The organism is Rhizobium sp. KNZ2-6A (genome assembly GCF_056755475.1).
Map to the genome: position 1 here is coordinate 1 of NZ_JBNDIC010000040.1, position 57671 is coordinate 57671.

At 61.1% G+C, this 57671-nt stretch carries 51 protein-coding genes (1 of these 51 running past the window's edge); 23 read left to right on the forward strand and 28 right to left on the reverse strand.

The window, feature by feature from the left end; genetic code table 11:
• The 12 genes from ACPYOP_RS23795 to cydD all read right to left on the reverse strand — a co-directional run.
• Nucleotides 1–329, reverse strand: a 329-nt coding sequence (locus ACPYOP_RS23795) for a dihydrodipicolinate synthase family protein (protein WP_481412741.1), incomplete at its 3' end; no start/stop codon positions are given.
• A 20-nt stretch (nt 330–349) separates the two neighbouring features.
• On the reverse strand, nt 350–1225 hold the full coding sequence (locus ACPYOP_RS23800) for an ABC transporter permease (protein WP_481412742.1): 876 nt from the start codon (nt 1223–1225) through the stop codon (nt 350–352).
• A 1-nt stretch (nt 1226) separates the two neighbouring features.
• Nucleotides 1227–2186 carry an ABC transporter permease gene (locus ACPYOP_RS23805; protein ID WP_481412743.1) on the reverse strand — a complete coding sequence of 320 codons (960 nt, stop codon included), beginning with the start codon at nt 2184–2186 and terminating at the stop codon, nt 1227–1229.
• A gap of 52 nt (nt 2187–2238) precedes the next feature.
• Entirely contained in the window at nt 2239–3822 is a 1584-nt protein-coding gene (locus ACPYOP_RS23810; RefSeq protein ID WP_481412744.1) for an ABC transporter substrate-binding protein, read from the reverse strand.
• Nucleotides 3823–3850: 28 nt separating this feature from the next.
• Nucleotides 3851–4561, reverse strand: a complete 711-nt coding sequence (locus tag ACPYOP_RS23815) for a FadR/GntR family transcriptional regulator (protein WP_481412745.1) — start codon at nt 4559–4561, stop codon at nt 3851–3853.
• A 183-nt stretch (nt 4562–4744) separates the two neighbouring features.
• On the reverse strand, nt 4745–5149 hold the full coding sequence (locus ACPYOP_RS23820) for a DUF983 domain-containing protein (protein ID WP_481412746.1): 405 nt from the start codon (nt 5147–5149) through the stop codon (nt 4745–4747).
• Nucleotides 5150–5440: 291 nt separating this feature from the next.
• Nucleotides 5441–6841 (reverse strand): aminotransferase-like domain-containing protein, encoded by a 1401-nt coding sequence (locus ACPYOP_RS23825; protein WP_481412747.1) that lies wholly within the window; start codon nt 6839–6841, stop codon nt 5441–5443.
• Nucleotides 6842–7089: 248 nt separating this feature from the next.
• Nucleotides 7090–7215 (reverse strand): cytochrome bd-I oxidase subunit CydX, encoded by a 126-nt coding sequence (cydX, locus tag ACPYOP_RS23830; RefSeq protein ID WP_481412748.1) that lies wholly within the window; start codon nt 7213–7215, stop codon nt 7090–7092.
• Between the two features lie 18 nt (nt 7216–7233).
• A complete protein-coding gene (gene cydB / locus ACPYOP_RS23835; protein ID WP_481412749.1) occupies nt 7234–8388 on the reverse strand; it encodes a cytochrome d ubiquinol oxidase subunit II in 1155 nt (384 codons plus the stop codon).
• A 6-nt stretch (nt 8389–8394) separates the two neighbouring features.
• A complete protein-coding gene (locus ACPYOP_RS23840; protein ID WP_481412750.1) occupies nt 8395–9990 on the reverse strand; it encodes a cytochrome ubiquinol oxidase subunit I in 1596 nt (531 codons plus the stop codon).
• Nucleotides 9991–10069: 79 nt separating this feature from the next.
• Entirely contained in the window at nt 10070–11752 is a 1683-nt protein-coding gene (gene cydC / locus ACPYOP_RS23845) for a thiol reductant ABC exporter subunit CydC (protein ID WP_481412751.1), read from the reverse strand.
• On the reverse strand, nt 11749–13473 hold the full coding sequence (gene cydD, locus ACPYOP_RS23850) for a thiol reductant ABC exporter subunit CydD (RefSeq protein ID WP_481412793.1): 1725 nt from the start codon (nt 13471–13473) through the stop codon (nt 11749–11751). The genes cydC and cydD overlap by 4 nt, the downstream gene beginning before the upstream one ends.
• A gap of 626 nt (nt 13474–14099) precedes the next feature.
• On the opposite strand from cydD, the gene ACPYOP_RS23855 reads away from it, so the two are divergent.
• From ACPYOP_RS23855 to ACPYOP_RS23875, 5 genes are all read left to right on the forward strand, one after another.
• A complete protein-coding gene (locus tag ACPYOP_RS23855; RefSeq protein WP_481412752.1) occupies nt 14100–14555 on the forward strand; it encodes a universal stress protein in 456 nt (151 codons plus the stop codon).
• 117 nt (nt 14556–14672) lie between these two features.
• On the forward strand, nt 14673–15929 hold the full coding sequence (locus ACPYOP_RS23860; RefSeq protein ID WP_481412753.1) for an arsenic transporter: 1257 nt from the start codon (nt 14673–14675) through the stop codon (nt 15927–15929).
• Nucleotides 15930–15985: 56 nt separating this feature from the next.
• Nucleotides 15986–16588, forward strand: a complete 603-nt coding sequence (locus tag ACPYOP_RS23865) for a TetR/AcrR family transcriptional regulator (RefSeq protein ID WP_481412754.1) — start codon at nt 15986–15988, stop codon at nt 16586–16588.
• Nucleotides 16589–16629: 41 nt separating this feature from the next.
• The gene (locus ACPYOP_RS23870) at nt 16630–17607 is read left to right on the forward strand and encodes a zinc-binding dehydrogenase (RefSeq protein WP_481412755.1); all 978 of its coding nucleotides are present in this window, start codon (nt 16630–16632) and stop codon (nt 17605–17607) included.
• 151 nt (nt 17608–17758) lie between these two features.
• Nucleotides 17759–20095 carry a heavy metal translocating P-type ATPase gene (locus tag ACPYOP_RS23875; protein WP_481412756.1) on the forward strand — a complete coding sequence of 779 codons (2337 nt, stop codon included), beginning with the start codon at nt 17759–17761 and terminating at the stop codon, nt 20093–20095.
• 67 nt (nt 20096–20162) lie between these two features.
• Here ACPYOP_RS23875 and ACPYOP_RS23880 read toward each other — a convergent pair whose 3' ends face one another.
• Nucleotides 20163–20957 (reverse strand): AraC family transcriptional regulator, encoded by a 795-nt coding sequence (locus ACPYOP_RS23880; protein WP_481412757.1) that lies wholly within the window; start codon nt 20955–20957, stop codon nt 20163–20165.
• 118 nt (nt 20958–21075) lie between these two features.
• Here ACPYOP_RS23880 and ACPYOP_RS23885 point away from each other — a divergent pair, with 118 nt between their 5' ends.
• Nucleotides 21076–22266: an FAD-dependent oxidoreductase gene (locus ACPYOP_RS23885; RefSeq protein ID WP_481412758.1), complete on the forward strand. Its 1191-nt coding sequence runs from the start codon at nt 21076–21078 to the stop codon at nt 22264–22266.
• 10 nt (nt 22267–22276) lie between these two features.
• A complete protein-coding gene (locus ACPYOP_RS23890) occupies nt 22277–22702 on the forward strand; it encodes a hypothetical protein (protein ID WP_481412759.1) in 426 nt (141 codons plus the stop codon).
• Between the two features lie 71 nt (nt 22703–22773).
• On the opposite strand, the gene ACPYOP_RS23895 is transcribed toward ACPYOP_RS23890, so the two are convergent.
• The 9 genes from ACPYOP_RS23895 to ACPYOP_RS23935 all read right to left on the reverse strand — a co-directional run bounded on the left by ACPYOP_RS23895 (nt 22774) and on the right by ACPYOP_RS23935 (nt 32893).
• Nucleotides 22774–23814 (reverse strand): LLM class flavin-dependent oxidoreductase, encoded by a 1041-nt coding sequence (locus ACPYOP_RS23895; RefSeq protein ID WP_481412760.1) that lies wholly within the window; start codon nt 23812–23814, stop codon nt 22774–22776.
• Between the two features lie 12 nt (nt 23815–23826).
• Complete coding sequence (locus tag ACPYOP_RS23900; protein WP_481412794.1) at nt 23827–24738, reverse strand: ABC transporter substrate-binding protein; 912 nt, start codon at nt 24736–24738, stop codon at nt 23827–23829.
• Between the two features lie 104 nt (nt 24739–24842).
• Nucleotides 24843–25787 (reverse strand): ABC transporter substrate-binding protein, encoded by a 945-nt coding sequence (locus tag ACPYOP_RS23905; RefSeq protein ID WP_481412761.1) that lies wholly within the window; start codon nt 25785–25787, stop codon nt 24843–24845.
• A gap of 91 nt (nt 25788–25878) precedes the next feature.
• Entirely contained in the window at nt 25879–27657 is a 1779-nt protein-coding gene (locus ACPYOP_RS23910; protein ID WP_481412762.1) for an amino acid ABC transporter permease/ATP-binding protein, read from the reverse strand.
• A 40-nt stretch (nt 27658–27697) separates the two neighbouring features.
• Nucleotides 27698–28258 (reverse strand): GNAT family N-acetyltransferase, encoded by a 561-nt coding sequence (locus ACPYOP_RS23915; RefSeq protein WP_481412763.1) that lies wholly within the window; start codon nt 28256–28258, stop codon nt 27698–27700.
• The gene (locus ACPYOP_RS23920; protein ID WP_481412764.1) at nt 28255–29454 is read right to left on the reverse strand and encodes a M20 aminoacylase family protein; all 1200 of its coding nucleotides are present in this window, start codon (nt 29452–29454) and stop codon (nt 28255–28257) included. Before ACPYOP_RS23920 ends, ACPYOP_RS23915 begins: the two co-directional genes overlap by 4 nt.
• A 15-nt stretch (nt 29455–29469) precedes the next feature.
• A complete protein-coding gene (locus ACPYOP_RS23925) occupies nt 29470–30819 on the reverse strand; it encodes an LLM class flavin-dependent oxidoreductase (protein ID WP_481412765.1) in 1350 nt (449 codons plus the stop codon).
• A 25-nt stretch (nt 30820–30844) separates the two neighbouring features.
• Nucleotides 30845–31837, reverse strand: a complete 993-nt coding sequence (locus tag ACPYOP_RS23930; protein WP_481412766.1) for an LLM class flavin-dependent oxidoreductase — start codon at nt 31835–31837, stop codon at nt 30845–30847.
• Between the two features lie 321 nt (nt 31838–32158).
• Nucleotides 32159–32893, reverse strand: coding sequence for a phosphotransferase enzyme family protein (locus ACPYOP_RS23935; RefSeq protein ID WP_481412767.1), 735 nt, complete (start codon nt 32891–32893; stop codon nt 32159–32161).
• A gap of 241 nt (nt 32894–33134) precedes the next feature.
• Here ACPYOP_RS23935 and ACPYOP_RS23940 point away from each other — a divergent pair, with 241 nt between their 5' ends.
• From ACPYOP_RS23940 to ACPYOP_RS23985, 10 genes are all read left to right on the forward strand, one after another.
• Nucleotides 33135–33773 (forward strand): alpha/beta family hydrolase, encoded by a 639-nt coding sequence (locus ACPYOP_RS23940; protein ID WP_481412768.1) that lies wholly within the window; start codon nt 33135–33137, stop codon nt 33771–33773.
• Nucleotides 33774–34084: 311 nt separating this feature from the next.
• Nucleotides 34085–35098 (forward strand): taurine ABC transporter substrate-binding protein, encoded by a 1014-nt coding sequence (tauA, locus tag ACPYOP_RS23945; RefSeq protein ID WP_481412769.1) that lies wholly within the window; start codon nt 34085–34087, stop codon nt 35096–35098.
• A gap of 55 nt (nt 35099–35153) precedes the next feature.
• Nucleotides 35154–35942 carry a taurine ABC transporter ATP-binding protein gene (locus ACPYOP_RS23950; RefSeq protein WP_481412770.1) on the forward strand — a complete coding sequence of 263 codons (789 nt, stop codon included), beginning with the start codon at nt 35154–35156 and terminating at the stop codon, nt 35940–35942.
• Nucleotides 35939–36793, forward strand: a complete 855-nt coding sequence (locus ACPYOP_RS23955; RefSeq protein WP_481412771.1) for an ABC transporter permease subunit — start codon at nt 35939–35941, stop codon at nt 36791–36793. Before ACPYOP_RS23950 ends, ACPYOP_RS23955 begins: the two co-directional genes overlap by 4 nt.
• 88 nt (nt 36794–36881) lie before the next feature.
• Nucleotides 36882–37964 (forward strand): LLM class flavin-dependent oxidoreductase, encoded by a 1083-nt coding sequence (locus tag ACPYOP_RS23960; RefSeq protein WP_481412772.1) that lies wholly within the window; start codon nt 36882–36884, stop codon nt 37962–37964.
• A gap of 143 nt (nt 37965–38107) precedes the next feature.
• The gene (locus tag ACPYOP_RS23965; RefSeq protein ID WP_481412773.1) at nt 38108–38749 is read left to right on the forward strand and encodes a DUF47 family protein; all 642 of its coding nucleotides are present in this window, start codon (nt 38108–38110) and stop codon (nt 38747–38749) included.
• Nucleotides 38749–39753 carry an inorganic phosphate transporter gene (locus tag ACPYOP_RS23970; RefSeq protein WP_481412774.1) on the forward strand — a complete coding sequence of 335 codons (1005 nt, stop codon included), beginning with the start codon at nt 38749–38751 and terminating at the stop codon, nt 39751–39753. Before ACPYOP_RS23965 ends, ACPYOP_RS23970 begins: the two co-directional genes overlap by 1 nt.
• 167 nt (nt 39754–39920) lie before the next feature.
• Nucleotides 39921–40370, forward strand: a complete 450-nt coding sequence (gene mntR / locus ACPYOP_RS23975) for a manganese-binding transcriptional regulator MntR (RefSeq protein ID WP_481412775.1) — start codon at nt 39921–39923, stop codon at nt 40368–40370.
• Between the two features lie 220 nt (nt 40371–40590).
• Nucleotides 40591–42057, forward strand: coding sequence for a sensor domain-containing diguanylate cyclase (locus tag ACPYOP_RS23980; RefSeq protein WP_481412776.1), 1467 nt, complete (start codon nt 40591–40593; stop codon nt 42055–42057).
• 122 nt (nt 42058–42179) lie between these two features.
• Nucleotides 42180–43019: a mechanosensitive ion channel family protein gene (locus ACPYOP_RS23985; protein WP_481412777.1), complete on the forward strand. Its 840-nt coding sequence runs from the start codon at nt 42180–42182 to the stop codon at nt 43017–43019.
• Between the two features lie 257 nt (nt 43020–43276).
• Here ACPYOP_RS23985 and ACPYOP_RS23990 read toward each other — a convergent pair whose 3' ends face one another.
• Nucleotides 43277–43939, reverse strand: a complete 663-nt coding sequence (locus tag ACPYOP_RS23990; protein ID WP_481412778.1) for a hypothetical protein — start codon at nt 43937–43939, stop codon at nt 43277–43279.
• Nucleotides 43940–44435: 496 nt separating this feature from the next.
• Here ACPYOP_RS23990 and ACPYOP_RS23995 point away from each other — a divergent pair, with 496 nt between their 5' ends.
• Nucleotides 44436–44960 carry a 2'-5' RNA ligase family protein gene (locus tag ACPYOP_RS23995; RefSeq protein ID WP_481412779.1) on the forward strand — a complete coding sequence of 175 codons (525 nt, stop codon included), beginning with the start codon at nt 44436–44438 and terminating at the stop codon, nt 44958–44960.
• A gap of 22 nt (nt 44961–44982) precedes the next feature.
• On the opposite strand, the gene ACPYOP_RS24000 is transcribed toward ACPYOP_RS23995, so the two are convergent.
• Nucleotides 44983–45891 (reverse strand): LysR family transcriptional regulator, encoded by a 909-nt coding sequence (locus ACPYOP_RS24000; RefSeq protein ID WP_481412780.1) that lies wholly within the window; start codon nt 45889–45891, stop codon nt 44983–44985.
• A 104-nt stretch (nt 45892–45995) separates the two neighbouring features.
• Here ACPYOP_RS24000 and hglS point away from each other — a divergent pair, with 104 nt between their 5' ends.
• The 4 genes from hglS (at nt 45996) to ydiJ (ending at nt 53396) form a co-directional block, all read left to right on the forward strand.
• Nucleotides 45996–47390, forward strand: a complete 1395-nt coding sequence (gene hglS / locus ACPYOP_RS24005) for a 2-oxoadipate dioxygenase/decarboxylase HglS (protein ID WP_481412781.1) — start codon at nt 45996–45998, stop codon at nt 47388–47390.
• A gap of 60 nt (nt 47391–47450) precedes the next feature.
• Nucleotides 47451–48983: an L-piperidine-6-carboxylate dehydrogenase gene (gene amaB, locus ACPYOP_RS24010; RefSeq protein WP_481412782.1), complete on the forward strand. Its 1533-nt coding sequence runs from the start codon at nt 47451–47453 to the stop codon at nt 48981–48983.
• A gap of 5 nt (nt 48984–48988) precedes the next feature.
• Nucleotides 48989–50224 (forward strand): pyridoxal phosphate-dependent aminotransferase, encoded by a 1236-nt coding sequence (locus ACPYOP_RS24015; RefSeq protein WP_481412783.1) that lies wholly within the window; start codon nt 48989–48991, stop codon nt 50222–50224.
• Between the two features lie 136 nt (nt 50225–50360).
• A complete protein-coding gene (gene ydiJ / locus ACPYOP_RS24020; protein ID WP_481412784.1) occupies nt 50361–53396 on the forward strand; it encodes a D-2-hydroxyglutarate dehydrogenase YdiJ in 3036 nt (1011 codons plus the stop codon).
• A gap of 84 nt (nt 53397–53480) precedes the next feature.
• Here the strand turns inward: ydiJ and ACPYOP_RS24025 are convergent, their stop codons facing one another.
• Nucleotides 53481–54584: a saccharopine dehydrogenase family protein gene (locus ACPYOP_RS24025; RefSeq protein WP_481412785.1), complete on the reverse strand. Its 1104-nt coding sequence runs from the start codon at nt 54582–54584 to the stop codon at nt 53481–53483.
• A 138-nt stretch (nt 54585–54722) separates the two neighbouring features.
• On the opposite strand from ACPYOP_RS24025, the gene ACPYOP_RS24030 reads away from it, so the two are divergent.
• Nucleotides 54723–55154, forward strand: a complete 432-nt coding sequence (locus ACPYOP_RS24030; protein WP_481412786.1) for an Lrp/AsnC family transcriptional regulator — start codon at nt 54723–54725, stop codon at nt 55152–55154.
• Nucleotides 55155–55163: 9 nt separating this feature from the next.
• On the opposite strand, the gene ACPYOP_RS24035 is transcribed toward ACPYOP_RS24030, so the two are convergent.
• The 3 genes in view from ACPYOP_RS24035 to ACPYOP_RS24045 are tightly spaced (at most 2 nt apart) and all read right to left on the reverse strand, a layout consistent with a single transcriptional unit that may run on beyond the window.
• The gene (locus ACPYOP_RS24035; RefSeq protein WP_481412787.1) at nt 55164–55988 is read right to left on the reverse strand and encodes an ABC transporter ATP-binding protein; all 825 of its coding nucleotides are present in this window, start codon (nt 55986–55988) and stop codon (nt 55164–55166) included.
• On the reverse strand, nt 55985–56974 hold the full coding sequence (locus ACPYOP_RS24040; RefSeq protein ID WP_481412788.1) for an ABC transporter ATP-binding protein: 990 nt from the start codon (nt 56972–56974) through the stop codon (nt 55985–55987). The genes ACPYOP_RS24035 and ACPYOP_RS24040 overlap by 4 nt, the downstream gene beginning before the upstream one ends.
• Before the next feature lie 2 nt (nt 56975–56976).
• Nucleotides 56977–57671: the 3' portion of an ABC transporter permease gene (locus ACPYOP_RS24045; RefSeq protein WP_481412789.1), read on the reverse strand. 163 nt of this gene lie beyond the right edge of the window; 695 of the gene's 858 nt are visible here — the last part of the coding sequence; its start codon lies beyond the right edge, outside the window — the gene reads right to left on this strand; it ends in the stop codon at nt 56977–56979.

Below are 57671 nucleotides of genomic sequence, written 5' to 3' on the forward strand. Positions count from 1 at the left end.
GTGTAGAAGGGAGCGGTAACGACGACGGCATCAGCCCCGGCCTCTTTTGCGATTTTCGAATGGGCGACGACGCGGTCGGTCGCGGGGTCTATGACACCGACCAGCAGCGGCACCCGGCCGTTCACGACCTTGGCGGAATGTTCGATGATCTCGCGCCGCGTCTTTTCGTCATAGAAGACGACTTCGCTGGTGGAGCCCAGCACGAAGACGCCGTGGCAACCGCCATCGATCAGATGTTCCAGCACCCGCGTATAGGATGCGTAATCCACGGTGAAATCGCCGTTCAGCGGCGTTACGACGGGAGGCACCACGCCCTTGAATTTGCTCATTTTCTCTTTCTTTCCTGGGTTCAATGAAGTTCGGCGCGCGGATCGAAGGCATCCCTCAATCCGTCGCCGATGAAATTGATGGCAAGGACGGCAAGAACCAGTGCGGCGCCGGGAAACAGCCATTGCCAGGGATATTGTTCGAGAACGGCGGTGGAGCGGGCCGCGTTCAGCATGTTGCCCCAGCTCGCCGCGGGCGGCGCAATGCCGAGCCCGAGAAAGGAAAGTCCGGCTTCCAAAAGGATGGCGTTCGCCACCTGCGTCGTGGCGTAAACCACCAGAATATCGATGCAGTTCGGCATGCCGTGACGCAGCAGCAGGTGCGGCAGCCCAGCGCCCATGCCACGCGCCGCCGTCACGAAGTCACGCTCGCGCAGTTCCAGCAGCCTTGAGCGCACCATGCGGGCAAGCAGCGGCCAGGACAGCAGCGATATGACTGCTATCGTCGGCAAAATGCCCGTACCGGTGATGGAGGCCAGCACCAGCAGGAAGATCACCGGCGGCAAGGTCATGACCAGATCGACGAAGCGCATGCTGAGCGCATCCGCCCAGCGCCCGGCAAAAGCCGAAACGAAGCCGAACAGGAAGCCGATAACAGCCGAAATGGCAGTGGAACCTGCCGCGACCATCAGCGATATGCGTCCGCCTTCGAGCACTCTGGCAAAGACGTCGCGCCCAACGCCATCCGTTCCGAACCAATGGGTTGCATTGGGTGGTGCATTCATGGCCAGGAGATCGATGTCGTTGGGCTGGAACCGCCACCATAGCGGATAGGTGGCGATCAGCAGCAGCATGGGCATGGCGATGCAGACGCCGAACAAGGCGGCCCCGTTCAGCCGGAAACGGTCGAGCGCGCGGGCCAGCGGGCCATGGCTTGGTCGTTCGGTTCGCGCCAGCATCTCAGCCAACCTTGATGCGCGGATCGATCACCGCATAGGCGATATCGGTCAGCAGGTTGACGAGGATGACGCAGGCGCCGATGACAAGCGTCGCTCCCATGATGACCGGATAGTCGCGGGACGTGACGGCATCGACCAGCAGCAGGCCCATGCCCGGCCAGTTGAAGACGCTTTCGACGAAGATCGCGCCACCGATCGCAAGGCCGATGGTCGAGCCAATGACGGTTACGACGGGCAGCAGCGCATTGCGCAGGGCGTGCTTGACGATCACCCAGAATTCGAACACCCCCTTGGCACGCGCCGTGCGCACATAGTCCTGATTGAGGACTTCCAGCAGCGACGCCCGCATGTAGCGCATGATGAGCGCGGCTTGGGCGATCGCCAGAAGTGCAGCCGGCAGGATGAGATGCCGAAGCAAGTCGCCGACGGAAAAATCCTCGCCGGGCGTCAGCATGCCGCCCGAGGGCAGCCAGCCGAGACGCACGGCGAAGATATAGAGGCCGACGAGCGCGCTCAGAAAAGCCGGGCTCGATATGCCGGCCAATGCCAGGACGGAAAGCGAGAGATCCGTCAGCGAATTGCGCCTGACGGCGCCGACGACGCCTGCGGCAATGCCGGCGATGATCGCTATGATCAAGGCCGAGCCCATCAGCAGCACCGTCGGTCCGATGCGTGACAGCACCAGCGTCGAGACCGGTTGATCCAGCCGCTTGACGGAATAGCCGAGATTGCCCTGCAGTGCCTGTTGCAGCCAGCCGATATATTGCAGCGACAGCGGTCGATCCAGTCCGAGGCGCTCGCGCAGGTCGGCCATTGCGGCGGGAGACAAGGGCGTGCTCGGATCGATATAGGCATCGATCGGATCGCCCGGCGTCAGCCGCAACAGGACGAAGACCAGCATGCTCAAGGCGACGAGCATGCCGATGCCGATCACAAGACGCCTGAGACCATAGTGAAGCATATCGAGCCTATGTTTCGAGGAGGCGCCAGCCGCGCTACGACCGGCCGAAAACCTAGTTTACGAGCTTCCACGCTTCCGGGTGCGCGATGTAGGGCCCGCCGCCGGGCGCCGGCGTCCAGACGAAATCCTTCACCTTGGACGAAACCACGCCATAGCGGTTCGCCACCCACATGGTCGCCCAGGGCAGGTCCTTGTTCATGACCTTGCAGACATCCTGGTAGCGCTGGTCGCGCTTGCCGGCATCCGTCTCGGCAATGGCGGCATCGAGCGCCTTGGTCAGATCGGGCATGCGCGCGCGCACCACATTGGCGCCTGCCGGCGGGATCTGCTTTTCATTGAGCCCGGTATTGATGTTGCTTGGATCAGGCCCGTTCTGCAGGCCGGCATAGACGAGCTGGAACTGCGATGTATCGGCATTGGGATTGAGCACGATGCCGTTATAGGTCGGCGCATCGACGGCGCGCGGCACGACATTGATGCCGACCTGCGCCAGCATGGCCTGCACCGCCGCCAACACGTTCGTCGCAAGCGGCGTGTTGTAATAGGTCAGCAAGGCGATCGGCTTGCCGCCGTTGATCTTGTCCCAGCCGGCTTCGTCGAGCAATTGCTTGGCCTTGGCCGGATCGTAGGGATAGGCTTCGACGCCATCCGGAACCAGCTGATCGGCGACATAGGCGCAGTTGGCCGGTTTTGCCGCTCCGCCATAAAGGCTCTTGATGATGGCATCGCGATTGATGGCGTGCATGACGGCCTGACGGACGCGGAGATCCTTCCACAGTGGCGAATCCTGGTTGAAACCCAGATAGTTGACGACGAAGGAATCGCCCTCGATGACCCGGAAGGACTTGTCGCCCTTGAAGGTCGGCACATCGTTGGAATCGACATAGGTGAACTGGATCTCGCCTGCCCGCAGCGCCGAGATCGCGGCGGCGGGATTGGCGAAATAGCGGTTGATCAGCCGATCGAGAACGGGTTTGCCGCCGCGATAATCCGGGTTGGCGGTGAGTTCGACATACTGATCCTGCACATATTTGACGAACTTGAACGGACCTGTCCCGATCGGCGATGTCGACCACCAGGTGCTCTTCGCGAGCTGATCGGCCGGCACGGCGGCAAGCAGATGCTCGGGCAGCACCATGATCTTGGCCAGGGTATCCAAGAGGCTCGCGGACGGCGCCGAAAGCTTGACGACGAGTGTATGATCGTCGGGCGTCTCGACCGATGACAGGAGTTTAAACCGGGCGGCAAAGACCGAACCGGTCTTGGAATTGGCGGCAAGGTCGATGGTGAACTTGGCGTCCTTGGCCGTGAACGCCTTGCCATCGTGCCACTTGGTGTCGGCAAGCTTGAACGAATAGGTCAATTGATCCGGGCTCACCTCATAGGAGGAAGCAAGCACGCCGACGATCTTCTGCAGCTTTTCGTCGTAACTGACCAACGGTTCGAAATAATTACTGAGCCAGGTGAGACCGGCGGTTGCCGCCAGGGGATTGAAGTTGCCCTGAAAACCGCCGGGACCGACATCGAAACCGCCCGACATGGTTGCGGCGGCGGCAGGAGCAGCCATACCGCTCAAAACAGTGGCCGACATCAACGCTCCCAACGCGATTACCGGCAGATGAAAAGCTTTCCTCATTGTGATTCTCCTCCCTTGTTTGCGGTCGCTATTCTTTCTTGTTGTTGGCGATCACCTGTGAAATTCCCTCGTAGTGACGGTCGAGGCGCATGCGCACCTTCTTGAGATTTCTGGATTCCAGCGCGTCGACGATGGCCTCGTGGTCCCGCCAGGTGGCCACGGGATCGACATTCTCCAGATCGAAAAAGCGGGAAGCCTTATAGAAGGCGAGCCAGAACACATCGATCAGGCGAACGAATGTCTCGTTGCCCTGGCAGCGAAACAGCAGCCGGTGAAAAAGCTGGTCGTCCTCTGCAAAGGGCTCGCCACGCTCGGCGTGAGCACGCATGCGGTCGGTGGTGGCGCGCAGCTCGGCCAGATCCTCAGCCCCGATCATCTCCAGCGTCTTGCCGATCAGGCCGACTTCGAGTGTGCGGCGGATTTCCAGCACCTCCTCCATATGCCGAAGCGCATCGCCGAGCCCGTAGGCGAGATTGTCGAGCAGCGGCGCAAAGGAAAAGGCTTTGACGAAAATGCCTATGCCGCGGCGCGTCTCCAGCACACCGAGAGATTCCAGCGCCTTGATGCCTTCACGAAGGGAGTTGCGGCTGACGCCCAATTGCACCGCAAGCTCACCTTCCGCCGGCAGCATGGTGCCGGCCTGAAGACCGTTGTCCGCGATGTAACTGCGCAAGCTTTCCTGCACGGAGACATGCAGCAATGGCGCGCGCGTCAAAGGCTGCATCACTTTGCCGACCATAGAACGGGCTCCCATAGAGATCGGCAATGATCCTATGAACTTGTAGGATATCCGTCAAGGGGACAAGTGAGTAAACAATACCCCCGCGGGCGGTTGTGCAAAACCCGGCCCGCCAGAGCGACCAAGGCGATAATCTTCACGTCAAACGATGGGCTGCCCCGGCTTGGGAGGTGGTGCCGGCGCTCAGTTCGCCCCGTGCGACATATCCGTCTCCGGCAAACGAACGAGCTTGCCCTCCTCAGCCTTGTAGAAATACTGGCTGGCAACCAGCCATCCCTTCAGCGGCCGTAGCGGCGGAATGCAGGTCGCCAGCATGAATGGCCCGGTTACCAGGAACTGGACCCAGATCGGCGCCGAGAAGGCAACCTCCAACCACACGCCGAGAAGCACGCTCGGAATGCAGGCGAAACAGATGACGAAGAAAGCCGGCCCATCGGCAGGATCGGCAAAGGAATAGTCGAGGCCGCAGGCCTCGCATTGTTTGCGCAGCGTCAAAAATCCATCGAACAAACGCCCTTGTCCGCAACGAGGGCAACGGCAACGAAGGCCGGTCTGAACCGGGTTCAGCGGCGGATATTCAGTTTCCATGGCGGGCATCACTCCTGAAACAGCGTTCTTTGCTAGCGCGATCAATGTCGCGCATTGCATGCATTCAATATAGTTACAATGAATGCAGACAAAGAGTCCATTCGTCAGAGTGACGCAGTAGATCACCGGCGAAAACATCACCGAGCCAGACGCGCGATCGGTAGCGAAACTGCAGGTTTTAGAGCCGGATGATTTTAGGTCCGTTCGACCTAAAATCTGAATCCGCTCTAGAATCAAAGAAATAGAGCGTGATGTCGTCCGAAAACTGCCTGCACTTTTCGGCATCACGCTCTAGAAGAACGACGCCGCCATTTCCGGCGGCCCCTCCAGCGCATGCGCCATGAAGTCCAGCGCGCCCTTCAAGGCCTCACGGCCGATCGGGCCACCGAGGGAAACACGCGCGGCTTCGGGCGCGATGCCCTCCACCGTGAAGGCATCGCTTGCGACAACGCCGATGCCCGCATTGCGCATGTGGCTGGCAAAAGTGGCGCGCGTCCAGCCGTTGCCCAAGGGCAGCCAGATATTGAAGCTGATGGGATCGGCGCGATAACTCTTGGAAGGCAATATGTCCGTCACCATCTTCTGGCGGGCGGCCGCCTCCGTGCGAATGAAGCGTAGAATGCCATCGGCGGTGCCGTCCTCGATCCAGCGTGTGGCAAGCGCCATATTGAGCGGCGACGCCATGACATTGCTGCTCCGCATTGCGCTTGCGAAGGGCCATATCGACTTGGTGTCCGGCGCCACGACGAAGGCAAGGCGAAGCCCGGCACCGATGCACTTCGCCAATCCCCCGATATGCCAGGTCATATCCGGCGCAACCGCAGCCATTGGCGGCGGTGCGTCCAGCGGAATGAAGCCATAGGCATCGTCCTCGATGATCGGTACGCGATATCTGCGAGCGACGGCGGCAATCGCCTCGCGACGCTTGAGCGGAATGGTCAGCGTCGTCGGGTTCTGCAGGGTGGGATTGAGATAGAGCGCTTTCGGTTGGCGGCGCTGGCAATGCTCGGCAAAAGCATCCGGCAAAATGCCTTCCTCGTCCATCGGCAGCCCGACGAGATTAAGCCGGAGTTGGGCCGCGATCGAGCGCATGCCGGGATAGGTGATATTTTCCGAAAGCACGGTTTCCCCAGGCTTGGCCAACAGACCGAAGATCGCCAGCAAGGCTGGATGAGCGCCGGGCGTCACGAAGATGCGATCCTGGGATGGGGTCAGCCCACGCCGGCCAAGCCAGACGGCAGCGGCTTCCTTGTCCATGCCCGAACCACCGAAGCCTTGATAGCGCAACAGCGGAATGAGATCGGCCGCGACCACGGACAGCCCTTCCCGCATGCGGGCGACGAGATCCGGGTCGCTCGGCTCCGGTGGCAGGTTCATCGACAAGTCGATCGCCGCGGCGCGGCGCGGATCCGAAGCGGCATCGAGGATCGAGCCGCGCTCCCGCTCCTGTCTTCCGGTCACGAAAGTCCCGCGTCCGACATGGGAATCCACAAGACCGCGTTTTTGGGCCTCGACATAGCCCCGCGCCACGGTCGTGAAATCGATGTTGAGGCGCTTGGCAAGCACGCGCTGCGGCGGCAACCTGTCGCCGGCGGCGAGAACGCCGCTGCGCAAGTCCATTTCGATCAGGTCGGCGATGGCGATGTAGCGGGGACTGGAGGAGCGACTGAGATCGGGATGCCAGTTTTTCATTTCATGCTCCGCGCCGGAATCGGTCCGCAATCGCGATCGGACCATTATTGACTGCATATCATTGCATACAATTCATATCAAATGGAACTATCGGCTCGGATTTAAGTCTCCGGCACTGTCATATGCCACGGCATTTCCGATTGACTGCATGGCGGTGGAAGAAAACCATTCGCACGATAACGGCACGCCGGCCCCAGCCGGCATGCCAATCATCTGACAGGACGCCTTTTAGACAGGGGTCGTGTAGCTCACGTCTCTTGAGCGCGGGCCGCTTTCGCCTTCGCTTGATCATCCATGAGTTCGTACCACATGGCGTTGAGAACCGCGAAAGCTGCGGCGAGGGGAAAGCCGAGAAGCCAGGCAAAGTACCACATGCAAAATCTCCTTCAGGATCAGTAGGCGTGACCGCTCTTGTCGTTGACCGCCTTCTCGTCGACCTTGCCCCACAGCACCCGATAGACCCAGGCGGTGTAAGCCAGGATCATCGGCAGGAAGATGATGGTGACGACAAGCATAATGAACAGCGTCAGATGACTGGATGACGAGTCCCAAACCGTCAGGCTGGAGCGCGGATCGAGCGAGGACGGCAAGAGGAAGGGAAACATCGACAGTCCCACGGTCGAGATGATGCCGAAGATGGCAAGCTTGCTGAAGAGCAGCACGGTGACTTCACGCCGGCCGAGCATTGCAAGCAAAGCTGCCGCCGCACCGACGAAGCCAAGGACCGGGGCGATCATCATCCACGGATGCGCATTGTAATTAGCAAGCCATGCTCCCGCACTATGCTCGACCGTCTTCAACAACGGATTGGACGGCCCTTGGGGATCGACAGCACTTGCAATGTGATAGCCGTCGATGCCCATCCACAGGAACAGGCCACCAAGAGCAAAGAGCACGATGACGGCCAGGGCCGCCAAAGTGCCATAGCGGCGAGCGCGTTCGGCAACCGTGCCATCCGTCTTCACCTGCAGCCAGGCTGCGCCATGCATGACGAGCATGGCGACCGACAAAAGGCCGCAAAGGAGAGCATAGGGGTTTAGAAGCGCGAAGAAGGAGCCTTCGTAGAAGATGCGCATATCGTTATCGAAGCGGAATGGCACGCCCTGCAGCACATTGCCGACGGCGACGCCGAAGATCAGCGAGGGCACGAAGCCGCCGATGAACAAGGCCCAATCCCAACCGGCTTTCCAGCCGGCACCGTCCCGCTTCGATCGATATTTGAAGGCGACCGGCCGCAGGATCAAGGCAAACAGGATGGCGAACATGGCGAGGTAGAAGCCGGAGAAGGAAACGGCATAAAGCGGCGGCCAGGCGGCGAAGATCGCGCCGCCCCCCAGGATCAGCCAGACCTGATTGCCTTCCCAGGTCGGGCCGATCGAATTGATGGCAATGCGCCGTTCCGTATCCGTCCTGGCGACGAAGGGAAGGAGTGTGCCGACACCGAGGTCGAAACCGTCGGTCACGGCAAAGCCGATGAGCAGCACGCCGAGAAGCAGCCACCAGATGATGCGCAGGGTTTCGTAGTCGATCAATTCATGCAGGATCATGGCAGGTCACTCCGCAGCCGGAACGAGGTTTTCGGAAATCAGCTTGGCCTCCGGCACGTCATCCGGTTCGGGGCCTTTGCGGATCGCCTTGATCATCAAGGTCATCTCGATGACGATGAGCACGGTATAAAGCGCGGCAAAGCCGAGGATGGTCAGGAGCACCGTGCCGGCGCCGAGATTGGAGACGGCCGCGGCCGTCGGCAGCACGCCTTCGATGATCCATGGCTGGCGGCCGAATTCAGCGACCACCCAGCCAAGCTCGATCGCGACCCATGGCAACGGTATGGCAAAGACCGCGATCCGCAGCAGGGTTGGATATCGATCGAGTTTCCGCCGCGCCGAGAGCCAGAAGAACACGGTCATCAGCAGGATGAAGAACATGCCGAGGCCGACCATGATGCGGAAAGACCAGAAGAGCGTCGGCACATGCGGGATGGTATCGCGGGCGGCCTGGGCGATCTGCTCTTCCGTCGCCTGGCGCGGATCATCGACATAACGCTTCAAAAGCAGCGCATAGCCGAGTTCGTGGCCGATATCCTCGAAGGAGGTGCGGGCAGTGGCGACGTCCTGCGAAGCCCCGCCCGGCGTCGCCGGCTTGGCCGCGCGGATCTTCGTCAGCGCGTCATAAGCCTTGATACCCTGGCGAATATGGTCCTTTGCCTGTTCCTCGAGCTTGTCGATGCCGGCGATTTCCGTCGTCAGCGACCGCGTGCCGATCAGGCCCATGGCCCAGGGGATATGGATGGCATAGTGGGTTTCGCGCGCCTCCTGATCCGGAAAGCCGAAGGCGGTGAAGGCGGCCGGCGCCGGCTCGGTCTTCCACATGGCCTCGATCGCCGCGAGCTTCATCTTCTGATGCTCGGTCGTCAGGTAGCCGCTCTCGTCACCCAGCACGACGACCGACAGCGCGGAAGCGAGACCGAAAGACGCGGCAACCGTCATCGAGCGTTTTGCGAGCTCGACGCTGCGGCCATTGATGAGATACCAGGCCGAAACACCGAGCACAAAGACCGAGGCACAGACGTAGCCGGCCGAGACAGTATGGACGAACTTCGCCTGCGCCACGGGATTGAAGAGAACATCGAAGAAGCTGACGATCTCCATGCGCATGGTCTGCGGGTTGAGCGCCGAGCCTGCCGGGTTCTGCATCCAGCCATTGGCGATCAGGATCCACAGCGCCGAGAAGTTCGATCCCAGCGCCACCGCCCAGGTGGCGACCAGGTGGCCGACCTTGGAGAGCTTGTCCCAGCCGAAGAAGAACAGGCCGACAAAGGTCGCCTCGAGGAAGAAGGCCATCAACCCTTCGATTGCCAGCGGCGCCCCGAAAATATCGCCGACATAATAGCTGTAATAGCTCCAGTTCATGCCGAACTGGAACTCCATGACGATGCCGGTTGCGACGCCGAGCACGAAGTTGATGCCGAAGAGCGTCCCCCAGAATTTCGTCATCTGCCGCCAGATCTGGCGGCCGGTCATGACATAGGTCGTTTCCATGATGGCAAGCAGCACGGAAAGGCCGAGCGTCAACGGCACAAATAAGAAGTGATACAGCGCCGTCATGGCAAACTGCAGGCGCGATAGCGCCACGATATCTAGTTCCATAGTCTTTCTCCCACCCCCTACGGTGTGTCTGACAGGAATGCGACGCCATTCGACGCGCCGCGGGCATGTTGGGTACCCCTCAATCCGGCCGCAGCCGGTCGAGAAGCATTTCGAATTCCGGTGTGCCGCGCCGCGCGCTGGCGGCGATCCGTCCGCCGTCCAGAAGCACGATGCGGTCCGCCAAAGCGGCCTCACGACGAATATGCGTGGCGATGACGAGGCTCCGCCCTTCGGCGGCTGCGGCCAGCCGCGCAAGTACGGCGCGGGCTGTCGCGGCATCGAGGCCTTCCGTCGGCTCATCGAGCAGCCAGAGCGGGGTATCGCGCAGCAGAAGCCTTGCGAGCGCCAGCCGGCGAAGCTGACCGCCGGACAAGCCGCCGCCGCCTTCGCCGAGACAGGTCGAAAGGCCGTGCGGCAGCGCCTTGATATCCTCAAGCAAGCCGGCCGCTGCGAGCGCGCCGCGCAAGTGGCTATCGCCGGCACAAGGGTCCGCGAGCTTCAGATTGCCCCGCACCGTGTCCTGAAACAGCTCCGTGCGTTGGGTCAGCATCGCCCCCGGCAGGCTCGCCACCGAACCACTGGCGGCGATTTCGCCGGCGAGCAGGGCCAGCAACGTCGTTTTGCCGACGCCGCTCTGCCCGATGATCGCCAGCCGCTCGCCGACTGCCAGCGACAAGGAGACGTCCTTCAAGACGGCTGCGCCATTATGACCGGCGACGACGCCGGCAAGTTGGAATGCATAGCCTGCCTGTGGTTCGATAGGCTTCAGCGGCGCAGTGACCGGGTTCAGTCGCGGTGCGATACGCTTTGCGGCGAGCAAGGTTCGCCCGAGTTCGAGAGCTCCTCGCCTCATCGCCGCGAACGGCTCGGTCGCGGCAAAGGCAATGAGCAGCGCAAAAGCCGCCGCGGGCGCACCGATCGTCCCCTGCTTGGCAAGAAAGGCGACGGTCAAAAGCGTGGCGGTCAATAGCGCAGTCGAGCCGAGCGAGAAGCCGGCTGCGACGGCGCTGTCGATGCGATTCAGATCATTATCCGCCCTGGCCAGCCGCGCGTCGGCTTCGGCAATCGCAGCGCGCTGCGCCTGCAATTGCCCGACCATTGCGAGATCGGTCTGGCCGGCAACAAGATCGATGGCCCGCGCACGCAATGCCTCCATCGCATGGGCGCGACGACGGCCCGGCTTCAGCGCCAAACGTCCGGCAACAAGCGAAAGACCAAAACAGAGCGCGACGAGCCAGACTCCCGCTATCAGCCCAAGCCACGGATCGATGAAGCTGAGGGCGATCGTCACGGAGACGGCGGCAAGGACGGCGACGGCAGCCGGTACAAGCACGCGCAGGTAGAGGGAGTCGAGCGCATCGACATCATTCGTCAACCGGAACAGCAGCTTAGCCGGCCGGCGGATCATTGCTGCCGCGGCACCCGGCTCTGCCCAGCCGCGAAACAGCCGTTCGCGCAGGGCCGTGAGAACCCTCAGCGTCGCGTCATGCGTGACGAGCCGTTCGCCGTAGCGGGCAGCCGTGCGGCCGATTGCAAGCATGCGTATGCCGGCCGAAGGTGCGAAGACGTCGAAGATCACGGCACTTGCGACGGTCAAGCCCGCAAAGGCCGACGCCGTTATGAACCAGCCGGACAATCCCAGCAATCCGCCGCCGGCGAGCATCGCCAGCACGGAGAGCGCGGCGCCAAGGGCCAGGCTCGCACCACGCTCGCGCCAGAACAGGCCGATGAGCGGAAGCAGACTTTTGAGTGAACGCATCATGCCGCCACCTTCCGTCCCTGCTCGTCGAGCCGGACAATGCGATGCATGCGCGCCGCAAGCGCCGGGTCATGCGTTGCCACGATCAGGACCCGCCCCTCGGCGAGAGCGAACAGCGCATCCGTCACGGCGGCTGCCGTTTGTGCATCGAGATGCGCGGTCGGTTCGTCGGCAAGGATGATATCGGCCCTCTCATCGACCATCATGCGTGCCAGCGCCAGTCGCAGCGCTTCGCCACCGGAAAGGCCAAGCCCTCCCTCGCCGACCGCCGACACCCGTTCCGGCGTGAAGATGCGATCGAGAGCAACGCCTTCGAGAGCCTCGGCGACGGCTGCGGCATCGATGCCCGCGCGTCCGAGCGCAACATTGCGCTTCACGCTGCCGGCAAAAACGTGCGGCTGCTGGCCGATCCAGGCCATGCGGCGGCGCAGTGCATCCGCGGTCTCGTCGCGCAGCGGAATGCCTCCGATCCGGATCACGCCGGCATCCTGCCGCGCGAGACCAGCGATCAACGACAGAAGCGTGGTCTTGCCAGAACCGCTTGCGCCCCACAGCGCCACGTGTTCTCCCGGCGCGACCGAAAGATCGAAATGATCGATGGCAGCCTCCCGCTCCGGCCGATGCCGGAAGACCAGGCCTTCGATCTCGACCGACGCATTGCCGGTGGATGTCGGCGTCTGCCGATCTCCGCCACCGACGATCGTTTGTTGCGGCGAGGCCAACTCCTTGAGGGCCGAAAGTGCCGCTTCGCCGCTGGCGCGGTCATGCCAGACGGCAGACAATTCGCGCAACGGTTCGAAAAAGGCCGGCGCAAGCAGGAGAATGAAGAGCCCCTGCGTCAGCGTAAGACGGCCTTCCCAGGTGCCGATCTCGATCGAGCCCAGCAGGCTGAAACCGACATAGACGGCCGTTGCGGCAACGCCGAGCGCGGCGAAGAATTCGAGCACCGCCGAAGAGAGGAATGCGATCCTCAATACCGCCATGGTCCGGATGCGCAGCGACTCCGCGTCACCGCGCAGGCGCTGCGCCGTGGCATCGACGGCGTCGAGCGCGCGGATGGTCGCGAGGCCGCGCAGACGGTCGAGCAGGAAGGCATTGATGCCGCCGGTTTCGGCAAGCTGCTTTTCGCTGGCAGCCTTGGCTCGCCAGCCGATCAGCGCCATGAAAATCGGGATGAGTGGCGCGCACAGCGTCAGGATCAAGGCGGCGAGCCACGAGATCGGCAAAATGCAGACAAGCATTACCAGCGGCACGATGCTCGCCTTCATGCGGACCGGGCGAAACCGGGCGAGATAGGGAACGACCGACTCGGCCTGCTCGCCCAAGACGCTTGCCGCCATGCCGGATGCCGGCCTGCCGCTATCCAAGGGCGAATGCAACGCAAGCGCCTTGGTCGCGGCGGCGCGGCGAAGGCTCAACTCGCGGCGCGCGGCCCGAAATGCCAGCCGCCCCCCGGCCGCATCCAACCCAGCGCGCAGGACGCCAATGCCGGCCACGACGGCTGCCGGGATCGCGACATCGGCAACCCTACCGCCTTGGCTGATCGCACCCACGCCGATAGCGAGCATCGCCGCCTGCCCTATCCAGCCGAGCGACGACAGACATTGCAACACCGAAGCCAAGCCGAGACCACGACACTTTTCGGTCGTTGGGGCAACCGCGGCACCGGCAGCGGCTGGGCTCCCCGCCGAAGCGGGATTTGCAGCCTTGCGTCTTTCCAACATTCCATCGGTGGCGGAGGAAGCTGTCACGTGAGCCCATCCTTTCCAATCTGTGCCATCAAGGAGGGTCCGCCGACATGTGATGACCGACAGGTCTGCATCGCAGACACCTCGGTCTTCGTCGAACCCAGAACGCACTTGCCGCAATCGACGATATCGGAGCCCCAATATGACTGGCTTTCCACCTCTTGTCAGCGACAAGGATAGCGAAAGCCGTCTCGCCGAAGGGTTGAGCCCGCGGCAAGTTGTTCACGAAATGGTTCTAAAACAAATTGTGCACTGCGCAAAAGCGTGCAGGATGTCGCAGGGCGCCTATCCAACGATGGCAGATTGACGCAGAAGCCAATGATATTTCTGAGGTCTGATCAAAACAGCACACCGGGTAATACCCGTCTTGCCCTTTTGCAGCGCAGCAATTCGAAGGCGCTCTTCGTTCCTGGGAGGGACGGGATCAAATCTGTGCAAATGGCGAAGCAGACGGCGATTGAAAGCACGGACAGCGGCCAAAAGGCCCATTCGGCTAACAATCATCGCCGAATCAACGAGCACGCGTCATACTGCCGGTGACGGCCGCCGCGGTTGCAGACAGAGTTTACAGACCGCTTCGGCACAGACTTGGGGAGAGTGGAATGTACGAGAAAATTATCTGCGCAATAGGATTGGGATCCCGCGAGCGCGCCGAACGTCTATTGCGCACCTCCCATGCCCTTCTGTCGCCGGGCGGGGAGCTGGTCGTGGTTCATGTGATCGAGCGTTTCCCCTCAGGCAGCGAGAGCCCGGACAATTGGGCTGTGTCCGTCATCAAGGAAGCGGAAGACAAGCTCGATGCACTTTGCAGGCGGCTCGGCATTGCCGCGTCGATAGAAGTGCGCACCGGCACCGCATCGAGAACCTTGCTGACGGTCGCGCAGGAGAAGAAGGCCGATCTCATCGTACTTGCAACCCATACTTCCGATATTCTCGACCGCATCTTCGGCTCGACCGTCGAATATGTCATCCGGCATGCGGAATGTTCCGTCCTCGTCGAGCGCGCCGACAAATCACATGATACTGCGGCGAAAGAGGCGGGAGCGAAAAAGGCTTAGCCTCTGACGACGTCGTCCGGCCGACGGGCTTCCGGGGAAGCCGCGCTGAAATTGGGTTTGCGCTCCGGCGCCGTGGTGCTACATATCCGCTCCCTTTCGATATCCAAGACGAGCCGAATGACTGAATCCGCCATCACCTGGAGCATTGCCGGCCTGACGGCCCTCGGTGTCGTCACACGCCCGTTCCGCTGGCCTGAAGCGATCTGGGCGGTTCTCGGCGCGGCGGTTCTCCTCGCCTTCCGGCTGATCGGCCCGGCCGACGTTTGGGCGGGTGTATCCAAAGGTGTCGATGTCTATCTGTTCCTGATCGGCATGATGCTTCTGTCGGAGCTGGCGCGGCGCGAAGGGCTTTTCGACTGGGTCGCCGCGATCGCCACCTCGCATGCCAAGGGATCGCCCCGCAGGCTGTTTGTACTCGTCTATGGCGTCGGCGTCGTCGTCACGGTCTTTTTGTCGAACGATGCCACGGCCGTGGTGCTCACGCCGGCCGTTTATGCCGCGTGCCGTGCGGCGCGGGTGAAGGATCCCATGCCTTACCTGCTGGTCTGCGCTTTTATCGCCAACGCCGCCAGTTTCGTGCTGCCGATCTCCAATCCGGCTAACCTCGTTATCTTTGCCGGCGGCGAAATGCCGCCTCTGTCGCGATGGATGCAGACCTTCCTGCTGCCGTCGATCGTCTCGATTATCGTGACCTTCGCCTGCCTCTATTGGACACAAAGGCGCGCGCTGGCCGAAGACACGATCGCACGCGATGTCGGGGAACCTTCCCTTTCACACACAGCCCGGCTGGCTGGATGGGGGCTTGTGGTCACCGCTCTGGTGCTGATCGCGGCGTCGGCCATGAATTTCGACCTCGGAATACCGACATTTGCCGCAGGCGTCATCACCACGGTCATCGTTCTCGCGCTCACACGGCAAAGCCCGATCGAGACGTTACGCGGCATAAGCTGGAGCGTCTTGCCCCTGGTGGCAGGCCTCTTCGTGATCGTCGAAGCGGTCAATCACACCGGCCTGACCGCGCTTCTATCCGAAAAGCTCGCATCGCTTGCCGCACAATCCCAGACGCAGGCGATCGGAGCCGCCGGTTTTTCGGTTGCGCTCATCTCCAATCTCGTCAACAACCTGCCAGCCGGCCTTTTCGCCGGCAGCGCGGTGCAGGCGGCCCATGTTCCCGATTCCATTGCCGGCGCGGTGTTGATCGGCGTCGACCTTGGCCCCAACCTTTCGGTAACCGGCTCGCTTGCCACCATCCTCTGGCTCGCTGCCCTTCGTCGCGAAGGGCTCCACATGGGAGCGCTTGCCTTCCTGAGGATCGGCGCCATCGTTATGCTCCCCGCCCTGATCCTCTCGCTTGCAACGCTCGCGCTGATCTGACGTCAAATAACATCGAGTTTATAGACGACCGGTCGATTATTTGTTACGCACCGCTCATGGTGACAAAGAAGAAATCAGAGCTCACTCGGAGCCATATCCTCGCGATCGGGCGGGAGTTGGTGCTGCGCAAGGGTTTCGGAGGCGTCGGCCTGAAAGAACTGCTCGAGCAGAGCGCCGTGCCGAAAGGGTCGTTCTATTATTATTTCGCATCGAAGGAAGCCTTCGGCTGTGCGCTATTAAAGCAATATTGCTCTGACTATGCGGAGCGCCTCGATGCACTCTTCGGCTGGAACGGCAATGGCCGCCAACGCGTGATGCACTATTGGAATGCCTGGCTCTCCGATGGCGGCAGCGCAAGCCTTGCCGACCGGTGCCTTGTGGTAAAGCTTGCCGCTGAAATCTCCGACCTCTCAGACAATATGCGCGTCATCCTGCTCGGTGGCGTCGAGGATCTCCTTCGCCGCCTCACCAAGACGATTACAGAAGGACGCGAGGACGGTTCCATTTCACCATCCTGCATCCCGGAAAAAACAGCCCGTTCACTCTATAGTCTCTGGCTCGGGGCGGCGATCCTGGCGAAGCTCGGCAAAGACAGGACGCCGCTCGACCAGGCCATGTTTGCCACGGAACAAGCCCTTTCCGCACCCGGCGGCCTTTGATCCACCACAGGAACAGCATGTCAACACGCAAGGAATACAAAATGCGCAGTGCCATCCACGATGTCTTCGGCGACCCGGCAGACGTCCTTTATCTGGCCGACATGCCGCTGCCGGAACCGGCCGCGGGAGACGTGCGCATTCGCACCATTCTTTCGCCGATCCACAATCATGACCTTTGGACGGTGCGCGGCGCTTACGGCTATAAGCCTGTACTGCCGGCGATCGGCGGCAGCGAGGCGGTCGGCTTCGTCGATGCCGTTGGAGCGGGCGTCGACAAGACGCTGATCGGCAAGCGCGTCGTTGCCGCCGGTGTGCATGGCACCTGGGCCGAACAATTCACGGCGCCGGCGGCCAGTCTCGTCCCCGTGCCCGACGTCATTACCGACGAGGCCGCGGCACAGCTGATCGCCATGCCGTTCAGCGCCATCTCCCTTCTGGAATCCCTCAATGTCGAGCGCGGAGACTGGATCATCCAGAATGCCGCCAACGGCGCGGTCGGCAAGACGCTCGCCATGCTGGCCCGCAGCCGCGGCATCCATATGATCAATCTTGTTCGGCGCGACGGCGGCATTGACGAGCTGTCGGCATTCGGTATCGAAAACGCCGTGTCGACCGCTGCCTCTGAATGGAAGGCGAAAGTGCGCGCCATGATCGGCGATGCGCCGATCCGCGCCGCGGTGGACTCAGTGGGAGGCGTTGCGAGCAATGACCTCGCCGACTTGCTGGGCGAAAACGGGCTGCTGGTGTCCTTCGGCACGGCGGCCGGCAAGCCGATGCAGATCGCCTCGAGGGCTGTCATCTTCAAGCAGCTGACGATCAAGGGTTTCTGGGGCATCAAGGTCAGCGCCGCCATGTCGGCCGACGAGCGTCGGCGGCTTATCAGCGAGCTGATCGCGCGGGTCGCGTCCGGTGAGGTCAAGCTGCCGGTGGAAGCCGCCTATGACATCACGGAAATCGCACAGGCGGTGAAGTCTTCGCTGGCGCCCGGCAAGGCCGGCAAAGTTCTGCTGAAGCTGTAATTTCCCTGTGTCAGCGTTCACCGCCCGCAGGCCCTGCGGGCGGCATAGGCTTAAGCGTCAGCCATCCCGCAAGAATCTGCAAAATGGTTCTTGTTCCTCTAGTAGCTAGAGGATGTAGCAATGGTTCCGACAGCAAAATCGGAACCGGAAGATGACGCCAACAACACAACAGAGCCGCTATCGCGTGGAAGGCATGGATTGCGCTTCCTGCGCCGCGAAAATCGACACGGCCGTTCGCCGCCTGCAGGGCGTGGAGGACGTCTCCGTTTCGGTCACGGCGGGCACGATGACCGTCAGGCATCAGGGCGATCCCGACCTGCTGCCAAGCATTGCAAAGCGCGTCTCAGGCCTGGGCTACAAGGTTTTCCCGCTCCCGCAAAGCAACGTTCCCGCGCCCAAGGCGGCGGCGGATGATCATGCCTGCGGCTGTGGCCACGATCATCACGATCACAAGCCGGATGCCCACGATCACGACCATCGGGCGCGCGACCATGACCACGGCGCTTACGAACATGGTACAGCTGGCCATAAGCACGATCACGCAGAGCATGGTCACGCATCGGAAGAGGCGGATGCGGCCGGCCTTCACGGTCACGATCACGGCCCAACCTCCGGCCCTTGGTGGAAATCGGCCAAGGGGCGGCTAACCGTCGCGACCGGCGTCGCCGTGGCGGCGGCCTGGGGCATCGGCAAGCTCGTTCCCGCGCTCGATGCCTGGATCTTTACCGCCGCCATGCTTGTGGGCCTATTGCCGATTGCCAGGCGCGCCTTCATGGCCGCAAGAATGGGAACGCCATTCTCGATCGAAATGCTGATGACGATCGCAGCCATCGGCGCCGTTATCATCGGCGCCAGCGAAGAGGCGGCAGCCGTGGTCTTCCTGTTCCTGATCGGTGAACTGCTGGAAGGCGTTGCGGCCGGCAAGGCACGCGCCAGCATTCAATCCCTGACGGATCTGGTGCCCAAGACCGCGCTCATCGAGGAAAATGGCAAGACCCGCGAAGTGCAGGCCGAGAGCCTTGCCGTCGGTGCCGTCATCCTGGTGCGCCCCGGCGACCGCATTCCGGCCGACGGCCTCATCCTCTCCGGCGAAAGCGCCATCGACGAGGCGCCGGTGACAGGCGAAAGCACGCCCGCGCGCAAGGGCACGGATGCGACCGTCTTTGCCGGTACGGTCAATGGCGATGCCGCGCTGCGCGTCCGCGTGACTGCGGCCGCGTCAGACAACACCATCGCCCGCGTCGTCAAGCTGGTCGAGGAGGCGCAGGAATCGAAGGCGCCGACTGAGCGCTTCATCGATCGCTTCTCCCGTTATTACACGCCCGGCGTCGTTGTTGTCGGCGCGCTCGTCGCCATCGTCCCTCCCCTGTTCCTCGGCGGCAGCTGGGGCGAGTGGGTCTACAAAGGCCTTGCGATCCTGCTGATCGGCTGCCCCTGTGCTCTCGTCATTTCGACGCCGGCGGCGATTGCCGCTTCGCTCTCCTCCGGCGCTCGGCGCGGCCTGCTGCTGAAGGGCGGCGCCGTGCTCGAAAATATCGGCAAGGTCACCGCCGTTGCCTTCGACAAGACGGGGACGCTGACCGAAGGCAAGCCCAAGGTCACCGATATTATCGGCCTCGGCATGAGCGATTCGGACGCGCTGCGGCTGGCAGCCGCGCTCGAAACCGGCTCCAGCCATCCGCTTGCCCGCGCAATCCTCGACCGTGCAACCGAAGCCGGAACTGATATCCCTCGGGTCATCGATGCGAAAGCGATCGGCGGCAAGGGTGTGAGCGGAATGGTGGATGGCATCGAGGTGTTCCTCGGATCGCCGCTGGCGGCAGCGGACAGGGTTTCGTTGACCCCGGAACAATCGGCCCGGATCGCAGCACTCAACAACGAAGGGAAGACCGTCTCCGTTCTCATTACCAAGGGAACCGCCGCCGGCCTGCTCGCCATGCGCGACGAGCCGCGCGCCGATACGGCGGCCGGCCTAAAGGCGCTGGCCGATGCGGGCATCAAGACGATCATGCTGACGGGCGACAATCAGCTCACCGCACAGGCGATCGGCAAGACGCTGAGCATCGAGGTTCGGGCGCAACTGCTGCCCGAAGACAAGCAGCGGATCGTCGGCGACCTGAAACAGCAGGGGTTTCGCGTCGCCAAGGTCGGCGATGGCATCAACGATGCGCCGGCGCTTGCAGCCGCCGATGTCGGAATTGCCATGGGCGGCGGCACCGACGTTGCGCTGGAGACGGCGGATGCCGCCGTGCTGCACGGCCGCGTCGGCGACGTTATCGAAATGATCGATCTCTCCAAGCGGACCATGAGCAACATCGGCCAGAACATCACCATCGCGCTCGGCCTGAAGGGGGTGTTCCTCGTCACCACGATCATCGGCATCACAGGACTCTGGCCGGCAATCCTGGCCGATACCGGCGCGACCGTGCTGGTCACCATGAATGCGCTGCGCCTGCTCGCCGTCAGACCACGACGGGTCACGGCCTGAAACATCCGCGGGCGCCGAACATCAAATCGGCGCCCATCCTTTCCTGCCATCGAAAATTGTAACGAGATCAAGATTTCCGAACAGTAAGATAGCGGCGCGGCGACAGGCCGAATGCTTTCCTGAACATGGCGATGAAGCTGCTGGCACTTGCATATCCCAGGCTGTCGGCCACCTCCGCGATCGGGTTTCCGGCGCTCAGATGTTCAAGCGCCAGCAGCAGCCGCGCCTGCTGCCGCCAACTGGCAAAGGACATTCCCGTTTCCGCGTTGAAAAGGCGCCTGGCCGAGCGCTCGGATATGCCCGCCCGTTGCGCCAGCGCATGAAAAGTTTCTTCGCTGGCCGGATCCCGCAGCACTGCTTCCGCGATACGGAGCACGCGACGATCCGCCGGCATCGGCAAATGCAGGCTTTCGCGCGGGGCGGCCCGCACCTCGTCCAATAAAACAGCCGCAAGGCGGCGCTGTTGCGACGAAAGCTTTTCCTCCCAATGCCATGTCGTCGCCCGGCGCACCAATGCTCGCAGCACATCGCTGACGCTGAGAACGCAGGGTGTCGTCGGCAAACCGGCGCTGGCGCCGGGCGTCAAGAGAATGCCCCAGCCGCTCAGCACGCCATTGATCCCGGCCTTGTGCTTGACCCCTGGCGGAATCCAGCCGGCGCGCTGCGGCGGCAGCAGCCACGAGCCTTCGGGCGTATCAACGCGCACCAAGCCGCTTTCGATGCAGAAGAGTTGCCCGCGCGCATGCGCATGCCAGTCATATTCCAGGGTGCCGAGACGGAAGGCGCTACCGGGTTCGTCCGACCCCCAGAAAGCTATGAGCGGCGGCCCGTCGGCACGTTCGCCGATATCTTCGATGTCCATGCTTCGTTTGGCCGTTTTGCAATATTTATAGTCCGAATGTCGTTATCATACTCTGGCCGCGCTGGGCTATCTTTCTCTCGCAAGATCGAAATCTACCAGTGAATGGAATAGAAGACCCATGCAGGACTTTCATGTCGTCATCATCGGCGCGGGTCTCGGGGGCCTGTGCCTCGCACAGGGATTGAAGCGCGCCGGTATCCGTTTTGACGTATACGAACGCGATCCGGCGGCCGATAGCCGCCTGCAAGGTTATCGCATTCGTATCGACGCAAACGGACAACAAGCGCTGGCATCATGCCTGCCGATCGCTCTGTTTGACCTCTTTCGAGCGACTGCCTCGACAAGCCCTCGATCCGCCTGCTTCCTGACCCCTCAGCTTCTGCCCGTCACGGGGCGCACGCCGACGAGTTGGGATACCGGTGAGGATGAAGACGACGCTGACCTGAGCGTCAATCGCCTGACCCTTCGCGAAATCCTGCTGTCGGGGATCGAGGATCACGTTCATTTCGGACAAGCCTTTACCCATTATCGCCGTACGGATGACGGCCGCGTCGAAGTGCAGTTCGAAGGTGCCGCCCCGGTTTCATGCAACCTGCTCGTTGGTGCCGACGGCGTGAACTCGCAAGTTCGCCGCCAGCTGGCACCCTATGCCGAGCCCTCGGATACGGGTTCCATTTGTGTTTACGGCAAGAGCGAAATGCCGCTGAACGATGCCGCCGACCTGCTTGGGGACGGAACGACGGTAATCTTTGCAGATGGGTGCACGGCGATCTTCGATGTCATGCGCTTCCGCGACGACTTTCCGAAATTTGCCGCCGGTGTTGCCCCGGATTGCAGACTGACGCCGGTGAGTGATTATCTCTACTGGGCGCTGATCGGTCCCCGCCAAAAACTGGGGTTGGAGACCTACGATCACACGCAGGATCTGCCTGTGTTGCTGAGTTCAGTCATGCGCGGCTGGCGGCCGGAGCTGAGGCAGATCATCAGCCGGAGCAAGACCGAAGCCGTGGCGGCGCTCCCCATCAGAACCGGACGCCCCGACGCCCTTTGGCCGTTCGGCGCAGTCACGCTCCTGGGCGATGCCATCCACGCGATGAGCCCCGCCGGCGGCCTTGGCGCCAATACCGCCCTCGAAGACGCCCGCATGCTGGCGCAGGTACTGGCCGAGGCCGGCAAGGAAACCAAGACAGTCTGTACGGCCTTGCTCGATTACGAGGCCGACATGCGCGAACGGGCGAGCCGCGCCATCGATACATCGGAACGCGGCGCCGCAATGCTGTTTGCAGCAATGACCGACAAGATCGCTTGAGGACAATAGCATGACAATCGAGACAACTAGCTTCATCTTTCACGATGTCTCCCTGTGGCCGATCGTGCGCCAATCGGCGAGATCCGTGCAGCCGGGCTATGCCGCACAATGGGAGCGGGAGATGGACGCCATGCTTGCCATCGCCATGCCCTTCGTCGTCATCATGGATGGCGACCAGGCAGCCGAAGATCATGAGGACCGCAAGGTCCGCGGCATATGGCTGAAGAAGAACAAGACGGCGCTTGCGGCGATTTGCAGGGCGGTGATCGGGATCGAGGCCAACCCCATCAAGCGGGCGGCGATGCAAGTGCAGATGGCACTAGCGACGAAGGCTTTCGGCACGAGAATGGATCTCGTCGCGACGCATGAGGGCGCGCTTCGGCTTGCAAAACAAATCCTCGAAGGCAGCGAAGCCGCTACCTCGCCGATCGGCTGAGGGATCTCATCGCACGGCACCATAAAGACCGGGCAGCTTATAGCCTGCCCGGTCCCACAACCATATCGACCTCAGGATGCGGACCGCCGCAGGAGCGCGGTTTCTTTCCAGCCAAGCTCCGGCGCGATCGCCGTCACAAAATCATGGAGGATCTGCCGATATTCCTCATCGTGGAATTCGTAAGGCAGTTCCAGCCGGAATTCGCTGACATGGGGCAGGATCGGATCCTTGCGTAGACGTTCGAGGATCTCATCGGATGAACCGACGATATCGCGGGCGAACAGCGTGCGCCGCTCGCCCTGCGGCGAGAGCGTGCGCTCGTGGCGGCCGGCGGCATAGTCAATATAGCGTTTGCGCGTGATCGCATCGGCGCTGTCGAAGGGCACGATGACTCGCCCGAGTGCCACCCTTCTCGTGTCGCCTCCCGACGCGCGATAGGTTTCCAGTTGGCGCGATTGCGCAACGAAGAAATCGTCTGTCTGCTCGCCCGTCGTGACGTTGCCGATCAGCAGATTGAAGCCGTTGCGGCCGGCCCATTCGGCCGAGCGCAATGAGCCGCCACCATACCAGATGCGATCGATCAACCCTTTCGCATAGGGCTGGAGGCGCGGACGCTGCGGGCCGAACGGCGTCTTGATGAGCGTATCATGATTGCCGACATACGTCCCCTTCAGATTGTCGGCAAAGCGCAGCACCCGCTGATGGGAGAAATCGTGGCTCTCCCAATCGCCGTCGAAAGCGAGAGGCCCGATCAGATCCGCATGCAGCGGACGGCCGGCGCTGAGACCGATGTTCAATCGTCCGCGTGAGAGCACATCCACGGTCGCCAGATCCTCGGCAAGCCGATAGGGGCTTTCATAGCCGATGGGTATGACCGCGGTGCCAAGCTCGATGGCGCGCGTACGCTGCGTCGCGGCAGCGAGAAAGGCACTCGCCGAGGAAATGCCGGGCTCGAGATGCCGCTGGCGAACCCAGGCACTGTTGAACCCCCGCTCTTCGCCGTGTTCGAGCAATTGCAGGGTCTGCTCCAGGCCGGCGAGCGGATCTTCATCCGGATAATTGCCTGGCGTGAGGAAGCCGATATGGCTGATCGATGGGGCTTGGCGGCTCATGCGGCTGTCTCCTCAAAATTTCGGCAGGCCCGGCGGATTGGTTTCCGATTTCGGCAATGCCTCCTCGGCAAGATGCCAATGATCGAGGATCTTTGCGTAGGTGCCATCCTTGACCAGCCCGTTGGTCGCAAGCGTCAGCGCCGCCGCAAGACCGCTGCCCTTTCGCGTGGTAATCGCGACATCCGAGCGATCCGGCCAGCCGGCGCTCAGCGTTCCCACACGCTTGATGTTCTTGTCGCGGGCGGCGATGTAGACGAGCTGGGCGTGCGGCTGCACGATGACATCGGCGCGATTGGACTGGAGGGCCAGAAGGCTTGCCGCATCGTCGTCGTAATATTGCAGCTCGATCGGCTTCAGGCCAGCTTTGACGTCTTCGTCGCTCCATTTCAGCAGGATGCGCTCCTGATTGGTGCCGGCACCGACGATGATGCGCAGGCCGGCGGCATCTTTCGGCTCCTTGATCGACAAGATCTTGCTATCCGTCTTGACGAAGAAACCATGTAGGCCCTGCCGATAGGTGGAGAAATCGAACTTCTCCTTGCGCTGCTCGGTGACGCCGACATTGGAGATGACGGCATCATATTTGCCCGAGGTCAGCCCGAGCGGCCAATCGATCCAGGCGACCGGCACCAGCTCGAGCTTGAGGCCGAGCGCATCGGCAACGGCATAGGCATAATCGGGATCGGCGCCGATCACGGTCTTCACGTCCGTCGCATAGGTCGCAAGCGGCGAGCCACCTGGCGCGACCGCGACGGTGAAGGTGCCTGGTGTCACGAACTTGAACTCCTTGGGGATGGCGGCGATCGCCGCTTCATCTTTCACCGCGTGGATGCGTCCGGGCTGTTCCGGGCTCAGATCGAAGTCTTCGGCTGCCATTGCTGGAGCAAAACCGGTCAAGGCAACTGCCACTGCGGCGGCAAGCATAGTTCTGAAAGTAGTACGGATGGTCACGGAACCTGTATCTCCAATTGCGATGGATGGGAGCGGACCGGCGCGGGCCCCACCGGCGCCGGTCCGCCCGACCAACATTACGAGCCGCTCTTCGGCAGGCCCGCGGGGTTGGTCTTGGATTGATCGACCCCTTCGGCGGTCAGGCTCCAGTGCTTCAGCACTTCGCCATACTTGCCGTCCTTGACGCGATCATTGATGGCCAGCGTGAGGGCATCGGCAAGCCCTGCGCCCTTCTTGGTCGTGACGGCAATTTCGGCCGTCAGCGGCCAGCCGCCCGAGACGGTGCCGACGAGCTTCCTGGTGCCGTTGATGGCGGCTTTATAAGCCTGCGTCGCGTTCGGATTGAATTCGACGTCGGCGCGGCCGGACTGCAGCGCGAGATCCGCGGCGGCACGGTCGTCGTAATACTGTACGTCGATCGGCTTCAAACCCGCCGCCACGTTCTGCCGGTCCCATTCGAGAATGATCTTCTCCTGGTTGGTGCCGGCACCGGTGATCACCTTGAGACCCGCGACATCCTTGGGTTCCTTGATCGAGGTGATCTTGCTGTCGGCCTTCACGTAGAAGCCGAGCACATCCCTGCGATAGGTGGAGAAATCGAATTTCAGCTTGCGCTCTTCCGTGACCGTTACGTTGGAAATGACGGCGTCATACTTGCCGGAGGAGACGCCGAGCGGCCAGTCTTCCCAGGCAACCGACACCAGCTCGAGCTGAAGCCCGAGGGAATCGGCGAGCAACTGCGCGATATCCGGATCGGCACCCACGACGGTCTTGGCGTCGGTCGCATAGGTAGCGATCGGCGGATCCCAAGCGTTGATCGCGACGGTGAACTTGCCGGGATTGACGAATTTAAAGCCCGGCGCGATCGCCTTGATCGCTGCCTCGTCCTTCTCCGCGCGGACGCGATTGGACGTATCCGGGCTCAGATTGAACTTTTCGGCAGCGGTTGCTGTGGTGCAACTCATCGCGACCGCCGTCAGAACGCCGGCGACGACATATTTCGCTCTCTCAATGAATGCCATTTCCCTTCTCCTTTTCAATTATAGGTTGCTTACCTTTTTGTCATTGTCCGAACGCCTGTTAAGCCAGAGCGTCCAATGCTGCCTGTGACTGCTAGAGAACCTTGGCGAGGAAGGCGCGGGTGCGCGCGTGTCTCGCATCGTTGAAGACCTGCGCCGGCACGCCGGTCTCGATAATGTGCCCGCCTTCCATGAAGACGACAGTGTCTGCGACCTCGCGGGCAAAACCAATCTCGTGAGTGACGATCACGAGGGTCGTGCCGGTGCGCGCCAGTTCCTTGATCACGTCAAGCACCTCGCCGACGAGTTCAGGGTCGAGTGCCGAGGTCGGCTCATCGAACAGCAGCACCTTCGGCCGCAGTGCCAAGGCACGGGCGATGGCGACGCGCTGCTGCTGGCCGCCTGAGAGCTGACGAGGATACGCGTCGATCTTGTCGCTCAGCCCGACGCGGGCGAGCAGCTCCTGCGCAAAAGCGATGGCGTCGTCGCGGCTCAATCCCCGAACCTGGATCGGTGCCTCAATAATGTTTTCTAAAACAGTAAGATGCGGGAACAAATTGAAGTTCTGGAAGACCATGCCGATGTCGGTGCGGCGCTTCAGAATATCCTTTTCCTTAAGCTCATAGAGTACATCGTCCTTCTGCGTGTAGCCGACGAGGTCGCCGTCGACGGAGATGAAACCGCTGTCGACGCGTTCCAGATGGTTGATGGCGCGCAGCAGGGTCGATTTTCCCGAACCCGATGGGCCGATGATCGCCGTCACGCTGCCCGCCGGCAGGTTGAGCTCGATATCGTCTAGGACCTTCAGCGTGCCGAAGCTCTTCGAAATGCCATGGATGCGGACAGCACCGCCCTTGGCACGCCAGTCGGCGGCACCCTTCTGGCTTCCAAGCGTCACACCGCTTGCCCTTGCGGATGTGACCGACGGCGCGCGGCGCAGGCGCTGGAAATAGGACTGGAATGGCAGGGGCGTCGGATTGCGCACCGCACCTTTGGAAAAGTAACGCTCGATGTAGTGCTGGGCGATGGACAGCACCGTCATGATGACGAGATACCAGACGGTCGCCACCATCAGCAGCGGAATGACTTCCAGATTGCGGCGATAGATGACCTGCACCGTGTAGAAGAGTTCCGGCAAAGCGAGCACGTAGACCATCGACGTGCTCTTGGCGAGGCCGATGATCTCGTTGAAGCCGGTGGGAAGGATGGAGCGCATCGCCTGCGGCAGGACGATGCGGAACGCCTGACGGCGACGCGGCAGGCCGAGGGCGGCGGCCGCTTCCAACTGCCCCTGGTCGACCGAAAGGATACCACCGCGAACGATTTCGGCGAAGAAAGCCGACTGGTTTAGCGTCAATCCGAGGAAGGCCGCCGCAAACGGCGTCAGCAGCTGCGTGGTCGGATAGTCGAACAGGGTCTTGTCGGTGAAAGGAACACCAATCCTAATAGTTTCATAGAGATAGCCGAGATTGTTGAGAACCAACAATAAGACGATCATCGGGATCGAACGCAGCAACCAGATATAGCCCCAGGAGAGGCTTGCGAGCAGCGGCGACTTCGATACGCGTGCCAGCGCCAGCGCGGTGCCGAGAATGGAGCCCGACACTGCCGCAAGCGCCGTCAGAAGCAAAGTCCTGCCGAGACCGACCAGAACCGGCTCGGCAAAGAACCATTCGGCAAAGACACCCCAGCCCCAGCGCGGATTGGTGAAGGTGGAATACAGGACGACGGCTATGACGAGCGTGGCAAAGATCGTGCCGGCCGCGCGTCCGGGATGCCTTGCGGGCACGATGCGATAACGCGAATAATCAGTCTTCGTCTCGGCGGCTCCGGTGCCTCGATCGACACCTGCAAACTCCGTCGTCAGCGCCATGATGCTTACCCCTTATGATTGTGATTGATCCGGTTCGCCGCTATCGGCCGGCAGCGGCCAGACGCTGCGGCGAACCGGAAGCTTCGGCGACATAGGACAAGGCCAGGTGGCTGATATCCTTCTCGAAAGGCAGGCTCTTGTAGATTTCCGGATCGGCTGACGTGTCGAAGAGCGCGGTGTAGCCGTTGGTCAGATAGAGGCCGACCGCCTCGGGCTGGCGGAAGCCTGTCGTCAGATAGATGCGGCGATAACCCTGCCGCCCTGCCTGGGCTTCCAATTCCACCAGCAGCGTTCGTGCTAAGCCCTGACGGCGCAGATCGTGCCGGGTCCAGATCCGTTTGAATTCGGCGGTCTGGTCGTCATAGTGCTTGAAGGCTCCGCCGCCGATCGTCTCGCCATCCCGCAAGAGGAGCAGGAAGTTGCCATCTGGCGGCGCGAAGGCCTCCGGCGGATAGCGATTGAGTTCGGCCGCCGCCCCTTCGGCATTGAAATAATTGCCGTAGCGGCTGTCATATTCCTGGATCAGTTCGTCGATCAACGGCTTGGCGCGTGGATCGAGCGGGGTCGTATAGAGAAACGTATCGCTCATGTCGGTCGTCACCTGTTGTCATCCGCGAGGAAGGTTTCGGCGAGCCGCACCCAGTAGCGGGCTGCGGGCGCAATGATCGCGTCGTTGAAATCGTATTGGGCGCTGTGCAGGGGGGCGCTGTCGCCATTGCCGACAAAGAGATAGCTCCCCGGCTTTGCCTCCAGCATGAAGGCGAAATCCTCGCTTGCCGTCCGCGGCCGGAAATCCGTTTCCACCGCGGCATTCCCGAGCGTCTGCAAAGCGACATTGCGGGCGAAGGCGGTTTCATCGGCATGATTGACGAGTGCTGGAAAACCGAGCCGGTAATTGACCTCGGCCACAGCGCCGAAGCTTTCCGCCTGCGCCCGCGCCAGCGCGGGAATCCGCTCCTGCAACCTCGCGCGCACCTGTTCGCTGAAGGCACGCATGGTGAGCTTCATCTCGACGCTTTCGGGAATGACGTTCGAAGCCGAGCCCGCGTGAATGGATCCCACGGTCGCAACCGCCATATCCTGCGGATCGATATTACGGGAAACGACGCTTTGAAGCGCTGTGATGAAGGAGGCCGAAGCCAGCACGGGATCGACCGCACGATGCGGCTCGGCGCCATGACCGCCCCTTCCGACGATCTTGATCACGGCCTGGTCGACGGAAGCCATTGCCGGGCCGGCAACGAAGCCAAATTGTGCCGCCGGGACACCCGGCCAATTGTGCAGCCCGAAGACCGCATCGACCGGGAAGCGATCGAAAAGCCCTTCCGACAGCATCTTGCGCGCACCCGCGCCGATCTCCTCGGCCGGCTGGAAGATCAGCCGCAAGGTGCCGCTGAAATTGCCGCTTTCGGCGAGATAGCGGGCGGCGGCCAGAAGGATCGACGTATGCCCATCGTGACCGCAGGCATGCATGACGCCGGGATTGGCACTCGCATAGTCGAGGCCAGCTGCCTCCTCGATCGGCAATGCGTCCATGTCGGCACGGATGCCGAGGCTGCGCTGCCCCTCGCCCCGCTTCAGGGTCGCGACGACACCCGTGCCGGCTATACCTGTCGCAACCTCGTAGCCCCAGTCCGAAAGCAACGAGGCGACCTTCTTGGCGGTGCGGTGCTCCTGGAAGGCGAGCTCGGGATATTGGTGCAGGTCGTGCCTCAGCGCGATGATTTCATCGAGATAGGCGGCGATCCCTGTCTCGACTTGATCCGCGACCGACGGCGGCTTGATGATGGCGTTCATGGTGATCGTCCGGGCTCAGGCGCCTACGGCCTTTGCGGGTTCGATGCCATCCTGCTCCGCCGCATAACGGCTTTCGCGGAATGGCAGGCCAAGATGGTCGCGCAGCGTCTCGCCTTTCAGCGTGGGATCGAAGTAACCGCGCTCCGTCAGGATCGGCAGGACATGCCTGGAGAAATCGTCGAAGCCTTCCCCGATCACCGGAAAACCGAGGATGAAGCCATCCGCGCCTTCTTCATCCACCCAGCGGATGATCTCGCCGGCTATATGCTCGGCGGTGCCGATGAAGGAGGTTCGCGGTGTTGCCGCATCGAGCGCCACTTCGCGCAGGGTGAGCCCCTTCTCGCGCGCGGTCTTCTTGATCCGATCCGTCGTGGCGCGGAAATTGTTGCGGCCGATGTCGCCGAGATCAGGGAACGGCTCATCGAGCGGATAGGCGCCGAAATCATGATGATCGAAGAAGCGGCCGAGATAGGCGAGTGCCTCCTCGATGGTGACGAGGTTGCGGATTGCCTGATACTTAGTCTCCGCCTCCTCCTGGGTCGCGCCGACGATCGGGCCGATACCGGGAAAGATGCCGACATCGGCGGCACTGCGGCCATGCGCGATCGCGCTCTGCTTCACCTGCTTGTAGAAGATCTTTGCATCTTCGAGCGGCCCGCCATTGGTAAAGACCGCATCGGCATGCTTGCCCGCGAGCCGGATGCCGGAATCCGAGGCGCCGGCCTGGAATACCACCGGCTGGCCCTGCTTGGATCGGCCGATATTGAGGGGACCTTCGATGCGGAAGAACCGGCCCTTGTGGTTCAGGCGATGCAGCTTGGATTTGTCGGCATAAACGCCGGTCTCGCGGTCGCGCACGAAGGCATCGTCATCCCAGGAGTCCCACAGGCCCTTGATGGCGTCGAGATATTCGTCGGCGATCTCATAGCGCAGCTCATGCTCGGGGTGCTCCCGGCTGTAATTGCGGCCGGAGCCTTCGAGCGGCGACGTTACCGCATTCCAGCCGGCGCGGCCGCCGCTGATGAGATCGAGCGAAGCGAACTGCCGGGCGATGGTGAAGGGATCGCTATAGGAAGTCGAAACCGTGCCGACCAGGCCGAGCTTCGTCGTAAAGGCGGCAAGCGCGGACAGAATGGTCAGCGGCTCGAAGCGATTGAGAAAATGCGGGATCGATTGTTCGTTGATATAAAGCCCGTCGGCGACGAAGGCGAAGGCAATGCCTGCATCCTCCGCCTTGCGGGCCGTCTTGACGAAGAAGTTGAGATTGGTGCTGGCGTCGGCCGGGACGCTTGGGTGCTTCCAGGCATTCATGTGGCCGCCAGGGCCTTGCAGCATGATACCGAAAGTGACGTGTTTTTGAGCCATGATTGATCCTCCTGGGACAGGCCGTTCAGGCAACAAGGGAAAGGCGTTCTTTGGCGAGCAATTCTATGGAGTTGAGCCGTTCGGCTGCTGTGAGCGCCGGCGTGTCGAGTACGAATTCCTCGACGCCGTAGCGGCGATGGAGAGCGTCAAGTTCGTTGCGAACCTGCGCTGCCGTACCATGCAGTACGCTCGGCACTTTTTCCTCGGTGCGAAAGTCCGAGAAGCCCGCCTGGCGCGCGAACTCCGCCGCCTGTTCCTGGGTGCCGACGTTCACGCTCTGCCCATTGGGCAGGAAAAGCTTGACGATGCGCAGCTGGCCGATGCGCGCGCGAGCATCAGCCTCGCTTTCGGCGGCGAAGGCGGCGAGCGCCAGGATCGGCACCTTGCCGCCCGTCGCATTCCCGTAGGCTTCGAAGGTATTTCGCAGGTTTTCGGGATCGCCGTTCAGGTGGCCGGCGAACACCAGCCTCCAGCCCTTCTCCGCGGCAAGCTTTGCGCTTTCGACGCTGGCGCCAAGCAGGAAGCGCTCGGGCGAACGCGGCGGGAACGGCGTCGCCAGTGCGCCGTCGGAATGAGGATCGGCGGCAAGATAGGTGTTGATGTCGGAGAGTTGCTCGGCAAAATCCGGCTTCTTCTCAGGATCGAAAGCGCGCTGCAATGCGCGCGTCGAGAGTGGAAACCCACCCGGCGCCTTGCCGACGCCAAGATCGATACGGCCGGGCGCCAGCGAGGCCAGGAGGTTGAAAGCCTCGGCGACCTTGTAGGCACTGTAATGCTGCAGCATCACGCCGCCGGAGCCGATGCGGATCTTCGAGGTGCGGGCGAGAAGATAGGCAATCAGGACCTCGGGTGCCGAACTGGCGAGGTTCGCCATATTGTGGTGCTCGGCGACCCAGAAGCGATGATAGCCAAGCTCTTCGGCCCTTATCGCCAGACGCGTCGTGGCGCCAAGCGCATCGGTGGCATTCAGTCCCTGTTCGATCGGGCTCTTGTCGAGAAGGCTAAGGAGATAAGACATGCCGTTTCATCCATGTTTACGTCCGATGCCGACCATCGAGCGCTATAGTCTATAAAAAACATAGATTTTAAGTTATTTAAGAAACAGCTTTCTTTTTCTTTCGCCTGATGCGGAAAAAATCGGCAGTTGATCAGGCGATTGGATGGGCCGCCACAAATGGCACCCCGGCTGGGCGTTAGGTGACAGCCTTCACCTTTAGAAAGGTCACAGACGCGAAATAGCTGTCCGGATACGAAATCCAGGGATACGCTCGGCCAAGCCCGCAGTTTGCCTCACATAGTCGCCGGACCAGGATACGACGCAGCGATCCGCCGAAACCGCTCAGACCGCTCGAACTTCAGCGAGCCGCTTGACTGCGTAGTCGTCCTGCCAGCAAACGGTGGCTTCCCATGCGGCAGACGCCTGCGCGGCGATATCATAGGCTGCGTCGTCGAGATCGGCAGCGTTGTCGGGCAGCACCAGATCGAGGTCGGAGACGTCGACGCGAGACTCATCCCAATCGATCAACGCGACGCGATCCCCAGTCATGCGGATGTTGTGAGGATTGCTTGGATTGCCGTGGACCACGCATGTCTGACGCCCTGCGAGCCGCGCCCACGCTGCTCGACATCGAGTAACGCCCTCCGGCGGCATCGCGGCAAGATTGACCCTCGTGCCGGTTACGGCATGCAGGAGATCAGTCGAGGATTTCCAACCGGGGCGCTGTGGCCAGCCCTGCGTCAATCGGTGCAGTTCGCGCAGCGTATCGGCGACGCGACGCCAGTCGGACTTCGTCTCTGGCGGTCCGCCTTCGATGTATTTCATCACCACCAGACCGTCGGCAAACAGGCGCCCGTCTGTCGTTGGGATCGGCACTGGGACAGTCATGCCTGCACGCTCGAGGCGTTGGAGTAGCCCGGTTTCCCATGCGAGATCAGCATCCGTCCTGGAGCCGAGACGGGCGACCGCAGTCTGCCCGTTGACGCGAACGCTCCAGACGTCGTTCGCAACACCACCGCTGAGGGGTTCGACACGAACAGCGTCTTCACCCCATTGCCCGAGTGCTTCCCATCCCATTGGCGATACCTTAGCGGCATAGTTGGAGCTTCACTTAAATTGACCGCAGGCGCGAGCAACGTCAATTAACTTGAGCTTGGCAAGCTCCGCAAGTCGACGTTGCCATGTCCATTTTAGGGATATCCAGCACCCTCCCATGCGCTTCAGGCTGTGATTCCTCGCCATCAGATCCGAGCTTTGCTAACAAGGCGCCAGCGGCGCAGCTCTTCCCCTGCGACGGTACGAACCGGGAGAAGCCTGAATGCCTCACCAATTCCTCGTCAATGGTCCTGAAGACGCCAAGATCACCATCGTTCTTGCGCATGGGGCGGGTGGCGCAATGGACACGAAGTGGATGGAAACCATGTCTACGGCGCTTGTCCGCAAAGGCTTACGAATTGTCCGGTTCGAGTTTGATTACATGTCGGCACGACGCTCTTCGGGCAAGCGGTCCCCGCCACCTCGAGCAGAATTCCTGAATGAGGAATTCAAAACCGTGATCGATGAAGTTGGTTCACGGGGGACAGTCGTAATCGCGGGAAAATCCATGGGCGGACGCGTGGCGAGTATGATCGCGGACGACCTTCTCAATGCAGGACGCATTTCCGGACTGCTTTGTCTTGGCTATCCTTTCCATCCGATAGGAAAACCGGACAACCTGCGAACCGCCCATCTCGCAGATGTAAAGACGCCTACGCTCATCTGTCAGGGAACTCGCGACCTATTCGGATCACGGGAAGAAGTCTCCACTTACGAGCTCTCCAAAATGATCGAACTGCTCTGGTTGGAGGATGGAGATCATGACTTCACGCCACGAAAGGCCGTATCCGGTCTCACGTCCGCAGAGCATATCGCAACCGTTGCCGATCGCGTGGCGCGATGGGCCGCCGCGCTGCATTGATCGGTAGGAGGAATAGGCAGCCTCAAGCCGAGATTTGCAAACATTCCTCTGGCGAGATCAAACATCTGATTCAGGGTAGCCCTTCAATACCCGCCCCATCCCTCTCGGATGCCCGCTCGAGCAGTGCTCTTCGCTTTTTCTCCATAAAAATATGCCGTCGCTGCGCTCGTCATGGATTCAGAGAAACAATTCCCCTTATAGTCTATAAAAATAGTTTGTTATTTCTGTCGATTGCCTCCCCTTCTTCGTTAGGCTTTGCACATTGCACTCAGGGAACCGCCGGAAACCTTGTTCCGGCCAAGGGGACAAACATGAATTTCAAGCAACTGATCGCCGCGGCCGCATTTTGTCTCGCTGGCATTTCCATCGCATCTGCTGCAGCTGCGGCTGACAAGAAGGTCGTTGTCGGTTACCAAACCGATGCGTTGCCCTCCTCCGTCGCGATCGCCAACGGCGAATTCGCCAAGGAGACAGGCTACGCTATCGACTTCCGCAAGTTCAATTCCGGCGCAGAGATCTTCGCCGCCATCGCATCCGGCGATGTCCAGATCGGCTATGTCGGTTCAAGCCCGTTTGCGGCGGCCGCCTCGCGCGGACTTGAGGTGAAGGCCTTCTACCTCTCCTCCATCTCGGGCGTCGACGAGGCCCTCGTGGTGCGCAACGGCTCCGGCATCAACACGCTGGCCGATCTGAAGGGCAAGAAGCTCGCGGCGGCACCTGTCTCCACCGACCACTATCAGCTGCTCGCCCTCATCAAGTCCCTCGGCCTCACCGAAAAGGACGTGCAGGTCTTCGCGATCCCGCAGCCGGAAATCGTCGCCAGCTACAATCGCGGCGATATCGACGGCGGCTTCGTCTGGGACCCGGCGCTGACGGAGCTGAAAAAGAACGGCAAGGTGCTGGTGACCTCCAAGGATGTGGCCGACAAGGGTGCTCCGACATTTTCCGCCTGGGTCGCAACCTCGAAATTCGCCACCGACAACCCACAGTTCCTGAAGGCCTACGCCTCGATCATCAACAAGTACTACGCCTCCTTCGCAGCCGATAAGGCCGCATGGGGACCGGACAGCGAGAACGCGAAGGCGCTTGCCAAGCTTCTCGGCGGCACGGCCGACCAGCAAGCCGCTGCTCTGAAAAACCTCACCCTCTTGACGCCCGACGTGCAGGCATCGGCTGACTGGCTCGGTGGCGGCGACAAATCGGGCGCGGCCAAGATCCTGAAGGACACAGCGACATTCCTGAAGGGTCAGGGAAAAGTCTCCGAGGTCCTTCCGAATTACGGCGCATTCGTCACCGCTGACGCGCTCACCAGCGCGAGCAACTGATCCTCCCTGACACCGGCGCGCTTGTCGCGTCGGTGTCGCACTTTTTGAGGGCCCCATGCTTCAAGTCGACCATGCCAGTGTTTTCTTTGCGGCGCGTGACGGCAGAACCGTTCACGCGCTCGACCGCGTCTCCTTCAACATTCCGGAGCGCGGCATCGTCGTGGCGCTTGGCGCATCCGGCTGCGGCAAATCCACCTTGCTCAATGCGATCGCCGGCTTCCTACCACTGTCGGAGGGAAAAATCACGCTCGACGGCAGGCCCGTCTCCGGACCCGGCGCCGATCGTGGCGTCGTCTTCCAGAAGGATGCGTTGCTGCCATGGAAAACGGTGATCGACAATGTCGCCCTTGGCCTGCAATTTGCCGGACTGGGAAAGCGGGAACGACGGGATCGCGCAGCCGAGTTGCTGCGGCTGGTGGGCCTGACCGATTTTGCCAATGCCCTGCCCTATGAATTGTCGGGCGGCATGCGCCAGCGCGTCGGCATTGCCCGCGCGCTTGCCACCGATCCGGATATCCTCCTGATGGACGAGCCCTTCGGCGCGCTCGACAGCCTGACGCGCGAACAGATGCAGGAGTTGCTGGTTTCGATCTGGGCCAGAACCGACAAGCGCATCTTCTTCATCACCCATTCGATCGAGGAAGCGCTGTTTCTCGGCACGGAGGTGCTGGTCATGTCTCCAAGGCCTGGGCGTGTGGTTGCCCGCTTCGAACTCGATTTCGTGCATCGCTTTGCCGCGAGCGGCGACACAAGAGCGATCGTCACGTCGCCCGAGTTCGGCAATCTCCGCGAGGAAATTCGCGCCATTCTCCACGACGCCGACAACATCAGGAGCGCGGCATGAGCGACATCATCGAGACGCGCCCGATCGCAGCCTCCCAAAAAGAAGAGCAGCCGAAGCTGGTTCGCATTCCCGGTTTCGGCGTCGGCGACAAGCCCACCGTCGCGATCAGCATCGCCACGGCAATCGTCTGTCTTGCGCTATGGTGGCTGGTCGCAAAACTCGGCCTGGTATCGCACCTCTTCCTGCCCCGCCCGGACGAGGTTTTGACGCAAATCGGCGTCGTCTATCGCGACGGCTATGCCGGCGCGTCCCTGTCCGAGCACATCCTCGCCAGCCTGTTTCGTATCGTCGCCGCAGCCGCCATCGCGATCATCGTCGGTATTCCTGTTGGCCTGCTGATGGGGCTCAACCGCTGGGCAAAGGGAATTCTCGATACGCCGATCGAATTCTACTGGCCCTTGCCTCCGCTTTCCTATCTGCCGCTGATGATCATATGGCTCGGCATCGGCGAGACCTCGAAGATCACGCTCCTCGTGCTCGCGATGTTCGCGCCGATCTGCCTGTCCGCGCAGGCCGGCGTGCGTTCGCTGCCGCTCGAGCGCGTCAATGCCGCCCGTTCTCTAGGCGCGAGCCGATTGCAGCTCTTCTTCGCCGTCGTGCTGCCATCGGCCTTGCCGGAAATTCTGACGGGTGTCCGGATCGCTTTCGGCATCGGCTGGGGAACGCTGGTGGCGGCCGAACTTATCGCCTCAACCCGCGGCATCGGCTTCATGATCATGTCGGCATCGCAATTCCTTGCCACCGACGTCGTCTTCGTCGGCATCGGTATCATTGCGGCCTGCGCATTCGCCTTTTCCGCTGCCGTCCGCATCCTCGAGGCCGTGCTCGTTCCCTGGAAGGGCAAGCTTTAATCGCGACGGGCCGTGGAGCCGATGTCGCTCACGGCCCGCCTCACCAACCAGTCACTCATTCAATTGAGACAGACCCACAGGCGCAGGCATGAGCAGCAATTGCGAATTTCTCTGGTACATCCCGAACGACGTCAAACCGGGCCATCGCGGCGACTCCGCCGTCGAAAACCACAATAGCCTGGAGACGCTGACCAGTCACGCCAAGGCGCTGGAGGATCACGGCTGGAAGGGTGCGTTGATCGGTACCGGATGGGGTCGTCCCGACACCTTCACCGTCGCGGCGGCACTCGCCGCCCGCACCAGCACTTTCGAGCCGCTGATCGCGATCCGCCCCGGCTATTGGCAGCCGGCCCATTTCGCCTCCGCCGCCGCTACGCTGGATCACTTGAGCGGCGGCCGCGTGCGCGTCAACATCGTCTCGGGCAAGGACAATCTTGCCGCCTATGGCGATAGCGAAGGTGATCAGGCGCATCGCTATGGCCGCACCAAGGAGTTCATGCGGCTCACCCGCAAGCTCTGGACGGAGGAGAATGTTTCCTACGAGGGTGAGCATTTTCGCGTCAACGACTCCACTGCCGCTCCACGCATTGAGCGTCGTGGTGACCGCCTGCATCCCAAGCTCTATTTCGGCGGCGCCTCGGATGCGGCGGAGCGCGTTTCCGCCACGGAGGCCGATGTTCAGCTTTTCTGGGGCGAGCCACTCGCCGACATCGCCGAACGGATCAGCCGGCTCAAGGCATTGAGCAGAGAGCTCGATCGCGATCTTCCGCCACTGGAGTTCGGGCTGCGCATCACGACGCTGGTTCGCGACACGACGGAGCAGGCCTGGGCCGATGCCGAGGCGAAGGTTGCGGAAATGGCCGGAGGCACTGGAGCTCGCTGGAGCGATCATCGGCAAGCGGTCGCCGTCGGCCAGAAGCGACTGTTCGATCTCGCCGCGCGCGGCGATGTGCTCGATGACAATCTCTACACCGCGCCGGGCAAATTCGGCGGCGGAGGGGCAGGCACCACCTGGCTGGTCGGCTCGGCCGAGGATGTCGCCCGCTCGCTGCGCAAATATCGCGATCTGGGCATCACGCATTTCGTTCTCTCGGACACGCCCTATCTTTCGGAAATCAAGCGGCAGGGCGACCAATTATTGCCGCTTCTGCGCGAGCATGCTTCGGCGTGATCCATCGGCGTTGAATGGATGCCGAGCGTCGCGGCATCCACAACAAAGATCAGCAAGGCCTGAAAACATCATCCTTCCCAGCCTTTCCAATCAGCGCTTTGTCAATTATGACAATTTCGTGACAATGGACGCATGGAGCTTTGATGCTAGGCTGGTTTCGCAAACTCATGCCGCGCGAGGATCGTTTCTTCGATCTCTTCGCGCAGCATTCGCGCACGATCGTCAGTGCCGCCGAGGCGCTGAACGCCCTGCTTTCCGGCAATGACATCGAGGGAAAGTGCCGGCAGATCGTCGAGCTCGAAAATCAGGCCGACGATATCACGCGCGACGTGCTGCTCGCGGTGCGCAAGAGCTTCATCACCCCTTTCGATCGCGGCGACATCAAGGATCTGATCATGTCGATGGATGACGCCATCGACATGATGCACAAGACGGTCAAGACCATACGCCTGTTCGAGCAGACAAGTTTCGATCCCCTCATGCAGCAGATGGGCGAGGTGATCGTCAAGGCGGCACATCTCGTTGCCGAGGCGGTGCCGTTGCTGGATCGCATGGGCGCCAATGCCGCGCGTCTTGCCACTATCACGGAAGAGATCATCAAGGCCGAAGGCCATGCCGACGAGCTGCACGAACAGGGCCTGAAGGATCTCTACCGAATTCACGGCGCCTCCAACGCCATGGCCTACATCATCGGCAGTGAGATATATGGCGAGCTGGAAAAGGTCGTCGACCGCTTCGAAGACGTCGCCAATGAGATCAACGGCATCGTGATCGAGAGTGTCTGATGGAGGCCTCGCTCGCCTTTCCGCTGCTGGTGGCGATCATTGCCACGGCGCTGTTCTTCGACTTCCTGAATGGCCTTCACGATGCCGCGAATTCCATTGCGACCATCGTCTCGACCCGAGTTCTCAGGCCGCAATATGCGGTTCTCTGGGCTGCGTTTTTTAATTTCATTGCCTTCCTGTTCTTCGGCCTGCACGTCGCGGAGACGCTGGGAACGGGCATCATCGACCCGAAGATTGTCGACGCGTCGGTCATCTTCTCCGCTCTTATAGGCGCAATCGTCTGGAACATCGTCACCTGGATATTCGGCATTCCGTCAAGCTCGTCGCATGCGCTGGTCGGCGGGCTGATCGGCGCCGGCCTTGCCAAGGTCGGCATCAGTTCGATCGTCTGGCTCGGCGTCCTCAAGACGGCGGGCGCGATCGTCATGTCGCCGCTCATCGGCTTCATGCTCGCACTGTTCCTGGTGCTTGCCGTGACATGGCTCTTCATCCGGCAGACGCCGTTTGCCGTCGACAGCACCTTCCGCATCATGCAGTTCTTCTCAGCCTCGCTCTATTCCCTTGGGCACGGCGGCAATGATGCCCAGAAGACCATGGGGATCATCGCGATACTCCTTTATTCTCAAGGGTATGGCGGCGGCACGTTCCACGTTCCCCTGTGGGTGGTTCTCTCGTGCCAGTCGGCCATGGCTTTGGGCACCTTGCTCGGAGGATGGCGGATCGTGCACACGATGGGTTCGAAAATTACCCGCCTCAACCCGATGCAGGGCTTCTGCGCGGAAACGGGCGGCGCATTGACGCTCTTCGCCGCGACCTGGCTCGGAATACCGGTTTCCACGACCCATACGATTACCGGCGCCATCATCGGCGTCGGTGCCGCCCGTCGAGTCTCGGCCGTACGGTGGGGTATTGCCGGCAACATCGTGATCGCCTGGGTCATCACACTACCCGCCGCGGCCGTGATCTCGGCGCTATCTTATTGGGTTCTTCGGCTCTTTCATTGATCGGCTCATGATAAGGAACAGCGCTGAACGCGCGGAACCGGAGAGCGAACTCTGACCTCATTTGTCGGTGATTATGCCGCCGTGAGGGTTTTATTGCGCTTGCGATTTATTTATAGGCAAGGCTAAGTATCTTCACCACTTTCTTAGCCTTGCGAAGGTGAGCCATCTTGACGAAACCGCCCATTGCCCCGGAAAGCCGTCTTTCTTCCACCGAAGTGGAGACGCATGCCGAGGCCTTTCAGAAAAGCCGCGACGATCGACGCACGGAATTGATGGAAGATTACGTCGAGCTTATCGCCGACCTGATAGAGCATGCCGGCGAGGCACGCCAGACCGATATTGCGCAGAGACTAGGGGTAACGCAGCCGACGGTCGCCAAGATGCTCAAGCGTCTGGCCGAGGAAAACCTGATCACGCAGCGCCCCTATCGAGGCGTCTTCCTCACCGAGGAAGGCCAGCGCCTGGCGGTGGCGACCCGGCGACGGCATGTGGTCGTGGAAGCCGTCCTTTGCCGTCTCGGCGTCGATCCCGACACCGCGCGAAATGATGCCGAGGGTATCGAGCATCACGTCAGCGAAAAGACCCTCGAAGCGTTTGAACGCTTTTTGAAGACCTAGCGGTTGCGAATATCACGCAGATTCGACAATACCTAGCGCGCGAGAGCCTTTTTGGGCACAGTTTTAACAAGAATGAATTGAAAATAAGCGGCGATTGATCGTCCGGCTTGACCCTATATCCGATATAAACGCAAGCTTTACAAATGTTCGCTAAGCAGAACTTAGCCCGCCGGCTTTTCTATTTGACATACTGGTTTTATTGCCGGCGCAGGGAATCATAATGAACGCCCAGGATCTCAGCAGCACCATTTTCGGCCTTGCTCCCGTCGCCATGTGGCTGGAGGATTTCAGCGGCGTCAAGGAGCAGCTCGAACTCTGGCGCGCGGAAGGCGTGACGGACCTGCGCTCGTATTTGCTTGCCGATGTCCAGCGCGTCGCGGCCTGCTCGCAGAGGATCAAGCTCCTTGCCGTCAATGCAAAGACACTGGAACTCTTCGAAGCGCCGTCTTTCGAGGTGCTGGCCGGCGGTATTTCCAGGGTGTTCCGGGACGAGATGCTGCAAAGCCATGTGAATGAGCTGGTCGCTCTTTGGGAAGGCAGGACCGAATTTTCCGGTACGGCGGTCAATTATTCGCTCGGTGGCAGAAGGCTCGACATCCAGCTTCGCGGCGTCATTCTGCCGGGACATGAGATATCCTGGAACAGATTGCTGCTGACCACGGAAGACGTGACGGCGCGCGAGGAAGCAAGGCGTCTGGAGGAGCGGCAGCGCCGCTATGCAGAGGGCTTGTTCGAGCATTCTCCGGTGTCCCTATGGGTCGAGGACTTCAGCCGCATCAAGATCCTGCTCGACGAAATCCGTGATCGCGGCATTGTCGACTTTCAGGTATTTCTCGACGTACATCCGGAATTCGTGCAGCAGTGCATGAGCGAGATCAGCGTACTCGATGTCAATCAGGCGACGCTTGACCTCTTCTGCGCTGCCGATCGCCAGACCCTGCACCACCGGATCGGCGAAGTGTTCCGCGATGATATGGAAAAGCACTTTCGCGGCCAGTTGGTGGAATTGTGGAATGGTCGCCTTTTCCATCAGCGTGAGGTGCTGAACTACGCCCTCGACGGATCGGAGCGCCACGTTCTTATGCAGTTTTCCGTCTTTCCCGGCTACGAGGCCGACTGGTCGCTGGTGCAAGTGGCACTCACCGACATTACCGCGCGCAAGAAGGCGGAAGCCTATCTCGAATATCTCGGCAAGCACGATGTGCTGACCAGGCTTTTCAACCGCGCCTTCTATATGGAGGAACTCAACAGGCTGGAGCGCAAGTCGCTTCGGCCGGTTTCGGCCATCATTATCGATCTCGACGGCCTGAAGGACGCCAATGACGAGAGCGGGCACGACGCTGGCGACGCGCTGCTGCGCCGGATGGGCGAGGTACTGAACAGCGTCGTATCCCTGCCGAACCATGCCGCCCGCATCGGCGGCGACGAATTTGCCGTTCTCATGCCTGGCGCCGACGACGTCACGGCCGCCGCGATGGTCGAGACGATCAACGAACTGCTGAAGATCAACAATCAGTTCTATTCCAGCGCGCCGCTCAGCGTTTCCATCGGCGTTGCAACGAGCCAGCCCGGCGAGACGATGGAATCCATGATCAAGCGCGCGGATCTTGGCATGTATGAGCAGAAGAAGGCTCACTACGCCGCGGCGGCCGCCACGGGCGCACATCAGGCAAAGCACGGCGCTTGAAGCGTCGGGCATAAAAGCTGACGCCGCAATCAATTGAAATAGCATGATTTTCATGCGCTCGACGATCGGGAACAAAAACCGCGACGTCTCATTTGACCTTCGGGAAAAGAGGGAGCCCTGAAATGGAAGATCAAACGACCAATATCGTCGTCGCCACCCGGACCGCGCTCGATCAGGCCGCCGCGCTCGCGGTTCAATACGGCTTCTCGCTTCTCGGCGCGATCATTCTTCTGATCGGCGGCTGGATTCTCGCCGGCATTATCAGCCGCTCGGCCTATCGCGTCATTTCGCGCATTCGCGGCATCGACGAAACCTTGGCGAGCTTCTTCCAGAATGTCCTACATTACAGCCTGCTGATACTGGTCTTCATCACCGTTCTTGGCCAATTCGGCGTTCAGACCGCCTCCATCATCGCCACTCTTGGCGCAGCCGGCCTGGCGGTCGGCCTGGCGCTGCAAGGCACGCTGCAAAATATCGCCGCCGGCATCATGCTGCTGATCCTGCGGCCGTTCCGGGTCGGCGAATATATCGAGACGGCCAACGTCAAAGGCTACATCAGGGATATCGGGCTTTTCGCAACGGAGATGAAGACGGCGGATGGCCTCTATCTCATGGCGCCGAATTCCACGCTCTGGAATACCCCGATCATCAACTACAGCCGCGAACCGGATCGCCGTCAGGAATTGTCCGTCGCCTTGGGTGAAAATGTCGACATCGACCTTGCCCGAAAGACCATGCTCGACGTCTTGAAGGCGGATCAGCGTATCAGGAATGCACCCGCGCCAAAGGTCTATCTCGACGATCTGGCCGTCGACCAGACCGTCTTGAACATCGAATATTGGACCGTCACGGCGTCATGGACAGAGGTACGGCACGATGTCGTATCAAGGCTGAAGGCCCGGCTCGTCGGTCCCGACATCACGGTCAAGTCACGGACCGAACCTACGGGGCCGGCCGATTGATCCTCTTCGTGCTGGAGCAATTCCAGGAAAAGTGCGCAGCGGTTTCCGGCCGGAATTGCGAGGAAACAAGAGGACAGAGCGTTTTCGCGATTCGAAGAAAAGCGGAAACGCTAAGCCTGCCGCCGGTAGGGAGCTGAACCAGCGGCAGGCTTCGCGAGGCCATAACACCTCGAGCAAGATCGGTCTCTTGCCTGCTTTAAACTTGCCTGAGCAGCGTTTGTTCCGCGCGTGACCGGGAGAAGCCTTACCGGCTCGCCCTACCATTTGACGCGGTAATCGACGCGCAGATTGCCGGCCGGTGTCAAAGTCCCCAGATCGGCGAAGGATGCCGAAAACTTCAGATTCGGCGCCAACGGCTGCTGAAACGAGACCGTGCTGGAAAAGGTGCTGCCCACATCCCTCAGATTGCCGACCGCGGAAAAAGAAGTTCCCGTCCATGGAATGGCGACGGTGACGCCCTGCGTCGCGGTGATGGAGTTCGCCGCGCTTCGCGATCCGGCATAATTCACGTTCAGGGAGCGGGATGTGCTCATATCCAGGTTTTCCGATACCGTCCAGCTCCGCGAGCGTTCTAGGCAAAGGGTTCCAGTGCTGTTCAAAGTATCGACCCTCAAGGCGAGTTCGCGACGCCATACGGTCGAAAAGCGTTTGTGATCATCGATCGCCGTGCCCCATAGCGTCGCCAAGCTGCTGCTGCGCAGGAGCGCGCCGCTCGCCGCACCACCCACGCCGAGATCCATGCCGGCGCTGACGTCCCAAGCCATCGGCAGCCGAAAACCAAGCGTCGTCTTGTATGTTCGCGGCGCGACCTTGACCGGCGACCAGATCATCAGGTCGCTGGCTTTGGACACCTGCGGCAAGCTGACGCTCGCGAAAAGACCAAGAACGCCACGCAGGACACGTTTTGACTTAAAGCCCATACTAAAGCCCGCATTCTTTATGCCCGGGCGCACCGATGTCCGGGCGCACTAAGACAGCAGCCAGACACGGAGCAACGCCGCGTTCTGGCTTCGGATTGATTTTGTTCGCTTAAGCGCCAGCAGATCGCAGCGCATCGGAGCCACAAGTTAACGGCATCCGATTGAAGGGAATGACGCCGCTCCAAATCAAGCAGCACCCCTCGCTGGAAAGACTCCCATCCGATGCCGCACTTGTAAACCCCTCGAACCGATGTTTTTCGCTGCGTTGCACACATGTCGCACCTGCGACGTCGCCGCATGAAAGCGACATCACCGCAAGTAGCCTGAAAAACCGCCTTTCGCGGACCAGCTATGCTTTCTGTGACAGATGATCACATTTCCGCGATCGAATGCCGGCCCGCGACGGAGCGCCGGCAAGGCGGCAACCACCATCATTTCACCCCGCACTGACAAGGTGATGGATATCGGATAGCTTTCCTCTCGAAAGGAAACATCGTTGCGCATTCCGCCCATCATCGTCACGGCACGCATTCACCCTGAAGACCTCGCTCCCTTCAATGGCCTTCGCCAGGAGAATTTTCCTTCAGAAGGGAACTTTCTTGAGGCCCATTTGACGATCTTCCACCATCTTCCGGGACAGCATCTCGTGCGCGTGCAGGAACTGGTCATGAAGCTTATCGAGGATCGGAATGCACCGGCGGCCAGCGTGAGTGGCGTTCGCCACCTCGGCGCTGGCGTCGCATTTGCAATCGACAGTCCCGACCTGCTCGATCTGCGCGCTGAATTGATGAGGCTATTCGGATCCTGGCCCGGGCCTCAGGACCTGCAGAGGTGGCGACCGCATATCACCATCCAGAATAACGCCCCAAGAGCGAAGGCGGACGCGCTTTTCTTCCGGCTGCGAGAGGAGTTTGACCAGCGGCCGATTAGGATCACCGGAATTGATCTCTCCAGCTATCTCGGCGGCCCGTGGCGGCACGAAGCCACGATGCCGTTCAAATCCTCTGCGGCCGCCAAGTAAGCATCCGTTTTTCAAATCCACATCAAGCCTGCTTCTGTGGCGTGACCTCGCTCAGCAGCCAATCCTGAAACAGTGTCGCAGTCTCGTTCGTCTGCTTCTTTTCCGGCATGACGACATAGTAGCTGTTCTCGGTCGGCATCGGCAGATTAAACAGCGGCAGAAGCGTGCCGGCCTTGAGTTCATCCTCGATGAGATAGGTCGGCAGGAGAGCCACGCCGAGCCCGGAAATGGCCGCGGCGATGATCATGGAAAACTGGTCGAAGCGCGCGCCGGGATAGGCATTCTCGGCCGGCAGCGCCTGCAGATCGAACCATTGCGCCCAGAGCTTCGGACGGGTCGTCAGATGCAGCAGCGGGGCTCGCGATAGTTCCTCCGGCGCGGCAAGAGCCAGACGTCCGGCAAGCTCCCGGCTGGCGACGGGCAATACGGTTTCGTTGCAAAGAAAGGTGGCGACCGCGCCGGCCCAGGCCGGCAGGCCGTAGTGAATGGCAAGATCGAAATTATCCTCGTCGAAGCTGAACGGCTTGGAGCGAGATTCCACGGTGACAGCGACGTCGCGATGCCCGTCGAGGAAGCGGCCGAGGCGGGGCACCAGCCAGCGCGTGCCGAAGGTCGGCAAAGTCGCGACCTTCAGCGACAGTTTCATCTGGCCGGCGGCAACGGCGCCGATCATCAGCCGCTCCGAGCGCAGGAGCAGATCCTTAACCTCGGGCAACAGCCGAAGTCCAGCCTCGGAGAGCACGACGCGCTGGCGAACACGCTCGAACAATTTCAACCCCGTCTGCTGCTCCAGATCGCTGATCTGCCGGCTGACGGCGCTTTGGGTAAGATTGAGCTCTTCGGCCGCGCGCGAAAAATTCTGATGGCGCGCCGCGCATTCGAATGCCTGAAGATTGACGATGTCAGGGATGAGGCGTCGGCGCATGATCATTCCAGTTTCGCATCAAGTTAGAATTTTCTCTCACAAGACCGGCTGCCAAACAAGAGATATCCTGCCAAATAGGAATGATATAGCCTTTCAGGAAGAGATCGCACATGAAGCCTGATCACGTCTCGACCAGTGATATTCGCAGCGCTTTTTCAGCCGCCATGTCGGCGATGTATCGTGAAGAAGTTCCCGCCTACGGCACGCTCATGGAGCTCGTCGCCCGCGTCAACGACGAGACGCTGACTGCACAACCTGAGCTGAAGGAACGGCTGGAGGCGACGGATTATCTCGATCGCATCTCAGAGGAACGGCACGGCGCCATCCGGCTCGGCACCGCGGCCGAACTTGCGATGATGGCGCGCGTCTTCGCCGTCATGGGCATGTATCCCGTCGGCTATTACGATCTGTCGACCGCCGGCGTGCCGGTTCACTCGACGGCGTTCCGTCCGGTCGGTGACGCGGAGCTGAAGCGCAATCCCTTCCGCGTCTTCACCTCGCTGCTGCGGCTCGATCTCATTGCCGATGAAGACCTTCGCCAGGCCGCGGCAGACATTCTCGCCAAGCGCCGGATCTTCACGGAAGGTGCGGTTGCATTCACCGAGAAAGCCGAGCGGGATGGTGGGCTGACCATGGCCGACGCCAATCGGTTCGTCGACGAGGTGCTGGAAACCTTCCGCTGGCATGACGAAGCCAATGTTGATGCCGGCATGTACCATCGCCTCCACGATGCCCATCGCCTGATTGCCGATGTCGTGTCCTTCAAGGGGCCGCACATCAACCATCTGACGCCGCGCACGCTGGATATCGATCGCGTCCAGGCGCTGATGCCGGAGTACGACATCGCGCCAAAAGCCGTGGTCGAGGGGCCGCCCACGCGCAACTGCCCGATCCTGCTACGCCAGACCTCGTTCAAGGCGCTCGAAGAACCCGTTTCCTTCCGCAATGCCGATGGCATCTGGGAAGCAGGCTCGCACACCGCCCGCTTCGGCGAGATCGAACAGCGGGGCATCGCGCTGACGCCGAAGGGCCGCGCCCTTTATGACAAGCTGCTGGATCAGTCGCGCAAGATCGTACGCCCGGCCGCCGACGGATCGAACGCACGCGATTATGAGGCCGCACTTGCGCAGAGCTTTGCCGAATTCCCGGACGACTGGGCGACGATCCGCGCCGAGGGCCTCGGCTACTTCACCTATTCGCTGACGGCCAAGGGCATAACAGCCGCAACGAGCCATGGTGATATCGAAACCCTGATCGACCAGGGCCTCGTCCAGTTCGATCCCATTGTGTACGAGGATTTCCTTCCGGTCAGCGCCGCCGGTATCTTCCAATCCAACCTCGGAGACGGCGCGCAGCAGGAATTCGCCGCCAGCCCGAACCAGCAGCGCTTTGAAGCCGATCTCGGCATGAAAGTGCTGAACGAATTCGACCATTACGCCGGCATCGAACAGGCATCGATCGACGCCTGCCTGCGAGCCCTTTCCAAACAAGACGCCGCCGAGTGAGGTGATGCGGCGATATCAGCCGCGCGCCATCCTGATCAAAGACAATTGGAGTTTCATCAGATGAACATTGCAGCCAAGACCCCTTCTGTTGCAGCCGAAGCTGCCGCCATTCTCGAAAAGCTCGGCGTCGCCAAGGCGCTCTATACTGAGGGTGACATGCCCTCCTACTCCCCGGTTACCGGCGAGAAAATCGGCAGCCTCAGGACCGTTTCTGCCGAAGAAGCAGCAAGCAAGATCGAAAAGGCCCATGCCGCGTTCCGCGCCTGGCGCTTGGTGCCGGCGCCGAAGCGCGGTGAACTGGTGCGCCTGCTCGGCGAAGAGCTGCGCGCCGCCAAGGACGATCTCGGCCGTCTGGTTTCAATCGAAGCCGGCAAGATCCGCTCCGAAGGTCTCGGCGAAGTCCAGGAAATGATCGACATCTGCGATTTCGCGGTCGGTCTTTCCCGTCAGCTCTACGGCCTGACGATCGCGACCGAGCGCCCGGGCCATCGCATGATGGAAACCTGGCATCCGCTCGGCGTCGCCGGCATCATCTCCGCCTTCAATTTCCCGGTCGCGGTCTGGTCGTGGAACGCGGCACTGGCGCTGATCTGCGGCGACGCCGTCGTCTGGAAGCCGTCGGAAAAGACGCCCCTGACCGCTCTTGCCTCGCAGGCCATCCTTGATCGTGCGCTTGCCCGCTTCGGCGATGCGCCGGAAGGTCTTTCGCAAGTACTGATCGGCGATCGCGCTATCGGCGAAATCCTGGTCGACCATCCGAAGGTGCCGCTCGTCTCCGCAACCGGCTCGACCCGCATGGGCCGTGAAGTCGGGCCGCGGCTTGCCAAGCGCTTTGCCCGCGCCATTCTCGAACTCGGCGGCAACAATGCCGGCATCGTCTGCCCGTCGGCCGATCTCGACATGGCATTGCGCGCCATCGCCTTCGGCGCCATGGGCACGGCCGGCCAGCGCTGCACGACGCTGCGCCGCCTCTTCGTTCACAAAAGCGTCTACGACCAGCTCGTGCCGCGGCTGAAGAAAGCCTATCAGAGCGTGTCGGTCGGCGATCCCCTGCACTCCTCCGCGCTCGTCGGCCCGCTGATCGATAAGGCCGCGTTCGATGGCATGCAGAAGGCCATTGCCGAGGCAAAGGCTCATGGCGGCTCCGTCACCGGTGGCGAGCGCATCGAAGTCGGCCATGCCGATGGCTATTACGCAAAGCCGGCGCTGGTGGAAATGCCGAAGCAGGCAGGCCCGGTCATGGAAGAGACCTTCGCGCCCATCCTCTATGTCATGCCCTATGACGATTTCGACACCGTCATCGACGAGCACAATGCCGTTACCGCCGGCCTCTCGTCCTCGATCTTTACGCGCGACATGCAGGAATCCGAACGCTTCCTTGCAGCCGACGGATCGGATTGCGGCATTGCCAACGTCAATATTGGCACCTCGGGCGCTGAAATCGGCGGCGCATTCGGCGGCGAGAAGGAAACGGGCGGCGGCCGCGAATCCGGCTCGGATGCCTGGAAGGCCTATATGCGCCGGGCGACCAACACCGTGAACTACTCCAAGGCCCTGCCGCTCGCGCAGGGTGTCTCCTTCGACATCGAGTAAGCTCCATGACGGTCGCCACCAAAATCGAGGAGGCGGGCTTCAAGCCCGCTTCGCGCATCGCCTCCATCGGCGTTTCCACTATTCTTCAGATCGGCGCCCGCGCCAATGCGATGAAGCGGGAAGGCCTGCCCGTCATCATTCTCGGCGCCGGCGAACCGGATTTCGATACGCCTGACAATGTCAAGGAAGCCGCGAAGGCCGCCATCGACCGCGGCGAAACGAAATATACCGCGCTCGACGGCACGCCGGAACTGAAGAAGGCGATCGCCGGAAAATTTAAGCGCGAGAACGGCATCGACTATGCGCTCGACGAAATCACCGTGGCGACCGGTGCCAAGCAGATCCTGTTCAACGCCTTCATGGCGTCGATCAATCCGGGCGACGAGGTCATCATCCCGACGCCTTACTGGACCTCCTATTCCGATATCGTCGAGGTCTGCGGCGGCGTGCCCGTTCTGATCCCCTGCGACGCCGAGGCCGGCTTTCGCCTCAAGGCGGATCAGCTCGAAAAGGCGATCACGCCGAAAACGCGTTGGCTGCTCCTCAACTCGCCGTCCAACCCATCGGGTGCTGCCTATTCCGAGGCCGATTATCGGCCGCTGATCGAAGTCTTGCTGCGTTACCCGCATGTCTGGCTGATGGTCGACGACATGTATGAGCACATCGTCTATGACGGTTTTCAGTTCACGACGCCTGTCGCCATCGAGCCGAGCCTCAAGAGCCGAGCGCTGACAGTCAACGGCGTTTCCAAGGCCTATGCCATGACGGGCTGGCGCATCGGCTACGCCGGCGGCCCCAAGGCTCTCATCAAGGCCATGGCCGTTATCCAGAGCCAGGCGACATCCTGCCCTTCCTCCGTCAGCCAGGCAGCAGCCGTTGCCGCATTGAATGGCCCTCAGGACTTTCTTGAAGGTCGCAAGGCAAGCTTCCAGCACCGGCGCGATCTCATCGTCAACAGGCTTAACGCCATTGAAGGCCTGGATTGCCTGGTGCCGGAAGGCGCCTTCTACACATTCTCGGGCTGTGCCGGCATACTCGGAACGAAAACGCCATCCGGAAAGTCTATCGAAACGGATGCGGATTTCTGCGCCTATCTGCTCGATGAAGCCTATGTCGCGGTCGTGCCCGGCTCGGCCTTCGGATTGTCGCCCTATTTCCGCATTTCCTATGCGACGTCGGAAGCCGATCTCGTCGAAGCCCTTGATCGCATCGAAAAGGCCTGTGCGGCTCTTCGGCGCTAGAGCAATTCCAGCAGAATCGCAAAGCGAACTTGCGCCCGGAATTGCGTGAAAACAAAAAGATAGAGCATTTCCATAATTCTGTTTAGAAGGCGGAAATGCTCTAATGATCGGATAAAACGCCGAAAGCCTTCATATCATGATACCACGCCTCGTTTCGGCGAAAGATAACTTGCGACACCAGATCGGCGCGCTCCGGCGCCGGCTCGCTGCGCTTGGCTTTCAAGGCGACGTGGAAACGGATGAAGGCGCGCGCACCGTCGCTTCGACCGACAACTCCATCTACCAGGTCAAGCCAGCGGCACTTCTCTATCCACGCGGCGCCGGCGACCTGAAAATCATCGCCGCAGCCATATCGGAGCCTGCCTTTTCCGACCTTGCCATCGCACCGCGCGGCGGCGGGACCGGGACCAACGGTCAATCCCTGACATCAGGTATCGTCGTCGACTGCTCCAGGCATATGAACCGCATTCTGGAGATCGATCCTGTTCGAAAGATCGCCCGCGTCGAGGCTGGCGTCGTCAAGGACCAGCTGAACAAGGCGCTCAAACCATACGGGCTGTTCTTCGCACCCGAACTTTCCACCTCCAACCGCGCCACGATCGGCGGCATGATCTCCACCGATGCCTGCGGCCAGGGCTCATGCCTCTACGGCAAGACCAGCAACCATGTTCTCGGCCTTCGCGTGGTGCTCTCAGATGGCAGCGATTGGTGGTCGCGCCCGCTCGCCGAGGCCGAGTTGGAGGAGATCAAAGCACGCGACGACCGGATCGGCGAAATTCACCGAGTGGTCGATGCGATCGCCAGGGACAAAAGCGAACTGATCGCGGCGACCTTTCCGAAGCTCAATCGCTACATGACCGGCTACGATCTCGCCCATATCAGGCGCGAGGACGGCCGTTTCGATCTCAACGCCGTACTGTGCGGATCGGAAGGCACTCTTGCTTTGATCGCCGAGGCCGAACTCAATGTGCTGCCGATCCCGGCGCAAGCGGCCCTGATCAACATCCGCTATGACAATTTTAACACGGCGCTCGAGGATGCCCGGCGACTGGTGGCGCTGAAGGTCGCCTCTGTCGAGACGGTCGACGAGAAAGTGCTGAGCCTGGCAAAGGGCGACATCGTCTGGAGCGGCATCGCCCACTTCTTTCCGGAGGACGCCTCCGGCTCGGCCAACGGCATCAATATCGTCGAGGTGCTGGCCGACGATCGCGATGAGCTAGAGCCCAAGCTCGCAGATGTCATCGCCGCGCTTGATGACCGCTCTTCAGCACGCCACAAGGGTTATACAATCGCACGCGAAAAGGCCGAGATCGAAGCAATCTGGTCAATGCGCAAACGCGCTGTCGGCCTGCTCGGCAATGTCGAAGGGCCGGTGCGGCCAGTGCCCTTCGTCGAGGATACCGCCGTTCCGCCCGAGCATCTGGCTGCCTATATAAGGGAATTCCGAGCGCTTCTCGATGCCGAAGGGCTGGATTACGGCATGTTCGGCCATGTCGATGCCGGCGTGCTGCATGTCCGCCCTGCGCTTGATCTTACTCGCACCGACCATCAGCCGCTCATCCGCAAGATCAGCGACGGCGTCGTTGCCCTCACCCGCAAATACGGCGGCGTGCTCTGGGGTGAACATGGCAAGGGCGTGCGCTCGGAATATGTGCCAGCCTACTTCGGTGACCTCTATCCCAGCCTGCAAGACATCAAGCGCGCCTTCGATCCGGACGATCGCCTCAATCCCGGCAAGATCGCCTCGGCCTCGTCCCGCCCGCTGCTGAAGATCGATGAAGTATCACTGCGCGGTGACTTCGATCGCGTCATCGGCAACGATATCCGCGCCGCCTTCGATAACACCGCTTATTGCAACGGCAACGGCGCCTGTTTCGATTTCGACGCCACAAGCCCGATGTGCCCGTCCTTCAAGGCGACGGGCGATCGGCGCTATTCACCGAAGGGCCGCGCGGCGCTGATGCGTGAATGGCTGCGTCTGCTTGCCGAGCGGCAGATCGATCCACGGCGCGAGGCGGAGGTGCTACGCCGCGCCAACCCTTTCGGCAATCTCTTGCGGCGGACGGTCAACTCGCTCAATCCGGCCAATCGAGACGACTTTTCCCATGAGGTGCGGGCGGCGATGGACACCTGTCTCGCCTGCAAGGCCTGCGCCGGTCAATGTCCCGTCAAGGTCAGCGTCCCGGCTTTCCGATCGAAATTCCTCGAGCTCTATTACGGCCGCTATGTCAGGCCGTTGAAGGACCCGATCGTCGCTGCCATCGAGACGACCCTGCCAGTAATGGCGCGCTTCAAGCCCGGTTACAATCTACTGACCGGGTCCCGCGCCGGCCAGGCATTGATGCGGCTTGCCGGCCTTACCGCGCTTCCGACCATGCCTGCAATTTCGCTCAACCGGGAAGCCGCTCGTCTCGGCGTGCGGATCGCCACGTCGGAACGTTTGGCGAAGCTCTCTATGGAGGAGCGCGCCCAAGCGGTCGTCATCATTGCCGATGTCTTCTCCACCCATTTCGATCCGGCTGTTGTCATCGCCACGCTCAAGCTCGCCGTGAAAATGGGCATCAAGCCATGGCTCGCTGCCTCGCAGCAGAACGGCAAGGCCCTGCATGTGCATGGCTATCTCGGTCGCTTCGAGAAGGCGGCAACGAAATCCCGTGATTATCTCGATCGCATCGCGCAAATGGGCATCCCGCTTGTCGGCATAGATCCCTCGATGACGCTGACCTATCGCAGCGAATATGCGGCCCTGCCCCCCGCTCGGCTGAAAGCGCCGGTACTGCTGCTTCAGGAATGGCTCGCGGCCAATCTCGACCGATTGCCGCTGCCGCAAACCTCGCCTAGGGAGCGCTTCACGCTGCTTGCCCATTGCACTGAAAGAACGAACGCTCCGGCTGCCCTCAAGCAATGGCCCATGCTTTTCGACAAATTAGGGGTCAAGCTCGATATGGCCGATGTCGGCTGCTGCGGCATGGCCGGCACCTTCGGCCACGAAGTGCGCAACCGCGCCATCTCGGAAAAGCTCTATGCGATGAGCTGGCAGGACAGGATCGCCGAGAACGGTAATCAAACCATCGTCATGGCGACAGGCTTCTCCTGTCGTTCGCAGGCCGCCAAGATCGATCGCCAAACCATACCGCACCCCGTCGAGATCCTTGATCGGTTGATTGGTTAGCCTCCATAAGGCAATTTCCAACGGCTAAAACACATGTGGCGCCCGAAGGCGCCACATCTGAAAAACAACAAGAGGAATAGCCGCTTAGACGGCTTCTCTCATCCTGATCTTTTCAACGCTATAAACCTGTCCGAAGCGATTGGCGAGGAAATCGCCGAAATCGATTTCTTCCTGGCAGACGAAGCCTTTGGCGGGTAGCTTGCCCTGCGCCAGCAGATCGAGCACGGTGGTGATGCCAGCGGCGGTGGTGATCTGGATGGCGCTCATCTTCTTGCCGGCGACGATGCCCGCATAGACCTTGTTGGCATAGGTCTCCTGCATATAACGGCCCTCACGCCAGCCGCAGACGGTGACGAAGACGACGACCACATCCTGCATGGTTGCCGGCAGCGCGTTTTCGAAGAGATCCTTCAGCACGTCGCGGCGATTCCTGAGGTTCAGGTCGTTGAGCAGCGCCTTGATGATCGCCTGGTGGCCGGGATAGCGGATGGTGCGGTAGTTCATCGTGCGCACACGGCCGGCCAGTGTCTTGGCGAGCGTGCCGAGGCCGCCGGAGGTGTTGAAGGCTTCATAGGTGACGCCGTCGAGCGAGAATTCTTCACGCTCTTCCATGGCCGGTACGGTGACGAGCTTGCCTTCGACGATCGCCTCGCAGGGTTCGATATATTCGTTGATGAGGCCGTCAGTGCTCCAGGTCAGATTGTAGTTCAGGGCGTTGGACGGATATTGCGGCAGAGCGCCGACGCGCATGCGCACGCTGTCGAGGCTGTCGAAATGCTTGGTAAGATCATTGGCAACGATGGAGATGAAGCCCGGGGCCAGCCCACATTGCGGGATGAACGCAGTGTTCGCGCCCTGGGCCAGCTCTTCGACCTTTTTCGTGGTGGCAACGTCTTCAGTGAGATCGAGATAATGCACGCCGGCCTCGAGTGCCGCTTCCGCGACGAAGCCTGTGAGATGGAATGGTGCAGCCGACAAGACTGCAAACTTGCCCTTCAGAACGCCGACGAGCCCGGCGCGATCGGCAATGTCGACAGCGGCGGTGGAAATCGCAGGGTGACGGTCGACTTTATCGAGCTGTTCCTGGCTGCGGTCGGCGACAACGACCCCGTAATCGCCCGTTTCAGCCAGCATCAGAGCGATCGCCCCACCGATCTTGCCCGCGCCGATGACCACTATGTCTTTCATATGACTCCCCTGCATTTCATTGATAAGATTTTTATAAGTGTAGGCAGGAGCTGAACGATTCATAGCGACGAAAAATGCATTTCGTTGTATGAATTCATACAAAACGACGAAGCGATTTTACAAAGTGCAGGAACCGCCATGCAGGTTACCGATAAGGACCGCGAATTGATCGCCTTGCTCGGCCAGAATGCCCGCATGCCGGTGGCGACGCTCGCCAAAAAACTCTCGCTGTCGCGCACCACCGTTCAGGCGAGGCTCGAACGGCTGGAGCGGGAGGGCGTGATTTCAGGCTATGGCGTGCGGCTGTCGGAGGCCTATCTTTCCGGCCTTATCCGGGCGCATGTACTGATTACGATCGCGCCAAAGGCACTGTCGGCGGTGACGGCGTCACTGGGTGCGATCCCGGAGGTAACGACACTTCATTCGGTCAGCGGCACCTTCGATCTGATCGCCATCGTCGCGGCGCCATCGATCTCTGAGCTGGATCAGCTGATCGACGAGATCGGCACGATCGACGGCGTCGAGCGCACCTTGTCGTCCATCATCCTTTCGACGCGAATCTCGCGTTGAAAACGAGGATCAGCCGAGCGCTGCCGGCTCCAGCTCGGGCGTGGTGGAAAGGACTGCTTCCTTCAAAGCCCGCGAATAGGGATGCTGCGGATTGTCGAGGACGGCGCGTGCACCGCCCTGCTCGACGATCTCGCCCTTCTTCATGATGATGATGCGATCGCTGATGTAGTAGGCGGTCGCCAGATCATGGGTGATGTAGATGATGGAGAGCCCGAGCTCCTTCTTCAACTGGCTGAACAGGTTGACGATCGCCATTCTAAGGGAAGCGTCAACCATCGACACGGGCTCGTCGGCCACCAGCAAGCGTGGCTGTGGAATGAGCGCCCGGGCGATGGCCGTTCGCTGCAACTGGCCGCCCGACAGCTCATGCGGAAATCGCCCTTTCACCTCGGCAAGCGTCAAGCCGATATGGGCAAGCGCTTCATCGGCCATCCGCTCGACATCCGCCCGACTTGGCCGCACTCCGGTCGGCGCAAAATTTCTTGCCGTCTCAAAAAGATATCGGTCGACCCTCTTCAGCGGATTGAATGCCTCGAACGGGTTCTGAAGGATCGGTTGAACTTCGCGCATAAAGGCGCGGCGCTCGGATCTGCCATGAATGGCAACGGGTTTGCCACGAAAATTCAAGTTACCCGATGTCGGTGCCGTCTGGCCGAGGATCATCGATGCGATGGTGGATTTGCCCGAGCCCGACTCGCCGACGATCGACAGGATCTCCGGCGCCTCTCCCAAGCTCAGGCTGACATCGCGCACCGCCACTATCTGCCGTCGGCTGAGCATACCGCCCTGACGATAGACCTTGCTGACATGCGAGAGTGAAAGAAGATCGCTCATCGCCCTCCTCCCGTCACCGCGAAGCAGGCAACGCGCCGATCCGGTTCGACCGTCACCATGGGCGGCACTTCGCGGCTGCAAATATCCATACGCTTCGGACAGCGTGGATGAAAACGGCATCCTTCCGGCGGCATGGCGAGATTGGGCGGCCGCCCTTCAAGCGAGGGGCGCGTCGAGGCATCGCCGATCCGCGGCAGGCTTGCGACCAGATGCTGCGTATAGGGATGCAAGGGCAGCTGGAAAAGCTTGCGCGTCGGCGCCTCCTCGACCAGCCGACCGGCATAGACGATGCCGATGCGATCGGAGACGGCGGCGTGAACGCCCATATCATGGGTGACGAACAGGAAGGACGAACCCATCTCGCGCTGTATCTCGCGGATCATCTGCAGGACATCGCGCTGGACGATGACGTCAAGCGCCGTCGTCGGCTCGTCGGCGATGATGAATTCCGGCGTCAGGATGGTCGCAAGCGCGATCGTCATGCGCTGGCGCATGCCCCCGGACAACTCATGCGGATAGGCATCGAGGAGATGGGCGTCGAGCTTCAGCCGCTGGAGATGGGCGCTCACCCGGTCAAAAAAGGTGGCGCGATCGACTTTCATGTGGCGGAAGGCAAAATCCGTGAACGAGTAACGGATGCGCCGCACCGGATTGAGCACGTTCATCGATCCTTGCATGATATAGGACAGATACCGCCAGCGAAGCGACGCCCGCTGCTCCGGCGTCATCGCATAGATATCCTGCGTTCCGCCATTGAAGTGAAATTTGACAGCACCGGAGACGACGCGAAGCGGCGGCCGGATCGCGCCCGCAATCGTCTTGATCAGCGTCGTCTTGCCGCTGCTCGATTCACCGGCAACCCCATAGATCTCGCCGCGGCCGATCGACAGGCTGACATCATCCACCGCGCGCACTTCGCGATCAACGCCAAAAAGGAAGGCCCGGTAATATGCCTTGAGGTTGTTGACCTCGACGACAGCGTCCATACCTAGCCTCCCATCCGGTTCAAACGACTGCGCGGGTCGTTGTATTCATTCATCGACATCGACAGCAGGAAGAGCGCCATGAACAGCACCACGATGGCGGCGACGGGTGCGGCGACCCACCACCACATGCCGGCGATGAGCGCCGAATGCGCATTGGCCCAATAGATCATCATGCCCATGGTCGGCGTTTCGATGTCGGTGAAGCCCAACACCGAAAGCGTGATCTCCATGCCGATCGACCAGATCATATTGTTCATCGTCGTGGCGAAAACGATCGGCAGCACATAGGGCAGATGCTCCTGGACGAGGATCTTGCGCATGCTCATGCCGGAATAGATGCTCTGTGTCGTGAAGGGCCGCGTTTTCAGGCTGATCGCCACCGAACGGATGAGACGTGCGTCATAGGACCAGCCAAGCGAGGCCATGACCACGATCAGCACCGTCCATGTCATCTCGTCCTTGAGCACGAAATAGAACAGAATCAGCAGCGGAAACTGCGGAACGACCATGATGCTGTCATTGATCGCCATCAGCACGCGATCGACGGTGCCGCCGGCATAGCCGGCCACCAGCCCCACGACCAGCGAGATGATACGGGACAGGAAGGCAACGCCGATGCCGAAATAGAGCGTGTTGCGAAGCGCGACGGCGAGCTGCCAGAAGACATCCTGGCCGCGCGATGTGGTGCCCAGCCAGT

What these genes read in the sequence shown, in the direction of transcription:
- ACPYOP_RS23800 (WP_481412742.1), bottom strand. Translation starts at nt 1,225, where the DNA reads ATGCTGGCGCGAACCGAACGACCAAGCCATGGCCCGCTGGCCCGCGCG.
- ACPYOP_RS23805 (WP_481412743.1), bottom strand. Translation starts at nt 2,186, where the DNA reads ATGCTTCACTATGGTCTCAGGCGTCTTGTGATCGGCATCGGCATGCTC.
- ACPYOP_RS23810 (WP_481412744.1), bottom strand. Translation starts at nt 3,822, where the DNA reads ATGAGGAAAGCTTTTCATCTGCCGGTAATCGCGTTGGGAGCGTTGATG.
- ACPYOP_RS23815 (WP_481412745.1), bottom strand. Translation starts at nt 4,561, where the DNA reads ATGGTCGGCAAAGTGATGCAGCCTTTGACGCGCGCGCCATTGCTGCAT.
- ACPYOP_RS23820 (WP_481412746.1), bottom strand. Translation starts at nt 5,149, where the DNA reads ATGGAAACTGAATATCCGCCGCTGAACCCGGTTCAGACCGGCCTTCGT.
- ACPYOP_RS23825 (WP_481412747.1), bottom strand. Translation starts at nt 6,841, where the DNA reads ATGAAAAACTGGCATCCCGATCTCAGTCGCTCCTCCAGTCCCCGCTAC.
- cydX (WP_481412748.1), bottom strand. Translation starts at nt 7,215, where the DNA reads ATGTGGTACTTTGCCTGGCTTCTCGGCTTTCCCCTCGCCGCAGCTTTC.
- cydB (WP_481412749.1), bottom strand. Translation starts at nt 8,388, where the DNA reads ATGATCCTGCATGAATTGATCGACTACGAAACCCTGCGCATCATCTGG.
- ACPYOP_RS23840 (WP_481412750.1), bottom strand. Translation starts at nt 9,990, where the DNA reads ATGGAACTAGATATCGTGGCGCTATCGCGCCTGCAGTTTGCCATGACG.
- cydC (WP_481412751.1), bottom strand. Translation starts at nt 11,752, where the DNA reads ATGATGCGTTCACTCAAAAGTCTGCTTCCGCTCATCGGCCTGTTCTGG.
- cydD (WP_481412793.1), bottom strand. Translation starts at nt 13,473, where the DNA reads ATGTTGGAAAGACGCAAGGCTGCAAATCCCGCTTCGGCGGGGAGCCCA.
- ACPYOP_RS23855 (WP_481412752.1), top strand. Translation starts at nt 14,100, where the DNA reads ATGTACGAGAAAATTATCTGCGCAATAGGATTGGGATCCCGCGAGCGC.
- ACPYOP_RS23860 (WP_481412753.1), top strand. Translation starts at nt 14,673, where the DNA reads ATGACTGAATCCGCCATCACCTGGAGCATTGCCGGCCTGACGGCCCTC.
- ACPYOP_RS23865 (WP_481412754.1), top strand. Translation starts at nt 15,986, where the DNA reads ATGGTGACAAAGAAGAAATCAGAGCTCACTCGGAGCCATATCCTCGCG.
- ACPYOP_RS23870 (WP_481412755.1), top strand. Translation starts at nt 16,630, where the DNA reads ATGCGCAGTGCCATCCACGATGTCTTCGGCGACCCGGCAGACGTCCTT.
- ACPYOP_RS23875 (WP_481412756.1), top strand. Translation starts at nt 17,759, where the DNA reads ATGACGCCAACAACACAACAGAGCCGCTATCGCGTGGAAGGCATGGAT.
- ACPYOP_RS23880 (WP_481412757.1), bottom strand. Translation starts at nt 20,957, where the DNA reads ATGGACATCGAAGATATCGGCGAACGTGCCGACGGGCCGCCGCTCATA.
- ACPYOP_RS23885 (WP_481412758.1), top strand. Translation starts at nt 21,076, where the DNA reads ATGCAGGACTTTCATGTCGTCATCATCGGCGCGGGTCTCGGGGGCCTG.
- ACPYOP_RS23890 (WP_481412759.1), top strand. Translation starts at nt 22,277, where the DNA reads ATGACAATCGAGACAACTAGCTTCATCTTTCACGATGTCTCCCTGTGG.
- ACPYOP_RS23895 (WP_481412760.1), bottom strand. Translation starts at nt 23,814, where the DNA reads ATGAGCCGCCAAGCCCCATCGATCAGCCATATCGGCTTCCTCACGCCA.
- ACPYOP_RS23900 (WP_481412794.1), bottom strand. Translation starts at nt 24,738, where the DNA reads ATGCTTGCCGCCGCAGTGGCAGTTGCCTTGACCGGTTTTGCTCCAGCA.
- ACPYOP_RS23905 (WP_481412761.1), bottom strand. Translation starts at nt 25,787, where the DNA reads ATGGCATTCATTGAGAGAGCGAAATATGTCGTCGCCGGCGTTCTGACG.
- ACPYOP_RS23910 (WP_481412762.1), bottom strand. Translation starts at nt 27,657, where the DNA reads ATGGCGCTGACGACGGAGTTTGCAGGTGTCGATCGAGGCACCGGAGCC.
- ACPYOP_RS23920 (WP_481412764.1), bottom strand. Translation starts at nt 29,454, where the DNA reads ATGAACGCCATCATCAAGCCGCCGTCGGTCGCGGATCAAGTCGAGACA.
- ACPYOP_RS23925 (WP_481412765.1), bottom strand. Translation starts at nt 30,819, where the DNA reads ATGGCTCAAAAACACGTCACTTTCGGTATCATGCTGCAAGGCCCTGGC.
- ACPYOP_RS23930 (WP_481412766.1), bottom strand. Translation starts at nt 31,837, where the DNA reads ATGTCTTATCTCCTTAGCCTTCTCGACAAGAGCCCGATCGAACAGGGA.
- ACPYOP_RS23935 (WP_481412767.1), bottom strand. Translation starts at nt 32,893, where the DNA reads ATGGGATGGGAAGCACTCGGGCAATGGGGTGAAGACGCTGTTCGTGTC.
- ACPYOP_RS23940 (WP_481412768.1), top strand. Translation starts at nt 33,135, where the DNA reads ATGCCTCACCAATTCCTCGTCAATGGTCCTGAAGACGCCAAGATCACC.
- tauA (WP_481412769.1), top strand. Translation starts at nt 34,085, where the DNA reads ATGAATTTCAAGCAACTGATCGCCGCGGCCGCATTTTGTCTCGCTGGC.
- ACPYOP_RS23950 (WP_481412770.1), top strand. Translation starts at nt 35,154, where the DNA reads ATGCTTCAAGTCGACCATGCCAGTGTTTTCTTTGCGGCGCGTGACGGC.
- ACPYOP_RS23955 (WP_481412771.1), top strand. Translation starts at nt 35,939, where the DNA reads ATGAGCGACATCATCGAGACGCGCCCGATCGCAGCCTCCCAAAAAGAA.
- ACPYOP_RS23960 (WP_481412772.1), top strand. Translation starts at nt 36,882, where the DNA reads ATGAGCAGCAATTGCGAATTTCTCTGGTACATCCCGAACGACGTCAAA.
- ACPYOP_RS23965 (WP_481412773.1), top strand. Translation starts at nt 38,108, where the DNA reads ATGCTAGGCTGGTTTCGCAAACTCATGCCGCGCGAGGATCGTTTCTTC.
- ACPYOP_RS23970 (WP_481412774.1), top strand. Translation starts at nt 38,749, where the DNA reads ATGGAGGCCTCGCTCGCCTTTCCGCTGCTGGTGGCGATCATTGCCACG.
- ACPYOP_RS23980 (WP_481412776.1), top strand. Translation starts at nt 40,591, where the DNA reads ATGAACGCCCAGGATCTCAGCAGCACCATTTTCGGCCTTGCTCCCGTC.
- ACPYOP_RS23985 (WP_481412777.1), top strand. Translation starts at nt 42,180, where the DNA reads ATGGAAGATCAAACGACCAATATCGTCGTCGCCACCCGGACCGCGCTC.
- ACPYOP_RS23990 (WP_481412778.1), bottom strand. Translation starts at nt 43,939, where the DNA reads ATGGGCTTTAAGTCAAAACGTGTCCTGCGTGGCGTTCTTGGTCTTTTC.
- ACPYOP_RS24000 (WP_481412780.1), bottom strand. Translation starts at nt 45,891, where the DNA reads ATGATCATGCGCCGACGCCTCATCCCTGACATCGTCAATCTTCAGGCA.
- hglS (WP_481412781.1), top strand. Translation starts at nt 45,996, where the DNA reads ATGAAGCCTGATCACGTCTCGACCAGTGATATTCGCAGCGCTTTTTCA.
- amaB (WP_481412782.1), top strand. Translation starts at nt 47,451, where the DNA reads ATGAACATTGCAGCCAAGACCCCTTCTGTTGCAGCCGAAGCTGCCGCC.
- ACPYOP_RS24015 (WP_481412783.1), top strand. Translation starts at nt 48,989, where the DNA reads ATGACGGTCGCCACCAAAATCGAGGAGGCGGGCTTCAAGCCCGCTTCG.
- ydiJ (WP_481412784.1), top strand. Translation starts at nt 50,361, where the DNA reads ATGATACCACGCCTCGTTTCGGCGAAAGATAACTTGCGACACCAGATC.
- ACPYOP_RS24025 (WP_481412785.1), bottom strand. Translation starts at nt 54,584, where the DNA reads ATGAAAGACATAGTGGTCATCGGCGCGGGCAAGATCGGTGGGGCGATC.
- ACPYOP_RS24030 (WP_481412786.1), top strand. Translation starts at nt 54,723, where the DNA reads ATGCAGGTTACCGATAAGGACCGCGAATTGATCGCCTTGCTCGGCCAG.
- ACPYOP_RS24035 (WP_481412787.1), bottom strand. Translation starts at nt 55,988, where the DNA reads ATGAGCGATCTTCTTTCACTCTCGCATGTCAGCAAGGTCTATCGTCAG.
- ACPYOP_RS24040 (WP_481412788.1), bottom strand. Translation starts at nt 56,974, where the DNA reads ATGGACGCTGTCGTCGAGGTCAACAACCTCAAGGCATATTACCGGGCC.